Source organism: Phenylobacterium sp. (assembly GCF_030681155.1).
Classification (GTDB): Bacteria; Pseudomonadota; Alphaproteobacteria; order Caulobacterales; family Caulobacteraceae; genus Phenylobacterium.
In genome coordinates, this window is the sequence record NZ_JAUXXE010000007.1 from 1 (window position 1) to 55714 (window position 55714).

The 55714-nt window shown below is 66.6% G+C and carries 54 protein-coding genes and 1 pseudogene (1 of these 55 cut by a window edge); 30 read left to right on the forward strand and 25 right to left on the reverse strand.

Annotation, left to right across the window (positions count from 1 at the left end):
* The 8 genes from infB to pnp all read left to right on the forward strand — a co-directional run.
* Window positions 1-2719 (forward strand): translation initiation factor IF-2 (gene infB / locus Q8M13_RS01405; RefSeq protein WP_305297833.1); only part of this gene is annotated, 2719 nt, incomplete at its 5' end.
* A gap of 114 nt (window positions 2720-2833) precedes the next feature.
* Window positions 2834-3370, forward strand: coding sequence for a lipocalin family protein (locus tag Q8M13_RS01410; protein ID WP_305297834.1), 537 nt, complete (start codon window positions 2834-2836; stop codon window positions 3368-3370).
* Window positions 3367-3873, forward strand: coding sequence for a DUF2939 domain-containing protein (locus Q8M13_RS01415; protein WP_305297835.1), 507 nt, complete (start codon window positions 3367-3369; stop codon window positions 3871-3873). The genes Q8M13_RS01410 and Q8M13_RS01415 overlap by 4 nt, the downstream gene beginning before the upstream one ends.
* A 41-nt stretch (window positions 3874-3914) precedes the next feature.
* Window positions 3915-4706 carry a dienelactone hydrolase family protein gene (locus Q8M13_RS01420; protein ID WP_305297836.1) on the forward strand — a complete coding sequence of 264 codons (792 nt, stop codon included), beginning with the start codon at window positions 3915-3917 and terminating at the stop codon, window positions 4704-4706.
* Between the two features lie 97 nt (window positions 4707-4803).
* A complete protein-coding gene (gene rbfA, locus Q8M13_RS01425; RefSeq protein ID WP_305297837.1) occupies window positions 4804-5241 on the forward strand; it encodes a 30S ribosome-binding factor RbfA in 438 nt (145 codons plus the stop codon).
* Window positions 5241-6185, forward strand: a complete 945-nt coding sequence (gene truB, locus Q8M13_RS01430; RefSeq protein WP_305297838.1) for a tRNA pseudouridine(55) synthase TruB — start codon at window positions 5241-5243, stop codon at window positions 6183-6185. The genes rbfA and truB overlap by 1 nt, the downstream gene beginning before the upstream one ends.
* A 3-nt stretch (window positions 6186-6188) precedes the next feature.
* Window positions 6189-6458, forward strand: coding sequence for a 30S ribosomal protein S15 (rpsO, locus tag Q8M13_RS01435; RefSeq protein WP_305297839.1), 270 nt, complete (start codon window positions 6189-6191; stop codon window positions 6456-6458).
* Window positions 6459-6706: 248 nt separating this feature from the next.
* Window positions 6707-8848 carry a polyribonucleotide nucleotidyltransferase gene (gene pnp, locus Q8M13_RS01440; protein ID WP_305297840.1) on the forward strand — a complete coding sequence of 714 codons (2142 nt, stop codon included), beginning with the start codon at window positions 6707-6709 and terminating at the stop codon, window positions 8846-8848.
* A 57-nt stretch (window positions 8849-8905) separates the two neighbouring features.
* On the opposite strand, the gene Q8M13_RS01445 is transcribed toward pnp, so the two are convergent.
* Entirely contained in the window at window positions 8906-9220 is a 315-nt protein-coding gene (locus tag Q8M13_RS01445; RefSeq protein ID WP_305297841.1) for a low affinity iron permease family protein, read from the reverse strand.
* 64 nt (window positions 9221-9284) lie between these two features.
* On the opposite strand from Q8M13_RS01445, the gene Q8M13_RS01450 reads away from it, so the two are divergent.
* Window positions 9285-9884, forward strand: coding sequence for an SOS response-associated peptidase family protein (locus Q8M13_RS01450; protein ID WP_305297842.1), 600 nt, complete (start codon window positions 9285-9287; stop codon window positions 9882-9884).
* 5 nt (window positions 9885-9889) lie between these two features.
* Here the strand turns inward: Q8M13_RS01450 and Q8M13_RS01455 are convergent, their stop codons facing one another.
* Together Q8M13_RS01455 and Q8M13_RS01460 are read right to left on the reverse strand one after the other, a co-directional pair.
* Window positions 9890-12208: a hybrid sensor histidine kinase/response regulator gene (locus Q8M13_RS01455; protein WP_305297843.1), complete on the reverse strand. Its 2319-nt coding sequence runs from the start codon at window positions 12206-12208 to the stop codon at window positions 9890-9892.
* A gap of 117 nt (window positions 12209-12325) precedes the next feature.
* The gene (locus Q8M13_RS01460; protein WP_305297844.1) at window positions 12326-13108 is read right to left on the reverse strand and encodes an SDR family NAD(P)-dependent oxidoreductase; all 783 of its coding nucleotides are present in this window, start codon (window positions 13106-13108) and stop codon (window positions 12326-12328) included.
* A 57-nt stretch (window positions 13109-13165) separates the two neighbouring features.
* On the opposite strand from Q8M13_RS01460, the gene Q8M13_RS01465 reads away from it, so the two are divergent.
* Entirely contained in the window at window positions 13166-13594 is a 429-nt protein-coding gene (locus Q8M13_RS01465; protein WP_305297845.1) for a YkvA family protein, read from the forward strand.
* Here the strand turns inward: Q8M13_RS01465 and Q8M13_RS01470 are convergent.
* From Q8M13_RS01470 to Q8M13_RS01480, 3 genes are all read right to left on the reverse strand, one after another.
* A complete protein-coding gene (locus Q8M13_RS01470) occupies window positions 13591-14481 on the reverse strand; it encodes a DMT family transporter (protein ID WP_305297922.1) in 891 nt (296 codons plus the stop codon). The two genes, Q8M13_RS01465 and Q8M13_RS01470, sit on opposite strands and share 4 nt — an antisense overlap.
* Window positions 14482-14533: 52 nt before the next feature.
* Complete coding sequence (locus tag Q8M13_RS01475) at window positions 14534-15385, reverse strand: SDR family NAD(P)-dependent oxidoreductase (RefSeq protein ID WP_305297846.1); 852 nt, start codon at window positions 15383-15385, stop codon at window positions 14534-14536.
* 106 nt (window positions 15386-15491) lie between these two features.
* Complete coding sequence (locus Q8M13_RS01480; RefSeq protein ID WP_305297847.1) at window positions 15492-16493, reverse strand: NADPH:quinone oxidoreductase family protein; 1002 nt, start codon at window positions 16491-16493, stop codon at window positions 15492-15494.
* A gap of 198 nt (window positions 16494-16691) precedes the next feature.
* Here Q8M13_RS01480 and rlmN point away from each other — a divergent pair, with 198 nt between their 5' ends.
* The 3 genes from rlmN (at window position 16692) to Q8M13_RS01495 (ending at window position 19215) form a co-directional block, all read left to right on the forward strand.
* A complete protein-coding gene (gene rlmN, locus Q8M13_RS01485) occupies window positions 16692-17855 on the forward strand; it encodes a 23S rRNA (adenine(2503)-C(2))-methyltransferase RlmN (protein ID WP_305297848.1) in 1164 nt (387 codons plus the stop codon).
* A 76-nt stretch (window positions 17856-17931) separates the two neighbouring features.
* Complete coding sequence (locus Q8M13_RS01490) at window positions 17932-18360, forward strand: DUF350 domain-containing protein (protein ID WP_305297849.1); 429 nt, start codon at window positions 17932-17934, stop codon at window positions 18358-18360.
* A 12-nt stretch (window positions 18361-18372) separates the two neighbouring features.
* Window positions 18373-19215, forward strand: a complete 843-nt coding sequence (locus Q8M13_RS01495) for a serine protease (protein WP_305297850.1) — start codon at window positions 18373-18375, stop codon at window positions 19213-19215.
* 10 nt (window positions 19216-19225) lie between these two features.
* Here the strand turns inward: Q8M13_RS01495 and Q8M13_RS01500 are convergent, their stop codons facing one another.
* From Q8M13_RS01500 to Q8M13_RS01510, 3 genes are all read right to left on the reverse strand, one after another.
* Window positions 19226-20947: an MFS transporter gene (locus Q8M13_RS01500; RefSeq protein ID WP_305297851.1), complete on the reverse strand. Its 1722-nt coding sequence runs from the start codon at window positions 20945-20947 to the stop codon at window positions 19226-19228.
* A 38-nt stretch (window positions 20948-20985) separates the two neighbouring features.
* Window positions 20986-22491 carry a response regulator gene (locus Q8M13_RS01505; RefSeq protein ID WP_305297852.1) on the reverse strand — a complete coding sequence of 502 codons (1506 nt, stop codon included), beginning with the start codon at window positions 22489-22491 and terminating at the stop codon, window positions 20986-20988.
* 89 nt (window positions 22492-22580) lie between these two features.
* The gene (locus tag Q8M13_RS01510; protein ID WP_305297853.1) at window positions 22581-22961 is read right to left on the reverse strand and encodes a helix-turn-helix domain-containing protein; all 381 of its coding nucleotides are present in this window, start codon (window positions 22959-22961) and stop codon (window positions 22581-22583) included.
* A gap of 106 nt (window positions 22962-23067) precedes the next feature.
* Between Q8M13_RS01510 and Q8M13_RS20920 the strand changes: the two are divergent.
* From Q8M13_RS20920 to Q8M13_RS01525, 4 genes and pseudogenes are all read left to right on the forward strand, one after another.
* A pseudogene (locus Q8M13_RS20920) lies at window positions 23068-23256 on the forward strand (response regulator transcription factor); the annotation flags it as partial.
* Window positions 23257-23380: 124 nt separating this feature from the next.
* The gene (locus tag Q8M13_RS01515) at window positions 23381-23773 is read left to right on the forward strand and encodes a hypothetical protein (RefSeq protein ID WP_305297854.1); all 393 of its coding nucleotides are present in this window, start codon (window positions 23381-23383) and stop codon (window positions 23771-23773) included.
* A gap of 203 nt (window positions 23774-23976) precedes the next feature.
* Window positions 23977-24327 (forward strand): hypothetical protein, encoded by a 351-nt coding sequence (locus Q8M13_RS01520; RefSeq protein ID WP_305297855.1) that lies wholly within the window; start codon window positions 23977-23979, stop codon window positions 24325-24327.
* Between the two features lie 75 nt (window positions 24328-24402).
* A complete protein-coding gene (locus tag Q8M13_RS01525; RefSeq protein ID WP_305297856.1) occupies window positions 24403-24831 on the forward strand; it encodes a hypothetical protein in 429 nt (142 codons plus the stop codon).
* Here the strand turns inward: Q8M13_RS01525 and Q8M13_RS01530 are convergent.
* From Q8M13_RS01530 to rdgB, 8 genes are all read right to left on the reverse strand, one after another.
* Entirely contained in the window at window positions 24809-25237 is a 429-nt protein-coding gene (locus Q8M13_RS01530) for a universal stress protein (protein WP_305297857.1), read from the reverse strand. The two genes, Q8M13_RS01525 and Q8M13_RS01530, sit on opposite strands and share 23 nt — an antisense overlap.
* 119 nt (window positions 25238-25356) lie before the next feature.
* On the reverse strand, window positions 25357-26889 hold the full coding sequence (locus Q8M13_RS01535) for a YifB family Mg chelatase-like AAA ATPase (protein ID WP_305297858.1): 1533 nt from the start codon (window positions 26887-26889) through the stop codon (window positions 25357-25359).
* 132 nt (window positions 26890-27021) lie between these two features.
* The gene (gene gshB, locus Q8M13_RS01540; RefSeq protein ID WP_305297859.1) at window positions 27022-27969 is read right to left on the reverse strand and encodes a glutathione synthase; all 948 of its coding nucleotides are present in this window, start codon (window positions 27967-27969) and stop codon (window positions 27022-27024) included.
* Between the two features lie 94 nt (window positions 27970-28063).
* Window positions 28064-28879 carry a transglutaminase family protein gene (locus tag Q8M13_RS01545; protein ID WP_305297923.1) on the reverse strand — a complete coding sequence of 272 codons (816 nt, stop codon included), beginning with the start codon at window positions 28877-28879 and terminating at the stop codon, window positions 28064-28066.
* An 11-nt stretch (window positions 28880-28890) separates the two neighbouring features.
* The gene (locus tag Q8M13_RS01550) at window positions 28891-29265 is read right to left on the reverse strand and encodes a YraN family protein (RefSeq protein WP_305297860.1); all 375 of its coding nucleotides are present in this window, start codon (window positions 29263-29265) and stop codon (window positions 28891-28893) included.
* Window positions 29262-30137 (reverse strand): 16S rRNA (cytidine(1402)-2'-O)-methyltransferase, encoded by an 876-nt coding sequence (gene rsmI / locus Q8M13_RS01555; RefSeq protein ID WP_305297861.1) that lies wholly within the window; start codon window positions 30135-30137, stop codon window positions 29262-29264. Before rsmI ends, Q8M13_RS01550 begins: the two co-directional genes overlap by 4 nt.
* A 24-nt stretch (window positions 30138-30161) precedes the next feature.
* The gene (hemW, locus tag Q8M13_RS01560) at window positions 30162-31325 is read right to left on the reverse strand and encodes a radical SAM family heme chaperone HemW (RefSeq protein WP_305297862.1); all 1164 of its coding nucleotides are present in this window, start codon (window positions 31323-31325) and stop codon (window positions 30162-30164) included.
* A complete protein-coding gene (rdgB, locus tag Q8M13_RS01565) occupies window positions 31322-31921 on the reverse strand; it encodes an RdgB/HAM1 family non-canonical purine NTP pyrophosphatase (RefSeq protein ID WP_305297863.1) in 600 nt (199 codons plus the stop codon). Before rdgB ends, hemW begins: the two co-directional genes overlap by 4 nt.
* Before the next feature lie 282 nt (window positions 31922-32203).
* On the opposite strand from rdgB, the gene Q8M13_RS01570 reads away from it, so the two are divergent.
* On the forward strand, window positions 32204-32734 hold the full coding sequence (locus Q8M13_RS01570) for a DUF2975 domain-containing protein (protein ID WP_305297864.1): 531 nt from the start codon (window positions 32204-32206) through the stop codon (window positions 32732-32734).
* 2 nt (window positions 32735-32736) lie between these two features.
* Window positions 32737-32976, forward strand: a complete 240-nt coding sequence (locus Q8M13_RS01575; RefSeq protein WP_305297865.1) for a helix-turn-helix transcriptional regulator — start codon at window positions 32737-32739, stop codon at window positions 32974-32976.
* 370 nt (window positions 32977-33346) lie between these two features.
* Here Q8M13_RS01575 and rph read toward each other — a convergent pair whose 3' ends face one another.
* A complete protein-coding gene (gene rph, locus Q8M13_RS01580) occupies window positions 33347-34063 on the reverse strand; it encodes a ribonuclease PH (RefSeq protein ID WP_305297866.1) in 717 nt (238 codons plus the stop codon).
* Between the two features lie 110 nt (window positions 34064-34173).
* On the opposite strand from rph, the gene hrcA reads away from it, so the two are divergent.
* The 5 genes from hrcA to dnaN all read left to right on the forward strand — a co-directional run bounded on the left by hrcA (window position 34174) and on the right by dnaN (window position 38467).
* Window positions 34174-35229 (forward strand): heat-inducible transcriptional repressor HrcA, encoded by a 1056-nt coding sequence (gene hrcA, locus Q8M13_RS01585; RefSeq protein WP_370869918.1) that lies wholly within the window; start codon window positions 34174-34176, stop codon window positions 35227-35229.
* Between the two features lie 11 nt (window positions 35230-35240).
* Entirely contained in the window at window positions 35241-35858 is a 618-nt protein-coding gene (gene grpE, locus Q8M13_RS01590) for a nucleotide exchange factor GrpE (protein WP_305297868.1), read from the forward strand.
* Window positions 35859-35862: 4 nt separating this feature from the next.
* Window positions 35863-36108 carry a hypothetical protein gene (locus Q8M13_RS01595; protein ID WP_305297869.1) on the forward strand — a complete coding sequence of 82 codons (246 nt, stop codon included), beginning with the start codon at window positions 35863-35865 and terminating at the stop codon, window positions 36106-36108.
* A 125-nt stretch (window positions 36109-36233) separates the two neighbouring features.
* Window positions 36234-37223: a retroviral-like aspartic protease family protein gene (locus Q8M13_RS01600; RefSeq protein ID WP_305297870.1), complete on the forward strand. Its 990-nt coding sequence runs from the start codon at window positions 36234-36236 to the stop codon at window positions 37221-37223.
* A 125-nt stretch (window positions 37224-37348) separates the two neighbouring features.
* Window positions 37349-38467, forward strand: coding sequence for a DNA polymerase III subunit beta (dnaN, locus tag Q8M13_RS01605; protein ID WP_305297871.1), 1119 nt, complete (start codon window positions 37349-37351; stop codon window positions 38465-38467).
* Here dnaN and Q8M13_RS01610 read toward each other — a convergent pair.
* Together Q8M13_RS01610 and Q8M13_RS01615 are read right to left on the reverse strand one after the other, a co-directional pair.
* Entirely contained in the window at window positions 38464-38856 is a 393-nt protein-coding gene (locus Q8M13_RS01610; protein WP_305297872.1) for a hypothetical protein, read from the reverse strand. The genes dnaN and Q8M13_RS01610 overlap by 4 nt on opposite strands.
* 121 nt (window positions 38857-38977) lie before the next feature.
* Window positions 38978-40045: an energy transducer TonB gene (locus Q8M13_RS01615; RefSeq protein ID WP_305297873.1), complete on the reverse strand. Its 1068-nt coding sequence runs from the start codon at window positions 40043-40045 to the stop codon at window positions 38978-38980.
* A 95-nt stretch (window positions 40046-40140) separates the two neighbouring features.
* On the opposite strand from Q8M13_RS01615, the gene recF reads away from it, so the two are divergent.
* The 3 genes from recF to Q8M13_RS01630 all read left to right on the forward strand — a co-directional run bounded on the left by recF (window position 40141) and on the right by Q8M13_RS01630 (window position 45471).
* Window positions 40141-41280 (forward strand): DNA replication/repair protein RecF, encoded by a 1140-nt coding sequence (gene recF / locus Q8M13_RS01620; protein ID WP_305297874.1) that lies wholly within the window; start codon window positions 40141-40143, stop codon window positions 41278-41280.
* A complete protein-coding gene (gene gyrB, locus Q8M13_RS01625) occupies window positions 41277-43718 on the forward strand; it encodes a DNA topoisomerase (ATP-hydrolyzing) subunit B (RefSeq protein ID WP_305297875.1) in 2442 nt (813 codons plus the stop codon). Before recF ends, gyrB begins: the two co-directional genes overlap by 4 nt.
* A gap of 151 nt (window positions 43719-43869) precedes the next feature.
* Complete coding sequence (locus Q8M13_RS01630) at window positions 43870-45471, forward strand: AbgT family transporter (RefSeq protein ID WP_305297876.1); 1602 nt, start codon at window positions 43870-43872, stop codon at window positions 45469-45471.
* A gap of 49 nt (window positions 45472-45520) precedes the next feature.
* Here the strand turns inward: Q8M13_RS01630 and Q8M13_RS01635 are convergent, their stop codons facing one another.
* Both Q8M13_RS01635 and Q8M13_RS01640 read right to left on the reverse strand, forming a co-directional pair.
* Window positions 45521-46615, reverse strand: a complete 1095-nt coding sequence (locus Q8M13_RS01635; protein WP_305297877.1) for a PepSY domain-containing protein — start codon at window positions 46613-46615, stop codon at window positions 45521-45523.
* Window positions 46615-48774: a TonB-dependent receptor gene (locus Q8M13_RS01640; protein WP_305297878.1), complete on the reverse strand. Its 2160-nt coding sequence runs from the start codon at window positions 48772-48774 to the stop codon at window positions 46615-46617. The genes Q8M13_RS01635 and Q8M13_RS01640 overlap by 1 nt, the downstream gene beginning before the upstream one ends.
* 163 nt (window positions 48775-48937) lie before the next feature.
* Here Q8M13_RS01640 and Q8M13_RS01645 point away from each other — a divergent pair, with 163 nt between their 5' ends.
* The 3 genes from Q8M13_RS01645 (at window position 48938) to pseI (ending at window position 53179) form a co-directional block, all read left to right on the forward strand.
* Window positions 48938-50032 (forward strand): YeiH family protein, encoded by a 1095-nt coding sequence (locus Q8M13_RS01645; protein ID WP_305297879.1) that lies wholly within the window; start codon window positions 48938-48940, stop codon window positions 50030-50032.
* Between the two features lie 78 nt (window positions 50033-50110).
* Window positions 50111-51931 (forward strand): NAD(P)/FAD-dependent oxidoreductase, encoded by a 1821-nt coding sequence (locus Q8M13_RS01650; RefSeq protein ID WP_305297880.1) that lies wholly within the window; start codon window positions 50111-50113, stop codon window positions 51929-51931.
* 195 nt (window positions 51932-52126) lie between these two features.
* The gene (pseI, locus tag Q8M13_RS01655) at window positions 52127-53179 is read left to right on the forward strand and encodes a pseudaminic acid synthase (protein WP_305297881.1); all 1053 of its coding nucleotides are present in this window, start codon (window positions 52127-52129) and stop codon (window positions 53177-53179) included.
* Here pseI and Q8M13_RS01660 read toward each other — a convergent pair.
* From Q8M13_RS01660 to recQ, 3 genes are all read right to left on the reverse strand, one after another.
* Window positions 53176-53808, reverse strand: coding sequence for a pseudaminic acid biosynthesis-associated methylase (locus Q8M13_RS01660; protein ID WP_305297882.1), 633 nt, complete (start codon window positions 53806-53808; stop codon window positions 53176-53178). The genes pseI and Q8M13_RS01660 overlap by 4 nt on opposite strands.
* 9 nt (window positions 53809-53817) lie before the next feature.
* Complete coding sequence (locus tag Q8M13_RS01665; RefSeq protein WP_305297883.1) at window positions 53818-54513, reverse strand: glycosyltransferase family protein; 696 nt, start codon at window positions 54511-54513, stop codon at window positions 53818-53820.
* Between the two features lie 87 nt (window positions 54514-54600).
* Window positions 54601-55714, reverse strand: partial view of a DNA helicase RecQ gene (gene recQ / locus Q8M13_RS01670; protein WP_305297884.1) — the 3' portion only. Its footprint extends 728 nt past the window's final position; the window shows 1114 of its 1842 coding nt (coding positions 729-1842); its start codon lies off the right edge, out of view; it ends in the stop codon at window positions 54601-54603.

The window sequence follows — 55714 nt, forward strand, 5'->3', positions numbered from 1 at the left end:
CGCCGCAGCTGCAGCGGCCGCCGCCGCTGCTGCTGCAGCGAAGTCCGCTGAGGCCCCGGCCGCCGCGCCGACCCCGGCTCCTGAAGCGCCCAGCGCGCCGCAGGCCGCCGCCCCTGAACCTACGCCCGCGCCTGTCGCCCCGGTGACGCCGGTCGCTCCGGCCGCCCCAGTGGTTTCGGCCCCGGCCGCGCCGCAGGCTGCTGCGCCCCAGGCTCCGCAAGCTCCTCAGGCCTCGACGCATCAAGCGCCGCGGACCGAAGGCCCGCGGCCTTCATCCGGCCAGACCCGCACCTACGAACCCTCTCGCGAACGCCGCGACGATCGCGCCTCGACGACGACCTATCGTCCCGAGCGCGCGCCCGGCCGTTTCGAGAACGCCAACTTCGGTCAGCGCGCTCCGCGCGCCGACGGTGGCGGCCAGCAACGGCCGCCGGCGCGTGAAAACGACCGCCCGCTGGGTGGTGATCGCGGTCCGCGCACCGACCGTCCGCACGGCGACCGGCCGCAGGGTGATCGTCCTCAGGGCGGCGGCGATCGTCCGCGCCCCAGCGGCGAACCTGTTCGTTATTCGGCGCTCGCGCCGCGTCCGGCGCCGGGCCGTCCCGGTGATCGTCCCGGTGGGCCCCGCCCGCCGCGCGGCGGCGCGCCGAACGCTCCGCCTGCGACGCCTGAAGTCCAGCGCGCAACCCGTTCGGCTCCCCGCCCTGGCGGTGAGACCGGTCGTCGTCCCGACGATGAAGAGGATACGCGCCGCAAGACCGCCGCTAGCGCCCCCAACAAGGCGATCAGCCGCGTCAAGGGTGCGGCCCAGCGTCGCGAAGGCCGCCTGACCATCCAAGCTGTGGCCGGTGATGATGAGGGCGCCGTCGAACGGATGCGCTCGCTCGCCTCGGTCCGCCGGGCGCGTGAACGTGAACGTGAAAAGCGCAAGGGCGGCGGCCAGGAAGCGGCCCGTGCGGCTCGCGAAGTCGTCATTCCGGACGTCATCACCGTGGCCGAACTGGCCAACCGGATGGCGACCCGCGGCGTTGAGATCATCAAGTTCCTGATGCGTCAGGGCGTGATGCTCAAGGTCAACGACGTCATCGACAACGACACCGCCGAACTGGTGGCGACCGAATTTGGCCACACCGTGCGCCGGGTTTCGGAATCCGACGTCGAGGAAGGGTTCATCGGCGAAGAGGATGTCGACGATCACCTGCTCCCGCGTCCGCCGGTCGTGGCGGTCATGGGCCACGTCGACCACGGCAAGACCTCGCTGCTGGACGCCCTGCGTTCGGCCGATGTCGCCGGTGGCGAGCGCGGCGGGATCACCCAGCACATCGGCGCCTATCAGGTGCGTCTGGAAAGTGGCCAATCGGTCACCTTCCTCGACACCCCTGGCCACGCGGCCTTCTCGGCCATGCGGGCTCGCGGCGCTGACGTGACCGATATCGTCATCCTGGTGGTGGCCGCCGACGACGGCGTCATGCCGCAGACGATCGAAGCGATCCATCACGCCAAGGCGTCGGGCGCTCCGATCATCGTGGCGATCAACAAGATCGATAAGCCGGGCGCCAATCCGCAGAAGGTGATCAACGAGCTGCTGCAGCACGAGATCGTCGTCGAGAGCCTGGGTGGCGAAACCCAAGCGATCGAAGTCTCGGCCCTTCAGAAGCTTGGCCTGGACGACCTGATCGAAGGCATCCTGCTGCAAGCCGAAGTCATGGACCTGAAGGCCAACCCGGACCGCATCGCGGACGGTACGGTCATCGAGGCCAAGCTCGATCGCGGACGCGGCGCGGTTTCGACCGTTCTGGTCAAGCGCGGTACGCTGAAGCGTGGCGACATCGTCGTGGCCGGCTCCAACTTCGGCCGCGTGCGCGCCCTGCTCAACGAGCGCGACGAACAGCTCGACTCCGCTGGCCCCTCGGTGCCGGTGGAAATCCTCGGCCTGGACGGTACGCCCAGCCCGGGTGAGCCCTTCGCCGTCGTGGAAAACGAAGCTCGCGCCCGTGAACTGACCGAGTATCGGACCCGTGTGAAGCGCGAGAAGGCCGGTTCGCCGGTCTCGGCGGGCGTCACCATGGCCGACTTCATGGCCAAGCTTCAGGACAAGAAGATCTCGGAGCTGCCGGTCATCATCAAGGCCGACGTCCAGGGTTCCGCCGAAGCCATCGTGGGTTCGCTGGCTGCGCTGGGCACCGACGAGGTGCGCGCCCGGATCATCCTCCAAGGCGCCGGTGCGATCAGCGAGAGCGACGTCATGCTGGCCAAGGGCGCGGGTTCCCCGATCCTCGGCTTCAACGTCCGCGCCTCGAAGCAGGCTCAAGCTCTGGCTGAACGCGAAGGCGTGGAAATCCGCTACTACGCGATCATCTACGACCTGATCGACGACATCAAAGGCGTGCTCTCGGGCATGCTGGCGCCGGAACAACGCGAAACCTTCCTGGGTAACGCGCGCGTCCTGCAGGTGTTCGACATCACCAAGGTCGGCCGGGTCGCCGGTTGCCGGGTCACCGACGGCGTGGTTCGCCGCGGCGCTCGCGTCCGGATCATCCGCGACGATATCGTGGTGTTGGAACTGGGCACCCTCAAGACCCTCAAGCGCTTCAAGGACGAGGTGGTCGAAGTCACCGCCGGCCAGGAGTGCGGGATGTTCTTCGAAGGCTTCCAGGACATCAAGGAAGGCGACGTCATCGAGTGCTTCAGCCTCGAAGAGGTCAAGCGCAGCCTCTAAGGCTCGCTACTCTCCAGATCGAAACAGCCCTCCGGGAGACCGGGGGGCTTTTTCTTTTTCGGAGCCAAATCGAGGCTCGGTCATTTGGGTCTGGAGCTTAGTCGGAGGTGGTCCATGCGTGTCCTGATCGTTGCACTTTTCGTTATGAGCCTGGCGGCCTGCGCCGCGGGTCCTCGAGGCAATTCGGCGGTCCCTGCCCCGGCCAAGAGCGTGGATCTGCAACGTTATAAGGGCCTCTGGTACGAGTTCGCCCGCTACGAGAACCGCTTCGAAGAGGGATGCGAGGGGGTGACGGCCGAGTACACGCCGCAGCCGGATGGTGTGATCGCGGTCAAGAACAGTTGCCGCGAGGCCACCGTGGACGGCCCGCTGAAGGTGTCGAACGGCAAGGCCAAGCCGGCTGGCGATCCCAAGGGCGCCAAACTTAAGGTGTCGTTTTTCGGCCCCGCTCTCATGACCAACTACTGGGTGCTCGATCACGGCGACGACTACGACTGGTCGATCGTGGGCGAGGGCTCTGGGCGCTATCTCTGGATCCTGACCCGCGAGCCCCGGCCCTCGGCCGAACGGCGCGTTGAACTGATCGCGCGCGCCAAGAGCCTGGGATACGACACAGACATGCTTCGCTACACGGAACAGCCTGCCCGATGAGATACCTGATCCTGGCCCTGGCCGCCCTGACCCTGTCGGCCTGCGCCACGGCGCAGCGCTACGACGCCGCCAACGACGTCCACGCCTTGTTGATCTCGATCCGCGACAACGACCAGGCGACGTTCGACGCCCATGTCGATCGCCCGGCCCTGAAGCGCCAGATCGAAAGCCGGCTGATGGCCGAGACGACCAAGGCCAGCTCGAACGACGGCTTGGCGGCGCTGTCGGCGATCCTCGCCCCGGCGCTGGCCGACATCGCCGGCGAGGCTCTGGTTCAGCCGCGCGTCTTCCGCTCGGTAGCGCAGTACTATGGCTATGACCCGGCCAGCCCCATTCCTGGCCCGCTGATCATCGGCGGCCAGTTGAAGGCGATCGGCGAGGGCCAGGTCTGCGCCACGCGCAAGAAGGACGGCCCCTGCCTGCTGGTCTTCACCGAGAGCGGCGGCACCTGGCGGCTGTCGGGCTTCGACGGTGATCTTTCCATGCTGCGCACAAAGCGCTGATCGGCCTAAGCTCCATCCCTACGACTTCCGGGGAGGGAGCGATGGGCTACGAAGCTGCACTTTCTGAGTATGACGAAGCCGCGTTCAGCCATGGCGGCCGGACTCGGAAGGTGTTCAAGCGTGGCTCGGGTCCCGCCGTCATCGTCATCCACGAGATGCCCGGCCTGCACCCGCTGGTCGTCCGGTTCGCCGATCGCGTGGCGGCCAGCGGCATGACCGCCTATTGCCCAAGCCTTTTCGGCGAGCCCGGCCGTCCGGTGTCCACAGGCTACGCCCTCCGCGAGATGATCGCCGGCATCTGTATCCGCCGGGAGTTCAATGTCTGGGCCAGCGACAAATCGAGCCCCATCGTTGACTGGCTGAAGGCCCTGGCTCGCCAAGCCCACGCCGATTGCGGCGGCCATGGCGTCGGCGCTGTGGGCATGTGCTTCACCGGCGGGTTCGCCCTGGCCATGATGACCGAACCGTCCGTTGTGGCTCCGGTTCTTTCCCAACCTTCCTTGCCGCTCGTCGGCAAGAACCAAAAGCGCGCCGCCGGCATCGGTGTATCGGCCAAGGAGATCGCCTGTGTCCGCCAGCGGTTCGCGGACGAGGACCTGTCGATGATCGGCCTGCGGTTCAAGAGCGACGACTTCGTCCCGGACGCCCGCTTCGAGACCTATCGGCGCGAGTTCGGCGAACGGTTCGAGGCGATCGAACTGGAGGATGCCGACGCCGCGCCGGCGCCGATGAAGCCCCACTCGGTGCTGACCCTGCACCTCAAGGAGGACGGCCCCACCAAGGCCGCCGAGCAACGGGTTCTGGCCTTCTTCCGTGAGCGGACGGGGGCCTGAGCGGGGTGGACTTTTCCAGGTCACGCGCCTAGAAGCCCGCGCTTCTCCTGAGCTGCCGCGTCCGAGCCGCGGGCCAGGTCCTATGAAGGCCAAGTCCATGAAACGTACTCCCCCCAAGGCCAAGAAGGCCCCAACGGGCCCATCGCAACGCCAGCTTCGCGCAGGCGAACTGATGCGCCACGCCCTGGTCGAGATCCTCCGTGAGGAAGACTTCACCGACGAGGCCCTGGCCGGCGTCTCGGTGACGATCACCGAGGTCCGGATGAGCCCCGACCTGCGCCACGCCATGTGCTTCATCGAGCCCCTGGGCGGAAAAAACGCCGAGGCCGTGGTCAAGGCCCTGACTCTGCACACCAAGTTCCTGCGCGGCCGGCTAGGCCGGTCAATCGACATGAAGTTCACGCCGGAACTGAAGTTCATGCACGACGAGAGCTTCAACGAGGCGACGCGGATCGGCGCCCTGTTCGACAATCCCAAGGTGCGACAGGACCTGACGCCGGACACTCCGTCCGACTCCTGGAAGGACGAGGACTAATGGCGCGGCGCCGGAAGGGCGACGCGATCTCGGGCTGGGTCTGTCTCGACAAGCCCTACGATCTTGGATCCACCCATGCGGTCAGCCGTGTGCGCCGATTGTTCAACGCCCAGAAGGCCGGCCATGCCGGCACGCTGGATCCGCTGGCCACGGGCATCCTGCCGATCGCGCTGGGCGAGGGGACCAAGACGGTCTCGTTCCTGGTGGACGCCGACAAGGCCTATCGCTTCACCATCGAGTGGGGCCGCACCACAGCCAGCTTCGACCGCGAAGGCGTGACGACGGCGACCTCCGACGTGCGACCTAGCGTCGCCGAGGTCGAGGCGGTGCTGCCGGAGTTCGTCGGCGAGATTCAACAGATCCCGCCGATATTCTCGGCCATCAAGGTCGATGGCGAGCGCGCCTACGATCTGGCCCGCGCCGGCGAGACGGTTGAGCTCAAACCCCGCGCGGTGACCATTCATGCCGCGCGTGTGGTGTCGGCCCCGGACGCCGATCATGTCGAGATCGAGGTCGAATGCGGCAAGGGCACCTATGTCCGCGCCATCGTCCGCGACCTGGCCGAACGGCTCGGCGCCTGTGGACATGTCAGTGCTTTGCGGCGGACCCGGGTCGGGCCGTTCGACGAGGCGAAGGCGATAACGCTGGAATTACTTGAGGAATTGGGCGATAAGGCCCGCTGCTTGGAGGCGCTGCTTCCGGTCGAGACCGCCCTGGACGACATCCCGGAGTTGGCCGTGACCACCGAAGATGCCTTCAAGTTGAAGCAGGGACGGCCGATCGTTCTCGTTCCCCGACAGGTGGAAGCGCTAAAGGCCCGGCTAACCCCCGGGACTCGAACCGTTTCAGCCATGGTGGACGGGATCGTGGTGGCGCTCTGCGAGATGCGTGCGGGCAAGCTCGAGCCTTCACGGGTCTTTCATCTGGAAAAGAGCGGAGACTGACCGATGTCGATTACTCTCGAGCGCAAAGCTGAGCTCATCAAGACCCACGGCCGTTCGGCCGGCGACACCGGAAGCGCTGAAGTGCAGGTGGCGATCTATTCTGAGCGGATCACTAACCTCACCGAGCACTTCAAGACCCACAAGAAAGACAACCACTCGCGTCGTGGCCTGCTGAAGCTGGTCTCCGCGCGTCGTTCGTTGCTCGATCACCTGAAGAAGTCCGATGAGGGCCGTTATCAGGCTCTGATCGAAAAGCTGGGTCTGCGCCGCTAGGACCGAAAGGTCAGCCCCCGGGAAACCGGGGGCTTTGCGTATCAGGCCTACACTACAGCGCCGCTCGCTCCGTAACAGGCCGGAGCGGCCAAGCGGCGATCCGGGCGACCCATGTCGGGCCGCTCGCTACACGCCGAGGGTTCCAAAGAAATCCTCACCCCCCGCCTGTTTGTCTGGAGAGGATTTCGGAAGTCCGACGCCCTGTCCGCCCCCGTTGGGAATACGCCCGCGGGATAGAAAGAAGCAAAATGTTCGAAATTAAACGCAAGACCATCGAGTGGGGCGGCAAGACGCTGACCCTCGAAACCGGCCGCATGGCCCGTCAGGCTGACGGCGCTGTCCTGGCCACCTACGGCGAGACCATGGTTCTCGCCACCGCCGTCTTCGCCAAGAGCGCGAAGCCGGGCCAGGACTTCTTCCCCCTGACCGTGAACTACCAGGAGAAGTTCTACGCCGCGGGTAAGATCCCCGGCTCCTTCCCCCGTCGTGAGGGCGCGCCCTCGCAAAAAGAAACCCTGACCTCGCGCCTGATCGACCGTCCGATCCGCCCGCTGTTCGTCAAGGGCTTCAAGAACGAAGTCCAAGTGGTCTGCACCGTGCTGGCCCACGACCTGGAAAACGATCCGGACATCGTGGCCCTGGTGGCGGCCTCCGCCGCCCTGGTGATCTCCGGCGCCCCGTTCATGGGCCCGATCGGCGCCGCGCGCGTTGGCTTGGTCAATGGCGAATACGTCCTGAACCCGACGTTGGATGAGATGAAGGAGTCCTCGATGGACCTCGTCGTCGCCTCGACCAACGACGCGGTGATGATGGTGGAGTCGGAAATCCAGGAGCTCAGCGAAGATGAGGTCCTGAAGGGCGTCATGTTCGCTCACGCCGGCATCCGGCCGGTGATCGACGCGATCATCGAACTGGCCGAGCACTCCGCCAAGGAGCCCTTCGAGTTCACCCCGGACGACACCGACGCCATCAAGGCCGAAGTGAAGAAGCTGATCGGCAAGGATCTGGCCTCGGCCTACAAGATCGTCGCCAAGGGCCAGCGTCACGACGCCGTCTCGGCCGCCAAGGCGAAGGCGACCGAGAAGTTCGCCAAATCCGACACGAACCCGGCCGGCATCGACGCCGCCAAGCTGGGCGGCGTGTTCAAGGAACTGGAAGCCGACGTCGTTCGTCGCAACATCCTGGACACCGGCATCCGCATCGACGGCCGCACCGTCGACAAGGTTCGCCAGATCGTCTCGGAAGTGGGCGTCCTGCCCCGCGCCCACGGTTCGGCCCTGTTCACGCGCGGCGAAACCCAGGCCCTGGTCGTGGCCACCCTGGGCACCGGCGACGACGAACAGCTGATCGACGCTCTCGAAGGCAAGTACTACGAGAAGTTCATGCTGCACTATAACTTCCCCCCCTTCTCGGTCGGGGAAACGGGCCGCATGGGCGCGCCGGGCCGTCGCGAAGTCGGCCACGGCAAGCTGGCGTGGCGGGCGATCCGTCCGATGCTGCCGAAGCAGGAAGAATTCCCCTATACGATCCGCCTGGTCTCCGAGATCTTCGAGTCCAACGGCTCGTCCTCGATGGCCTCGGTCTGCGGTTCTTCGCTGGCTCTTATGGACGCCGGCGTTCCCCTGAAGAAGCCGGTCTCCGGCATCGCCATGGGTCTGATCCTGGAATCCGACGGCTTCGCGGTTCTGTCCGACATCCTGGGTGACGAAGATCATCTGGGCGACATGGACTTCAAGGTCGCGGGCACCGAAGACGGCATCACGTCGCTGCAGATGGACATCAAGATCGCCGGTATCACCGAAGAGATCATGAAGCAGGCGCTCGCCCAGGCTAAGGACGGCCGCAAGCACATCCTCGGCGAAATGGCCAAGGCCATGGAAGCGCCGCGTCAGGAACTCGGCGAGTTCGCCCCGAAGATCGAGACCATGAAGGTCCCGGTCGACAAGATCCGTGAAGTGATCGGTTCGGGCGGCAAGGTCATCCGCGAAATCGTGGAAAAGACCGGCGCCAAGGTCGACATCGAAGACGACGGCACGATCAAGGTTTCGGCCTCCGATCAGTCGAAGATCGATGCCGCGAAGGAGTGGATCAAGTCGATCGCTTCGGAACCGGAACTGAACGCCATCTACACCGGCAAGGTCGTGAAGATCGTCGACTTCGGCGCTTTCGTGAACTTCTTCGGCGCCAAGGACGGCCTGGTCCACGTCTCGCAAATCTCCAACGAGCGCGTCGCCAAGGTCTCCGACGTCCTGACCGAGGGCCAGACCGTGAAGGTCAAGCTCCTGGGCTTCGACGATCGCGGCAAGACCCGCCTTTCGATGAAGGTCGTTGACCAGGAAACTGGCGAAGACCTGTCGGGCAAGGCTTCGGCCGAGACCGAGGAAGCCTAAGCTTCCGCACCATCTAGGTGATCTGAGAGGGCGGCCGCAGCGATGCGGCCGCCCTTTTCATTGCCCCTTGCGAGCCGCCTCGATGTCCTCCGTCGATTCCTCCTCGATGGCGGTCATCTCGTTGCGCGCGCCCTCGGTCGCGAGGATCAGTTCATCCAGCTTGGCCTGTAGCGCCATCGTATCGCGCCGGGCGTTGCGCTCGATGACCACGGCCATGACCACGGTGATCAGGGTGGCCGCGGCGTGCCAGTCGAGCGTCTCGCGCTCGAACACCATCCAGGCGACGACGAACCCAACCATGGCCAGCAGGGCGGCCGGGCGAGTGAAGAGCCGGCCAGCGGCGTCGAGCACGCGGTGCGAACGTGATGTCATGGGCGCTTAACGGCTCAGTCTGTCGCGCGTTGCAGGCCGCCGCCGAACCGCTAGGCTGGCGATCATGTGCAATGAGTTTCAGCGTCACAAATTGCTGACCGCCGCGATCGAGGAGTTCGACCGGCGCTCGCTGCCACTGTTCAAGTGGCATGACGGGCTGATCCCCAATCTTGACGCCCAGCCCTCGATCAAGATCCGTGATAGCGCGGTCATCGTGCGGCTGGTGGATGGGGCCCTCAGCGGTTCGACCGCGACCTGGGCCTGGCCCGGTCCGCGCGGGGCGCCGGTGTTCAATTTCCGCTCCGAGGGCCGAAACTTCTCCCGCAGCGACCGGGTGCTGATCCTGGCCGATGGGTTCTTCGAATACACCGCGCCTCAGTCGCCCAAGGTGAAGTTGAAGGATCGCCATCTCTTCACAATGGCGGGGGAGGATTGGTTCTGGATCGCCGGCGTGGTCAGGGATGGCTGCTTCACGATGCTCACGACGGCGCCCGGGCCTGACGTCGCGCCGTATCATGATCGCCAAGTCGTGACGCTGGGGTTGGAGGCCGGCATGGACTGGCTGGCCTTGTCGCGTCCGGAAGGCGAGCTGCTACGCTCCTCGCCGCCGGGAGCCTTGACCGTGCGGACCCTGCGCAAGGACGGGGTGGATCAGGCGGCATAGGTCGCTCAGGCGATTTCGCGGCTTCGGCTTAGCGCCTTCTGCAGCGCGAGGGTCAATTGCTCGGCCCGGAACGGTTTGCGGAGCAGGGGCCAAGCCAGCGTCGCGGCCCCATCCCCCAGCCGCTCGCCTCCGTAGCCTGTGGTCAGGACGATCGGCAGGTCCGGTGCGCGGGCCTGAGCGGCCCTGGCCAGATCGACGCCGCTCATGCCGCCGGGCATGACGATGTCGGAGATCAGCAGGTCGAAGCGGTCGCCGGCTTGGATGCGGGTTAGCGCGCTGGGGCCATCGGACACCCCCTCGACCTGGCAGCCCAGGTCAGAAAGCAGGCCCTCGGTGACTGTCCGGACCGCCGCATCATCCTCGACCAGCAACACCTTCAAGCCCGCGGCCCAGGGGCTGTCGTCGGTGTGGAAACGGTCAGGGGCTGGGACCTCCATTTCGGTGTCGGCCGCCGGGAGGTAGAGCGAGACCGTGGTGCCGAAGCCAATCGACGAGTCGATCGTCACTGCGCCGCCCACCTGGTTTACGAAGCCGTAGACCTGGGCAAGGCCGAGCCCAGTCCCCTTGCCGACGTCCTTCGTCGTGAAGAAGGGTTCGAACGCGCGCTCAAGGGTGTCGGGGGCCATGCCGCCGCCGTTGTCGGACACCGCCACCAGAACGTAGTCCCCGGCCAGTTGCGCGATCTCGCCTTGCTCCACGGTGCGCCGCTCGATGGAGATCTCAACGTCACCTCCCGCGTCAGGCACTGCGTCGGTGGCGTTGACTACAAGATTGAGCAGCGCGGCCTCAAACTGGGCCGGATCCAGCCGGCCGCAACCGACGGGACCTTCGTGACGAATGGTGAGGTTGACGGCCTCGCCCACCGCGCGGCGCATCAGCGGCTCGATCTGCTGGATCAGGGCGGTGACATCGACCACCTCCAGCTTCAGCTCTTGCCGGCGCGAGAAGGCCAGCAGTTGGCGGGTGAGCCGCTCGCCTCGCCGTCCTGCGGCCAGCGCCGCCTCGGCCAGGCGCGTGACTCGGGCGGTGTCGTCGGGACGCTTCAGGATCATGTCGAGACCGCCGATCACCACGGTCAGCAGGTTGTTGAAGTCATGGGCCACGCCGCCAGTCAGCCGCCCCACAGTTTCCAGGCGTTGAGCCTGGGCGAGGGCGGCTTCGGTCCGGGCGCGCTCGAGGAGGCTCTCTTCGAGCTCGCGCGTACGTTCGGCCACGCGTAGCTCCAGGTCGCTCCGGGCCTCGACGATCTCGGTGATGTCGCTCGAGGTGCCGAACCAGCGATGGACGCCGCCAACCTCGTTGTGGATGGCGGTGGCGCGTCCATTGACCCACCGCCAGACCCCGTCATGGCGGCGCAGGCGATATTCGATATCATAGGGCAGGCCGCCCTTGGCGGCCTGGGTCCAGGCCTGCTGCACCCCGTCGCGATCCTCGGGGTGGATGGCGTCGAGCCAGCCCTCTCCAAAGTGATGCTTGGCCGGAACACCGGTGAACGCCTCCCATTGCGGGCTGAGATAATCGCAGGCGCCATCGGGGCGGGTCGACCAGATCAGTTGGGGCAGGCTGTCGAGCAGGGCGCGGATGCGGGCCTCTCCGGCGCGGAGGGCGTTCTCCGATTGCCGCTGGGCGGTGACATCCTGGAACGTCACGGCCAAGCCGCCGGTGACCCTCATGGCGCTGGATCGGACGAAGCGTTCCTGGCCGTCGAGCAGGCGCCGCGCCTCGATATCGTCTGGACCGCCGCTTTCGAAGGCGCGCACCAGCCGCTGGACGATGGCGCGGCCGTTCTCCCCGGGGAAGATTTCGAGGATGCGGGCGCCTTTGAGGGTCTTTACGCCGGCGGGCGTCAAGCGATCGGCGGCATTGTTTGAATAGGCCCAGGTGAAGTCGATGATCGTATCGCCCTCATAGATCGGCTCGACGATTACGAAGCCGTCCAGGGACTGCTCCTGGAAGACGCGAAACCGCTCTTCGGCGGCGACGCCCCGAAGCACGGCGATGCGAATCGCCCGTGCGATGAACACGGTCGCCGTCGCCGTGGCGACGAAGGTCGCGAGCGAGGCGTATTGGGGGTCTTCAAGCCACAAGGCCCAGACCGTGAGCGCACTGGCGATCGTCGCCAGCAGACCGCCGCGCGCGCCTGCGATCAGCGTGGCGAACAATATGGCTGGATAGAAGATCATGTAGTCGGGAGGATCGGCCATCATCAGGCCGATGGCGGCGCGGAGCGCGGCGGCGGCTGCAACGGCGCAAAGGGAGGCGGCGTAGGCCAGCGTCGGGCGTTTAATCGCCGTCGCGAACCGCTGCGCCAATCGTCCCATCATGGCGCTGTCGACGCCCCCCAAGAAGTTCCAAAGATACGGAACCCCCAAAAGGCCACGACGTAAAGCGCCACGGAAAATTCACTGGGCCCGCCGTCGCCGGCAGGCCCAGCCAAGAGCTTAGCGCGGAGCCATCCGAATGGCGCCGTCGAGGCGAACGTCTTCGCCGTTGAAGTAGCCATTGGTGATCATCGTCAGGGCGAGCTGAGCATAGTCTTCGGCGTTGCCGAGGCGCTTGGGGAACGGCACCGAGGCGGCGAGGGCTTCCTTCACCTGCGGCGGGGCGCCGTTCATCAGCGGGGTATTGAAGATCCCGGGCAGGATGGTGTTCACCCGGATGCCCTCGCTGGCCAGATCTCGAGCGATCGGCAGGGTCATGCCTACAACGCCGCCCTTGGACGCCGAGTAGGCCGCCTGGCCCATCTGGCCGTCTTCGGCCGCGACCGAGGCGGTGTTGACGATCGCGCCGCGTTCGCCGTCTTCCAGCGGAGCCAGGTCCAGCATGCCCTTCGCCGACTTGGCGATGCAGCGGAAGGTGCCGACCAGGTTGATCTGGATGATGGTGTTGAAGGCGTCGAGCGGGAAGTGCTTGGTCTCGCCGGTCTGCTTGTCGCGGCCAGCGGTCTTGATGGCGTTGCCGGTGCCGGCGCAGTTGACCAGGATACGTTCCTGACCGTGGGCGGCGCGGGCCTTGGCGAAGCCGGCGTCGACATCTTCTTCAGACGTCACATTGACCTTGCAGAAGACGCCGCCCACTTCTTTAGCGACGGCTTCGCCCTTGGCTTCGTTCATGTCGAAGATGGCGACCTTGACGCCCTGGGCGGCCAGTTGGCGCACAGTGGCTTCGCCGAGGCCCGAGGCGCCGCCGGTGACGACCGCCGCAATGGAGGAATCGAGTTTCATGGACGCTTGGCTCCCGTTCACGTCTAGTAGGGTCTCGTTATCTGAGGCTTTAGCTTGATGAGCGCTAACTCAAAAGCGTCACCCCACGTCAACGGCGCGGCTTTCGACGCCAAGGATCCGCTCAACCCGTCACGCGCGCTCGTGCCCGCCGTGGCGCGTGTGAACGAGCAACGTGTGACGCGCGGATTCTGGCCGAAAATCCGCCGGGTGGCGACCAAGATCCCCTTCGCCGGCGACGCGCTTTCGATCTGGTTTTGCGCGCGCGATCCGGCGACGCCGGCGGGCGCCAAGGCGATGATGATGGCGGGCCTCGCCTATTTCGTCCTGCCCACCGACGCTGTGCCCGATTTCCTCGCCGTGGTCGGCTTCACCGACGACGCCGCCGTCATTGCGGCCCTGCTGGCAATCGTCGGCAAGAACCTGAAACCGCGCCATAAGGCCGAGGCAAGGAAGCTGTTGGATCAGTTGGCCCGCGACGCCGACTAGGCCGTATCGGCGGCTGCGGCCTTGCTGGCTTGCATCTCGCGCCAGGTGATGAACAGGGTCGAGACCACGACGATGCCTGCGCCGGCGACGATCCAGACGCTGGGGATTTCGTTGAAAAGGGTCAGGCCGACGATCACGGTGAACACCAGCCGGATGTAGTCGATGGGCGCCATGGCCGCGGCGTCTCCAATCGACATGCCCTTGATGTAGCAGCCCTGGGTGACCGTCCCCAGCACGCCCATCAGGACCAGCAGCAGCAGGTCGAAAGGCTCGGGCCAGCGCCAGGTGAAGAAGGCGCCGGGGATGCCCATGACCAGCCCCAGAGCGGCTGACCAGACCAGCAGCACCATAGGCGAGTGGTCGCGGGTCATCACCTTCATGCCGGTGATCGTCAGGGCGAACAGGAAGGACGAGGCCAGCATGGCAAGGGCCGGCCAGCCGATGGCGAACTGGCCGTTCATGCCCGGCAGCAGCATGATCAACACGCCGATGAAGCCGACGATCGCCGCGCCGATGCGCAAGGGACCGACCGTCTCGTGCAGCACCAGGGCCGCCAGCGGCACCAGCCAGAGCGTTCGCGTGAAGGACAGCGCATTGGCGTCGGCCAGCGGCATCTTCTGGAAGGCGTAGAACGACAGGATCATCCCCAGCGTCCCGGCCGCGGACCGGAAGATCAGGATGCCCGGGCGTGTCGTCGCAAAGGCCGCGCCCCGCCGCTTCATGATGAACGGCAACAGGATCACGAAGCCGGCGAGCTGGCGATAGAAGGTCTGCAGCGAGGCCGGATAGTCGTCACCCAGATACTTGATCAGGGTGGTCATGGCCGTGAAGCCGACCGCCGAGGCGACCATCCATAATGCGCCGTGCAGATTGCGGTCGAGCTTCAGCGCCGCGGGCTTTTCGTCGGTGCTCATTGGACGGGCCCGCGGCGCTCGGGGTTCAAGACTGACCGGGGATCATGTCGCCGAGGATCGTGGCGAAGGGCGAGACACTCGTCGTATCCCAGGCGTGGCGTCCGCCAACGGTGATCCCGCCGTCGACCACCAGGTGGGTCCCGGAGACAAAGGCCGCGGCGTCCGAGGCCAGATACAGCGCCGCCTGGGCGATGTCGTCGGGCAGGCCGGCCTTTGGCACCGGCTGGGCTTTGGAGGCGTTCTCCGCGACGCGGGCGGCCATCTGGTCGGCGACTTCGAGCGGCAGGCCGATGGAGGCGCCGAAGATCGAGGTGGCGATCAGGCCCGGGCAGATGGCGTTGACGCGGATCTTCTGCGGCGAGAGCTGGGCGGCGGCCACGCGGCTCATATGGATCACGCCGGCCTTGGCGGTCGAATAGGCGATAGGGCCAAATCCGGCCTGCAGGCCGGCGATGGATGCGGTGTTGATGATCGATCCGCCGCCACGCTCCAGCATCAGCGGCGCGGCGTGCTTCATGCCCAGCGCCGGACCCCGGACCAGGATGTCGAAGATCCAGCTCCAGCCCTCGGCGGTGATCTCGGTGATGGAGCTCATCCGGTCGGAGATGCCGGCGTTGTTGAACAGGATGTCGAGGCCTCCGAACTCGGTCTTGGCCTTCTTCACCGCCGCTTCGATATCGGCTTCCTTGGTGACGTCGCAGTGGGCGTAGACGACCTTGCCGGGGAAACGCTTCTCCAGCATTGCGCCCTTTTCGTCCTGAATGTCGGCGGCGACCACCTGGGCCCCCTCGGCGACAAACAGTTCGACCGTGCCCAGACCAATTCCCGAAGCCGCGCCGGTGATCATCGCCACCTTGCCGTCCAGACGCCCCACCATGTTTCGCTCCCGACCTATTTTTATGTGATCGGTGATAACTAGAGCGGCTTGGCGCTGGCGTCGAGACGGCATCTCCCCCCGCTGAGCAAGGGGAGATGCGTCTTAGTTAGTCGATAGTGACGACGACCTTGCCCATGGCCTGGCGGCTGCCGAGGTGGGCGATGGCGTCGGCGCCGCGTTCAAGCGGGAAGCGCTCGGAGACGTGCGGCTTCACCTTGCCCTGGGCGTAGAGCTCGAGCAGTTCGTCGATGCTTGCCGAGAACAGCTCGGGATTGCGCGCGGCCCAGGTGCCCCAGAACACGCCGACAATGTCGCAGCCCTTGAGCAGGGCGAGGTTCAGCGGGATCTTCGGAATGTCGCCGGCCGCGAAGCCGACCACCAGATAGCGGCCTTCCCAGGCGATGGAACGCAGGGCCGGTTCGGCATAGTCGCCTCCGATGGCGTCGTAGATCACGTTGAAGCCTTCGGCCCCGCCGGCTTCCTTGAAGAGCGCGCCCAGCGCCTTCTGGCCGTCACGGTCGAACGGGCCGCGGCCATAGACCACGCCGGCGTCGGCGCCGTGCTTGATGGCCAGGTCGACCTTCTCCTGGCTGGAGCAGGCGGCGATGACGCGCGCGCCCATGGCCTTGCCGAGTTCGACGGCCGCCAGGCCGACGCCACCGGCCGCGCCGAGCACCAGCAGGGTTTCGCCGGCCTTCAGGTGAGCCCGATCCTTCAGGGCGTGCCAGCTGGTGCCGTAGGTCAGGATGAAGGCCGCGGCGATGTCGTGGGGCATCGCATCGGGGATGTGCCACAGGCGGTTGGCCGGCAGCAGGACTTCCTCAGCCATGCCGCCCGAGCCGGTGTTGGCCAGAATGCGGTCGCCGACCTTCACATTGGTGACGCCTTCGCCGATGGCCTTGACCACACCGGACAGCTCGCCGCCGGGCGAGAACGGGCGAGGGGGCTTGGACTGGTACTTGTCCTCGATCATCAGCACGTCGGGGAAGTTCACCCCGACCGCCTTGACCGAAATCACCGCATGGCCGGGCTTGGCCTCAGGGCTCGGAATGTCCTCGACCACCAGGGTCTCGGGGCCGCCCGTCACCTTGCTGAGCACCGCTCTCATGTCCGTCTCCCGCGTCTGAAAATGATTGGCGCGGACGCTAGCGCAGGGGCCGGACCGGCGAAAGAGGCGGTTCGAACATTTGTTTGAGTTGGCGCGGCGGCCTGCGGCTGACCGGAGGATGACGAGGTTGGGGAGCGCCCATTTGGAATAAAGGCTCCGATCGCCTATATTCCTCGCCTTCCAGACAGCGAGTTTCCCTTGGGCGTCACCCTTGATCTTTCGCGCGGCCCCTCCGCGCCGACCGTCGTTAAGCCGAACCTCTCGGGCCTGACCCGCAAGGGGCTGGTCGAGGCGTTGGTGGCCGCCGAGGTGGTTCGGCCCGACAAGGCCAAGATGCGCGCCACCCAGCTCTGGCGCTGGATCCACCACTATGGCGTCACCGACTTCGCCGCGATGACCGACGTCGCCAAGGAAACCCGGGCCCTGCTGGAAGAAGCGTTCAGCCTGAACCGGCCGGAGATCGTGGAGCGGCAGGTGTCCAAGGACGGCACCCGCAAGTGGCTGATCCGGATGGCGCCGGGCATCGAGGTCGAGACCGTCTATATTCCCGATGTCGGCCGCTCGGGCGCGTTGTGCGTGTCCAGCCAGGTCGGCTGCACCCTGAACTGCACCTTCTGCCACACCGGCACCCAGGCGCTGGTCCGCAACCTGACGGCGGCCGAGATCGTCGCCCAGGTCCAGGTGGCCCGCGACGACCTGGCGGAGTGGCCCTCGCCGAAGGAAGACCGCCGGCTCTCCAACATCGTCTTCATGGGCATGGGCGAGCCGCTCTACAATCTCGACAACGTCGCCGACGCCATCGACATCATTTCCGATGGCGAAGGCATCGCGATCTCGCGCCGCCGCATCACCGTCTCCACCTCGGGCGTGGTTCCGGAGCTCACGGCTCTGGGCGAACGCACCCAGGCCATGCTGGCCATCTCGCTGCACGCCACCAATGACGAGCTGCGGGACGTACTGGTGCCGCTGAACAAGAAGTACGACATCGCCAAGCTGATGGCCGGCATCCGCGCCTATCCGGGCCTGTCGAACGCGCGCCGCGTGACCTTCGAGTATGTGATGCTGAAGGGCGTCAATGACAGCCCGGCCGAGGCCCGCGCGCTGCTCAACCTGCTCAAGGGCATTCCGGCCAAGATCAACCTGATCCCGTTCAACCCGTGGCCGGGGACAGACTACGAGTGCTCCGACTGGGGCGCGATCGAGAGCTTCGCCGCGATCCTCAACCGCGCCGGCTACGCCTCGCCGATCCGCACGCCGCGCGGTCGCGACATCCTGGCCGCCTGTGGTCAGCTCAAGTCCGAGAGCGAAAAGCTGCGGGCCAGCGCGCGACGTAAGCTGGCGGTCGAAGAGCCGGCCGCCTGAAGCCTAGCCATTGCAAAGCCACGGTCCGTCCGTGCTAACCATTCAGCCCAGTTTCTAGATTTCGCTGACGGGTCACATGCCGCCACAGCTTCAATCCCCGGAAATCCAGGCCTTCGCCACGGGTTTCCCGATCACCCTGCTGCACATCGGCATCACCGTGCTGATGCTGCTCATCGGTGCGACCATCTACGTCCTGATGACCCCGCATCGCGAGATCAGCCTGATCCGCGAGGGCAATTCGGCCGCCGCCCTGTCGCTGGGCGGGGTTCTGCTGGGTCTGGCCATTCCGCTGGCCACCTCCCTGGCGCGTTCGACCTCGATCATCGAGATCGGCCTGTGGGGCGCGGCGACCGTGGCGCTCCAACTGCTGATCTTCCGGCTGGTCGATCTTCTGCTGCACGGCTTGCCGCAACGCATCCAGGATGGCGAGATCGCCGCCGCCGCCCTGCTGGTCGGCGCCAAGCTCGCCTCGGCCCTGATCATCGCGGCCGCCGTCGGCAGTTGAGCGTGCGCTGAGATGCATTTCCCCCGGCTGCCTGACTGGCTGGTCTATCTGGCGGTGGTGCTTGCCCTGCTGATCGCCGCTGTGGGTCGCCAGGAACGCGCCGACGCCCCGCCGCCGCCGCCGCCAGTGGCCGGCGGCGAAGGTATGCCGCTGGGGCCTGCCTCGCCTTTCGATCCTCAGGTGGTTGTCGATGTGCCCGGCCAGGCGGAGCCGGGGATCGGCACCGCATTTTCCGTCGCCGACTCTGGTGTCTGGATCACCGCCCGGCATGTGGTCGACGGCTGCACTCAGGCGGCGATCGTGGTCGCTGACGGTCGCGGCGTCGAGGCCAAGGTCCATATCGATCCGCGCGGCGAGGCGGCGATCCTGACGACTGATGGCGGGGCGCCGCCCCTGCCGCTGGCGCTCGACCGACCGCTCCGCAAGGGCGACCGCGCCTTCCACCCCGGCTTCCCGCAAGGCGAGGCCGGCGAGGCCACTTCGCGTCTGCTCGGACGTGAAAACCTGGAGGTCCGTGGCCGCGGGGCTCGCACCGAGTCTGTGCTCGTCTGGGCCGAGACCGGCCGCACCGACAGCCTGAAGGGCTCGCTGGCCGGACTCTCCGGCGCGCCCGCCCTCGACAGCGCCGGTCGGGTGATCGGCGTGACAGTCGCAGAGTCGCCCCGCCGCGGCCGCATCTACACCACCGCGCCGGAGACCGTGCTGGCGGCCCTGGCCTCCACCAACGAGCATCCGTCGAGCTTCGCGGTCGGCGAACCGATCACCACCGACAACTATGGCCGCGTGGCCGATACCCTGCGCCGCGACCTGCGGGTCGCCCAGGTCATCTGCATGAAGGCCGGCCCGGAAGCCTGACCGGAAGCGCTCAGCCGGAGGCGGCGGCTTTTTCGTCTATCGGCGGCAGGCGCGCGACCATGAAGGCCAGGGCGATGCCGATCGTTCCCAGCAGGGCCGAGTAGAAGAAGAACACCACATAACCGGCGCCCAGGGCTGCGGCCGAGACGCCCGACTTTTCCATGGCGCTGGCGAAGGTCTCGGGCGGCAGGCCGTAGAACCAGGCCTTCAGCGACGAGAACATCGCGCCGGAATCGGCCGCGGCCGCCGCGCCCTCGACGATGCGGCCGGACTGCGAGGCGATCAGCTTGCCGAGCAGGGCGTAGAGCGAGGAGAACAAGGCGTACTGGGTGGCGGTGAAGCCAGGACCGGTCAGGCTGGACATGTAGGCGATCAGGCAGGTGCCCGAGAAACCGGCGGCGATGTTGTCGACCCCGATCGCGACGCTGAGCGCCCAGATCTGCGGTCCTTGGGTCGCCAGCCAGGCGAACACCAGGTTGGAGATCGGGCCGGCGAACGCGCCCACCACCAGGGCCCGGATCAAGCCGAAGCGGGCGATGGCGAAGCCGCCGAGGCCGACGCCGACCACGGACATCACCGCGCCCAGCACCTTGCGGACCTCGGCGATCTCAAGCTTCGTGAAGCCCATGTCGAGGTAGAATGGGTTCATGATGTTGAGCACGAAGTCGGACAGCCGGTAGACGCAGATCAGGGCCAGGATCAAGCCCGCGGCCTGACCGTAACGACGGAAGAAATCGGCGAGCGGCGCCCCCAGCGCAACGCTGAGATAGCGGCCCGGCCGCGTCTCGCGTCCCGGCGCCGGACGGGCGGCCAGGAAGATCACAACAGCGCCGATCACCACGCCGGCCACCTGGGCGAACACCCCGCCGGGCTTGGCTTCCCACAGGGCCTCGATGCTGGCCGCTAGGCCGGGCAGTCCGACGTTGTTCAGCCCAGTCGACAGGATCGCCGCGTTGCCCGCCAGGCCCGATCCCAGCACCAGGGCGCCGAGGACGAACAACACCAGCCGGGTCGCCCATTCCAGGCCATCGCGACCGGGACGTTTCGGAATGTCGTCGGCGTCGATCCGGCGGATCTCATGCTGGGCCTCGCGCGGGGCGCCCAGCACGCCCAGCACGCCCACGCCCATCAGCAGCGCCATGATGGCGTAGGACGTGTTCCAGCCGACGAATTCGGAGAGGGCCAACGGCACGACGCCAGCCACGATCATGGCGATGCGGAAGCCCCACTGATAGGCGGCCGCCATCGCGCCCTGCTTCTCGGTGGTCGCCGCCTCGATCCGCCAGGCGTCGATGACGATGTCCTGGGTGGCCGAGACGAAGCCGACGAACACGGCGAACAGCGCCATCATCCCGAGGTTTACGGCCGGATTGGTCCCGGCGATCAGCCACAGCCCGAGCACAATCAGCACCTGGCAGACCAGCATCCACGAGCGGCGGTGGCCGAGCCATTTGGTGATCAGCGGGACCTTCACGCGGTCGACGAGCGGAGCCCACAGAAACTTCAGGGAATAGGCCAGCGTCGCCAGGCCGAAGAAGGCGATGACTTCCAGGGACAGGCCCGCGTCACGCAGCCAGGCGGAAAGGGTGTCGAAGATCAGCAGGTTTGGCAGGCCAGAGGCGAAGCCGAGCGACAGCATCACCAGCGAGCGGCGTTCGCCATAGACGGCCAGGGCCTGCAGCGTTCCGGGCTTTGTTTCGCCCTGCGCGTCGGCCTGGCTGTCGGTGGTCATGTCGTGGCGTTCCCCATGGCTTGGGGCCGCCCCCAGCGTCAGCCGACCTTGGCGTGGTCCGCCTTTTCCGTCCAGTCGCTGGCCCCGGTCCAGCGCGCCAAGGCCGCACGCAGAGCGTCCGGCGTCAGCGGCTTGACCAGGAAGTCATCCATGCCGGCGGCCAGACAGGCGTGGCGGTCCTCTTCGAAGGCGTTGGCGGTCAAGGCCACCATCGGCGTGCGGACGCCTTGGCTCCGGACCCGCCGCGCGGCCTCCAGACCCGACATGCCAGGCATGCGCATGTCCATCAGGATCAGGTCGTAGACGCCGACCGACAAGGCCGCGAGCGCTTCCTCGCCGCCGCCCGCCTGATCGACCCGGCAGCCTTCGCGCGTGAGCAGTGCGCGGGCGAGCAGGGCGTTGATGGGGTTGTCCTCGACCAGCAGGATCCGAGCGCCGGGAGCTGCGGCCGGAGCCACGCGGTCGTCGTCGTCGCGCTCGGCCTGCACTGCATGGGCGCCCAGCGCGGCGAGCACGCGTTCGGCCAGCGAGGCGCGACGCAACGGCTTGATCAGATAGCCGCCATAGCCAGCGGCGCGGTAGGCGTCGATCTGGCCGCGCTCTTCAGGCGCCAGCAGGATTAAGGACGTGCGGCCGGCTGGGGCGATTTGCGGCGCCAGCGCCCGGTCGATCAACAGCACATCGGGGGCGGTGGTCGCGGTCAGGGCGGCGGCGAGGTCATGAGCGGTGACCGGCTCTCCGCCGGCAGCGATGATCTGGCGCCGCGCCGCGTCGGCGACGATGGGGCTGGCGCAGGCGATCGCCACTGTGCGGCCGGCAAGGCTTTGGTCGGGCTCCTGCGGCAGGCATGGGAAGTTGGCTTCGAACCAGAAGGCCGCGCCTCCGTGGCTGGCGGTCTCGACCCCGACGGCGCCGTCCATCGCCTTGGCCAGCTTTCGGGCGATGGCGAGGCCCAGCCCTGCGCCGCCCAATTGCATGTCGTTCAGGGGGTCAGCCTGTTCGAAGGCCTCGAAGATCTTTTCGCGCGCCGCCGCGCTGACGCCGGGACCGCTGTCCTCGACGGTGAAGCGTAGGCCCTTGCCGGTTTGCGCCACGGTGATCAGCACCCCGCCCCGGGAGGTGAACTTGATGGCGTTGCCGGCGAAATTCAGCAGGATCTGGCGCAGCCGGCCCTCGTCGGCCACGGCTTGGCCGATGCCGGCGGGCGCGGCCCAGGCGATCTCCAGGCCCTTTTCGTGGGCGCGGGGCGAGAGCAGTTCGCAGACCGAGCGCAGCAGGCTCTCGACTTCGAAGGTCGTGGGGAACAGTTCGATCTTGTCGGCGCCCAGCCGCGCGAAATCGAGCACGTCGTTGACGAGGCCCAGCAGATGCTCGCCGGATTCGCGCAGGGCCGCGACATAGGCGCGTTGCTCCTGGGTAAGGCCGGTGCCCTCCAGCAGGCGGGCCATCCCGAGCACGCCGTTCAGCGGGGTGCGGAATTCGTGGCTCAGCGAAGCGAGTTGCTCGGCGCTGACGCGGGGCTCTTGGTTCGGATCGTCGTTCATCGACCGCGAACCTAGGGGGCTGGGACTTAACGGGCTGTCAAGCCCAGCCACTTTGAGTTGCGAGACTGCTCGCGAACGTTGGTGGTCGCCTACCGCTCGGCCATCTCCTGAGCCAAGGCGACCAATGCAGCCCGGGCTGAGGCGCGGGGAATGGCGGCGTAGGCTTCCAGCAGATCGGTCGCGCCGGTCAGGGCCAGGGACTGCAGAATATCGTCTGCGGCGTCGGACATGCCGCCTTCTTCGCCGACCAGCCAGCCCACCGTGGTGTCCAGCGCCGATGCGATCGAGACCAGCATCGAGCCCGAGACGCGGTTGGCGCCGCGCTCGTACTTTTGGATCTGTTGAAACGACACGCCGACCCGATCGGACAGAATGCCTTGGCTGATGCCCAGCGACTTTCTGCGCAGGCGCATTCGCGCCCCAATTGCGATATCTACGGGATCCGGTCCGATGGCGTCATCGAGGGGCATGTGTTCCTCCCCACTCGCTCCAGGAAAGTTCTTTGTTGGGCAGGATGCCCGGCGGCACCATAACAAGTAGACGGGCTCCTAGGCGAGTCGCTAACATGTTCACCTTATGCGCGCACCGCAAGAGACAGTCGCCGACCCGGTAGAGCTTCTGACGCCGCGAGAGCGTGAATGCCTGCGTCTGGTTGATCGTCACCTCAGTTCCAAACAGATCGCCCGCGAGCTCGGGATGTCGAAGGCGTCGGTCGACACCTATTGCGATCGTGCGCGCAAGAAGCTTGGCGTCGGCGACCGCTATTCGGCTGCTCGGGCCCTGGCCGCGCGGGAAACCGCTGTCCCGATCGTGTCGGGACAAGACGCAATCAGGACAGACACCGTCGCACTCCTATGGGCTGATGAAGCCCAGCAAGGAGACCGCACCGATGGGCGATTGGTTGAGAGAACTGGCGGACGCCAGGGTGACGACGGCGGACTTGGAACCCGATCGCGAAACGACGAACCGTCGGGCCGCGGTGGGCCAGGCGATGCGGGTCCGCGGGGAGGTGGAAGCCTTCGAGCGCCGTTGGCCGAGCCCGCACAATTCCGAACCGGTCGTCCCGACCTTTACGTGGAGCCAGCTCGAACGCCAGCTGGCGGACCTGGCCGATACGCCGATGAAGGCCGCCATGGCCCGGGAGCTGGTTTCAGCCACCCGCAAGACGTCGCAATTCAAGCCGCCAGAAATGGTCTTGAGGGAAATCCTCTGCCTGACCTGGGCGCTGCTGGACGAGGGCTTCCAGCCGGATCTGGAACCTGGCTTGGCGGGACCCGCCTAGGGCCGGCCGCTCGGCTGGGCATGGTCGGGGTGATCGCCATCATCGCGGCCCTGTCCTTCGGGGCGTTGCTGGCCGGGCTTCATGCCCTCCAGGACCTATTTTAGGTTTTTAATCTTAAACTAAAACGGGCCCTTAGCCCTGTTTCCCCCACCCTTGAAATCGTCAGAAGGCGTCCGGCTGCCCCGTGCGCCAGGAGATCCCTCATGCTTAAACAACGTCGTATGATCGCCGATCAAGTCGCGGCGAGTCTGTTCGAAGCCGAGGCCGCCATCGACGCCGCCCTCGCCAAGACCGCTGGCCTCGCTGGTGTGATGCCAGGCCTTCGGGCCGACGCCGGCCTCTCGGCCCTGATCGGCCAGGACGCGGTCGAACGGGCCAGCGAGGCGCTTGCGCTTCTCGCCAAGGCTCGCCGCGCCATCTGTGAGACGCACAGGGAATTGGACGTCGCCAAGGCCCAAATCGGCCTCGGCGCGGTCATGTACGGCGGGATGGAGAAGCCCCCGAACGCCGCCCTCGCCCCCAGCCGCGCCCTGCGCGCCGTCGCGGCCGGCTGATCACCTTCGTAAAAGTTGCCTCTTGCGGGATTAACCGCAGTATCAGGGCCCTCAGGAAGCTGAGGGCCCTTTCTTATGTTCAGCTCGACCCCGGAGCGTGTCTGGGCTGTCGTCATGTTCGCGGTGTCCGCCTTCGCGCTGTGGCGTGGAGGGCGAACCGAGCGCGCCGTCGCGGTGGCCAACATCGTCGCCTGGATCGCCACCATCGTGGTGCAGAACCGCCACGACTGGCTGGCCCCCCAATGGGGGGTGCTGGCCGTGGACGTGCTCTTCCTGTTGCTGCTGCTCTGGTTCGTTGTCCGCAGCAGCCGGTTGTGGATCCTACCGGCTGCTGCGTTCCAGCTTTTGGCGGTGGTCACCCATGCGGCGATCCTCGCCGACGGGGGGGTCCGGGCCTGGACCTACGTGACAGCCTTGATCCTCTGGAGCTATCTGGTGCTCATCACCCTGGCGGTTGGGACCTACACCAATTGGCGCGGAGCTAGCGCGCCACCAGCACGCTGACCTGGGCTTCGCGCACGATCTTCTCAGCGTTTGAACCGAGCAGTCGTGAGGCCAGAGACGGCGGATGTGACCCGACGACGATCAGGTCGACCTCGTTGTCGCGGGCCTCGGCCAGAATTTCGCCCGACACCGAGCCGACGCGAACCTTGGTCATCACCGGTCGGGTCGTGGGGCCGATCTTCGCCACCCACTTTTCCAGTTCCGCCTCGTGCCAGGCCTGCTCGTCGGCGTCGAAGGACTTCGGCAGGTAGGTGTTGTAGCGGGAGGAGCGCGGAGTCCGCACGTTGATCATGGTGATCCGCGCGCCAGAGGCCGCCGCCAGCTCACGCACCCGAACGATCTCGCGTTCGGTGTTGGTGGGATCCTCGACGTCGATCGTCACTAGGATGTGCTGAAAGCCCGGCATGAGACCCCCTCCTGATCTTGTTCATATGACGCGTGAGGCTTGAGGATGGTTGCGCGACGGCGACCCAAAATCCAGAGCTGTACTTCGCCTTAGTTTCCGGAGGGCGGATCGGCGCTCCGTCAGGCGAGGGCCGGGGACGCCTGGCCCATGCGACGATAGATCAGCGCCTCGGCCACATGGATGCGGCGCACGGGGCCGGGCCCCTCCAGGTCGGCGATGGTCCGGGCCAGCCGCAGGGTGCGGGTCCACCCGCGGGCGGTCAGGCCGCCGGCCTCGGCCGCCTTGGCCAACAGGGAGCGAGCGGCCGGGTCCAGGTCGGCGATCTTTTCCAGGAAATCACCCTGCGCCTGGGCGTTGAGGGGCGCGCCGTCGCCATTGGCGGTGTCAGCGGCGCGGTCGGCTTGAAGCTGGCGCGCGACGGCCACGCGGGCGGCGGCCTCGACGGTGCCCTCGGCCTGGGCGGGAAGCGCCAGGTCGGCGGCGGTCACCGGCGGCACGTCGATCTGCAGGTCGATGCGGTCCATGAAGGGGCCGGAGACCTTCATCTGGTAGTCGGTCTGGCAGCGCGGGGCGCGCCCGCAAGCTCCGCGTCCGGCGCCGCCCATGCCGCATTTGCAGGGGTTCTGCGCGGCGATCAGCTGGAAACGGGCGGGATAACGAACGTGGGCGTTGGCCCGGGCCACCACCACCTCGCCGGTCTCGAGCGGCTGGCGCAGCGAATCCAGCGCCTGGCTGGAGAATTCCGGCAATTCGTCCAGGAACAGCACGCCATTATGGGCCAGCGACACTTCCCCCGGCTTCACCTTCAGGCCGCCGCCGGTCAGCGCCGCCATGCTGGCCGAGTGGTGCGGCGTGCGGAAAGGTCGCGTGCGAGTCAGGGCGCCCTTGGCGATTAGCCCGGCCACCGAATGGACCATCGAGGTTTCCAGCAGCTCGGTCGGCGAGAGCGGCGGCAGCAGACCGGGCAGGCGCGCGGCCATCATCGATTTGCCCGAACCCGGCGGTCCGCTGAACAACAGATTGTGGCCGCCGGCCGCGGCGATTTCCAGCGCCCGCTTGGCGTTCTCCTGGCCCTTCACGTCGCGCAGGTCCGGGACGCGCTCGCCGTCCATCATCGGGCCGGGCTTGGGCGGCGACAGGATCTGGGTTCCGCGGAAGTGATTGACCACCGCGATCAGGGATGGCGCGGCCAGAATGCGTGTATCGCCGGCCCAAGCCGCCTCCGCGCCCGACGCTTCGGGACAGATCAGGCCAAGGCCCATGGCTCCCGCGGCCACCGCGGCGGGCAAGGCGCCCGAAATCCCGACGATGCGGCCGTCCAGCGATAGCTCGCCCATCGCCGCCCACTCGGTCAGGGCGTCGGGTGGAAGAATGCCCATGGCGGCCATCACCGCCAGGGCGATCGGCAGGTCGTAGTGACTGCCTTCCTTGGGCAGGTCGGCCGGGGCGAGATTGGCGATGATCCGCTTGGACGGCATGGCCAGACCAAGGCCGGCAAAGGCGGCCCGAACCCGCTCTCGGCTCTCGGCGACCGCCTTGTCGCCGAGCCCGACCAGCATGAATTTCATCTCACCGCCGGTGAGCTGGACCTCGACGTCCACGCGTCGCGCCTCGACGCCTTGAAAGGCCACCGTCACGACTCGAGACGCCATGCCAACCCCTAGAAAAAGCTCAACTTATCCACAACCCCATCATGGCGCGCGGGGTAGATCAAGAACAAAAATAGAACTTTTGGAGAAGTTGAGGCGTTTCCGCGACTTATGCGTGTCTCTTTGCGTTGTAAACTAAGCCGTTGCGCGGATCTCTTCAACCCGGTCCCACATGATGGCTGTGGCGTCGATGCCGCTGAACTTCTTCAAGGCTTGGGCGCCGGTGGGCGAGGTCACGTTGATTTCGGTCATGTAGTCGCCAATGACGTCGATACCGACGAACATCAGGCCGCGTCGTTTCAGTTCCGGGCCGATGATCGCGCAGAGCTCAAGATCGCGCGCCGACAATTCGACCGCTTCGGCGGTGCCGCCGACGGCGAGGTTTGAACGGATCTGGCCCTTCTTGGGCACCCGGTTGATGCCCCCGACCGCCTCGCCGTCGACCAGCAGGATGCGCTTGTCGCCCTTGGAGACCGCCGGCAGGAACTTCTGGGCGATCACCGGCTCCCGGCCGATGGCGCGGTGCAGGTCGAGCATGGCGTCGAGATTGGGGTCGTCGGCCAACAGCCGCGCTACGCCCGAACCGCCAAGGCCGTAGAGCGGCTTAAGCACGATGTCGCCATGGCGGGCGCGGAAGTCGTAGATCGCCTCAAGGTCAGAGGTGATCAGGGTCGGCGGTTGCACGCCGGGGAAGTCGGTGACGAACAGCTTCTCGGGCGCGTTGCGGACCTCGGTCGGGTTGTTCACCACAAGGGTCTTGGGGTGCACCTTGTCCAGGAAGTGGGTCGAGGTGATGTAGGCCATGTCGAACGGTGGGTCTTGACGCAGCAGGATGACGTCGAAGCTGGCGAGGTCGCGCACCTCCCACGGGCCGAACTTGGCGTGATCGCCGCTGACCGCCTGGACGGTGACCGCGCGTCCGCGCGCGGAGACCCGGCCGTCTTCCAGGGCGAGGCGCTCGGGCGTGTAGACGAACAGCTCATGCCCGCGTTCCTGGGCGTTCAGCAACATCAGGAAGGTCGTATCGCCCTCGATGTTGACGGCCTCGAGGGGGTCCATCTGGACAGCGACCTTCAACGGCATGGGGAGTTCTCCTAACGGCCAAGACGCCAAGGCCAAGGCGTCTGAGATAGTTCGGTGATGTGGAAAGCGCCAGCCAGAAGGCCTGTCGGCGTTGTCAGTTCAGCCGCAGGCGAACCCGTTCGCGCTGGGCGCGGGCGGCCAGGGCCGCGCCGCCGTCCAGGGTGCTGGCGTGGGCCAGGGCCTGGAGCGCGCCAGCCAGGGCGCCTTGACCCTCGCGGGCGGCGGCGACGTCCAGCCACGGGCGGTGATCGGCGGGATCGAGCAGGGCGCGGCGCAGGGCGGCGCGCTCGGCGCGCGCGAAATCACCAGACGCGCTGGCGCGGGCGAAGACGTTGTTCTGCAGCCGGATCAGCACGGCCCGGTCCGAGGCCGGCGCCATCAGGTGGTCCAGCCGGTCGGCGACATTGGGGGTCAGGCCGGCGTGAAGGGCGCGCCGGGTCAACTCAGACGGCAGCACCACGCGGCCCTCGCTGAACGGGTCCATGGCCAGCGGCCCCTCGACGGTCTCGATCCGCAGCAGGAAGTGGCCGGGGAAATCGACGCCCTGGACGGTCAGGCCGCACTTGCGCGCGACGTGCAGGTAGTAGACCCCCAGGGCGACCGGCAGGCCTTTGCGGCGCTGGGCGACGGCGATGACGCAGGCGTTGTCGGGGTCGTCATAGGTGAAGAGATCGCCGGTGAGCGCCAGGTCGCCGGCCATGGCCTCGGCCAGAGCCTCTTCGGGGCTCTCCATGCGCAGCCGGTCGGTCAGTCGCTCTACGCCGGTGCGCGCCAGGTCCTGGGCGATCTGCGGGTCACGCCCAGGCGCGTCGTGGACCGAGCAGGCGATGGCGGCTTCGAGCAACGGGAACTCGCCCTCCGGCGCGCGTCCGGCTTCGCTCAAAATTCCTTCGGCGTCCTCGCGGGTCATGGGCTCTGTTTTCAAGCGCCTTTCCAGGCGTCGGGACTGTGAATGGGCAGCCGGCCTGGCGCCAGGGCGACCAGATCGAGGCGAACCGCCAGGTTTTGCAAGCTGGGCCGGCGCGCGGCGATGGCTTGCCCGGCGCGGCGGAGCCGGTCGCGTTGCATCTGGGTCACGGTTTCGAGTGCCACCTCCAGCGTCTGGCGCTGCTTCACCTCAACCACGGCCAGGACGCCGCCGCGCTTGGCCAGCAGGTCGATCTCGCCCTGCGGGGTGCGTAGTCTAAAGCCGAGGATCCGGTAGCCCTTCAGCATCAGCCATATCGCCGCCCAGGCTTCGGCGCGGCGGCCGGCCAACCTTGCGGCCGCGCCGCGGGCCTGACGCTGGGGGGTCAAGCCTCGCGCTCCTGCTTCAGCTCCATGGCTCGTCGATAGAGATCGCGGCGCGGCAGGCCGAGAGCCTTGGCGACTTCGGACGCAGCCTCGGCCGGGCGCAGGCGGGTCAGGGCGTCGGCCAGGGCGGTGTCGGCGTCCGCCGCGGTGGCCGCCTCCTCGCGGCCGGGGCCGACCAGTATGACGATTTCACCCTTGGGCGTGTCGCAGCGCGGATCGGCGGCAAGTTCGGACAAGGTTCCGCGGATCACCGTCTCATAGAGCTTGGTCAGTTCGCGGGCCACGGCGGCTTCGCGCGGGCCGAACACAGCGGCCATGTCGGCCAGACTCGAAGCCAGGCGAGGGCCGCTTTCGAAGAACACGAGGGTGGTGCGGATCCCCGCCAGTTCCTCGAAGAAGGTCCGGCGCGCGGCGCTCTTGGGCGGGGCGAACCCGGCGAACATGAAGCGGTCGGTCGGCAGGCCGGCGACCGACAGCCCGGCCAGCAGGGCTGAGGCGCCGGGGATCGGATAGACGGCTGAACCCTGGGCCACGGCCTCGCGCACGATGCGGAAGCCGGGGTCGGAAACCAGCGGCGTGCCGGCGTCCGACACCAGGGCGACACGGCCGCCCTCGGCCAGCACCGCCAAGGCCTTCAGGCCGCCGCGCTCGGCGGTGTGTTCATCGTAGCGTTCGAGTTTCTTGGAGAGGCCATAGGCGGTCAGCAGCTTGGCGGCGACGCGGGTGTCCTCGGCCAACACCAGGTCGGCGGCCGATAGCACGTCCAGCGCCCGCAAGGTGATGTCGCGCAAATTCCCGATCGGCGTCGCCACGATGTAGAGGCCCGGGTCCAGCGGGTTCTCGGACAGGGCGGGCGGGGGAGGGTGACGCGACATGGGGAAGGCTTCGCCGGTTATCGCTCAGGTCGCAAGCCTGGACGTCACATGGTCCAGGATCAGCCGGCCGGCGGGCGTGGCGCGCAAGCGGTCCGGATCAGGCGCCAGCAGGCCCGCGGCGATCAGCTCGCCGACCTCGGGGTGGACGGGTGAAAGGCCCAGAACGCTGACGTCTTCAAAGCTTACACCCTGGTCGATCCGCAGGCCGGCCAGCAGCCGCTCCTCCGCGACCTCGGTCGGGGTAAGCCGCTCCTGGGTGGCGAAACCGGTCCCCTCTTCGTGCACGGCGGCGATGTAGTCGGCAGGCTTGGCGTGGGCGTGGGTGGCGATGCGAACGCCCTGGCGGGTCAGCCGGCCATGTGCGCCGGGGCCTACGCCGACATAGTCCGCGCCGGTCCAGTAGACGAGATTGTGACGCGATCTGGCCGCCTCGCCGCGCGCGTGGTTCGACACCTCGTAGGCTGTGAAGCCAGCGCCCTCCAAGACCGACTGAGTGGTCTCGAACAGCTCGGCGGCCAGGTCTTCGCCGGGCGGGCGGAGCTGGCCACGCCGCACCGCGCGGTCAAAGGCTGTGCCGGCTTCGATGGTGAGCTGGTAGGGCGACAGATGCTCTGCGCCCAGGTCGATCGCCTCGGTCAGCTCCTCGCGCCAGGCTTGCGGCGTCTGGTTCGGCCGGGCGTAGATCAGGTCGAGAGACAGGCGCGGAAAGGTCTTGGCCGCCAGGGTCGCGGCGCGGCGCGCCGAGGCGGCGTCATGGTTGCGGCCGAGCAGGGTCAGCGAGGCGTCGTCCAGCGCCTGGAGGCCGAGCGACAGGCGATCGACGCCTGCCTGGGCGAAGGCGGCGAAGTGACCGGCCTCCGCATCGGTGGGATTGGCCTCCAATGTCACTTCGACGGGGTCGTCGGGCGACCAGAGCATCCGCGCCAGGCAGATCAGCTCGGCCGCCCAGGCAGGGTCCATCAGCGAGGGGGTGCCGCCGCCGAGGAAGATCGACACCAGCCGCCGATCGCCGGTGAGCTCGCGCTGGGCTCGCAGATCGTCGGCGATGGCGGCGAACAGAGCGGCCTGTTCGTCCTTGCGACCCCGATCGCGGAAGACGTTGAAGTCGCAATAGGGGCAGATTTTCGCGCAGTAGGGCCAGTGGACATAGAGCCCCAGCGGCGCCTTGGCCTGCGCGACTTCGCTCACAGCAGGGCGGCCTTGAGCTTGGCGAAAGCCTGGGCGCGGTGGCTGATGGCGTCTTTGTTGTCCGGGTCCATCTCCCCGAAGGTGATGTCGTGACCAAGCGCCTGGAAGATCGGGTCATAGCCGTGGCCGCGATCGCCGCGGCCCGGGAAGACCAGGGTTCCATCGACGCGTCCCTCGACCACCACAGCGGGGCCGCCGGGCCAGGCGACGGCCAGGGCGCAGGTGAACCAGGCCGAGTAGTCGTCGGCGCCGGCTTCTTCCAACCGCGCCTCGACCTTCTTCATCGCGCCGACAAAGTCCTTTTCCGGCCCGCCCCAGCGCGCCGAGAAAATCCCCGGTTGGCCATCGAGCGCGGTGACGGAAAGGCCTGAATCATCGGCCAGGGCGATGAGGCCCGAGGCCTCGGCGGCGGCGCGGGCTTTCAGCAAGGCGTTGCCGGTGAAGGTCGCCTCGGTCTCTTCGGGCTCGCCAAGGCCAAGGCTGCCGGCCGTCACCAGTTCAAAGCGATTGTCCAGGATTGCCGCCAGCTCGCGGGCCTTGCCCGGATTGTGGGTGGCGACCACCAGTTTCGCACCGGGTTCGAGCTTCAGAGCCATTGGAAAACCTTCTGAAATGCGGGGGCGGCGGACCATATGCCGACCACGGCTTTGTTGCATTGCAAAAGTTTAATATCGTTATTCGATAAACAACTTGATCGAAAAGCGATGCGCCAGTATCGAGGACCAACGCCACCGGTAGGTCTCATGGATCTTGGTCGGCGAGTGGAGACCGCTATGCTCATCCCCGCAATGACCTTTCCCGAGCGTGCCCCGATGGCCTTGGTCACTGACGGCGTGATCGCCTAGTCTCGACCGATGTTTCTTGGACGGAGGGCCGCGATGCGCGCCTTGGGGCCGGGCTCGGTATCGAGCTTCTTGAAGATCATCTTGGACGTGGTCTTCGTCGCACTCTGGATCGGCCTTGGTGCAGTGGCGCTGATGATGCTCGCCGCCCTGTTGTTCAGCTTCAACCCAGATTTGATCGACAACTTCTCAATCCGCGCTGGTGACGCGGAGATCATCTCGCGCGGGCCGGTGCTGCTGGGCGGCCTGGCCGCGGCAGCGCTCTATCTGGCTGGCGTGCTGGTGATCGTCGAGCGGCTGCGCAGGATCTTCGCGACCCTGACGGCCGGCGACCCCTTTCACCCTGAAAATGTGCGTCGTCTGCGGGTGATCGGCCTCGTGCTGGCTGGGCTGGAGATCGGACGCTACGTGATCTACGGCCTTGGCATGTGGGCGCTGCCGGGCGCCGACATTCAACGCCCGGAATTCAGCCCGACGGCCTGGTTCTCGGTGCTGGTGGTGTTCGTATTGGCCGAGGTGTTCCGCGAAGGCGCCCGCCTGCGTCGTGAAGCGGAGCTGACGATCTAGCCATGCCGATCCGTGTGAATCTCGACCGCGTGCTGCTTGAGCGGCGCATGTCCCTGACTGAACTGGCCGACCGGGTCGGCGTCACCATCGCCAACCTTTCGATCCTCAAGACCGGCAAGGCGCGCGCCGTGCGGTTCTCGACCCTGGCGGCGCTGTGCCGCGAACTCGATTGCCAGCCGGGCGACCTGCTCATCTACGAGCCCGGCCCCGACGATGAGCCCATGGACGATGATCTGGACTGACAAAGCCCGGCGAGGCCGTTTCCAAGCGTGACTTTTATGCCGCGCCGCAGCGAGACTCGCTAAAAAATTGCAGCGCACCCGTCAAAAATGCGGTCCTGACCGTTGATAACCTAGCGTCACCCTCCTATATGCGCTGCAACAATTGCTGCAACGCACACAAAGGAGATGGACATGGCCCAAGCCGTTGAAAGCTTCATCGATCGTCTGATGGGACCGTTCGCTCGCGAACTGGCCCGCATGCCGGCTTCGTCGTTCCGCTATCTGCTGAACGCCTTCTAAGAACGACATCCGGCGGCGCTCGTCGCCGGCCGTACTGATTGATGATGAAAACGCCGCCCCCGCCCCCGGGGCGGCGTTTTTGACTCCAGGATTAGCCGCCGGTAGCCTGCCGTTGCAGGATGCACAGTTCGCCGATGCCCTTGCGCGCCAGCGAGAACAGGCCGTCGAACTCGTCCTGGCTGAAGCCGCGCTTTTCACCGGTAGCCTGGACCTCGACGATCGAGCCCTTGCCGGTCAGCACGAAGTTCGCGTCAGCCTCAGCGTTGGAATCCTCTTCATATTCCAGGTCCAGCACCGGCGCGCCCTTGAAGATGCCGCACGAAATGGCGGCCACTTGGTCCAGGATCGGGTCGGTGGTGATCAGGCCTTCTTCCATCAGGTACTTGGTCGCCATGCGCAGGGCGACCCAGGCGCCGGTGATGGCGGCGGTGCGGGTGCCGCCGTCGGCCTGGATGACGTCGCAGTCGAGCGAGATCTGGCGGTCGCCCAGCGCCGCCGGATCGACCACGGCGCGCAGCGAGCGACCGATCAGTCGCTGGATTTCCTGCGTGCGGCCCGATTGCTTGCCTTCCGACGCCTCGCGGCGGCCGCGGGGGTGGGTGGCGCGCGGAAGCATGCCGTATTCGGCCGTCACCCAGCCTTGGCCCCGACCGCGCATGAAGCCGGGCACCCGGTCCTCGACGCTGGCGGTGATCAGCACCTTGGTGTGGCCGAACGTCGCCAGGCAGGAGCCTTCCGCATAGCGATTGACGCCGGTTTCGAGGGTCACGAGGCGGAGCTGGTCGGCGGTACGTTCTGAGGGGCGCATTGGAAACCTTGGCGTTGGGTCTGGCGTCTTGCGCCGGCGGGCTTATCCTAGATCAAAGAGGTTCAGTCCATGGCTCTGACCGAGCGCCGTACCCCGTCGTGACCACCCCGCTGCTTTTCCCCGGCCCGTCGCTGGCTGAGCTGGATGAACGCGCCCGCGAAATCTTCCGCCGCGTCGTCGAAGGCTATCTCGAAACCGGAGAGCCGGTCGGCTCGCGCACCCTGTCCAAGGGCGGCGTCCATCTGTCCTCGGCCTCGATCCGCAACACCATGCAGGATCTGACCCAGCTCGGCCTGCTGGGCGCGCCGCATGTGAGCGCCGGGCGAATTCCGACTCATGCGGGGCTGCGACTGTTCGTCGATGGCCTGCTGGAGGTCGGGGACATCGCCGAGGATGACCGCCGCGCCATCGAGACCCGGCTGTCGGCCAAGGGGCGCAATTTCGAAGAGGCCCTGAACGAGGCGACGGCGATCCTCTCGGGGCTCGCCGGCGGCGCGGGAGTGGTGGTCAGTCCGGTGCGGGACGCCGGGGTCAAGCATGTTGAGTTCGTCGCTCTGTCGGCGGACCAGGCGCTTGCGGTGATGGTCTTCGAGGACGGCGTGGTCGAGAACCGGCTGATGAAGCTGGCGGCCGGCGTGACGCCGTCTTCGCTGCAGGAAGCCTCCAACTTCATGAACGCCCGGCTGCGCGGCCGCACCCTGGGTGAGGCCGGCGCCGAAATCCGCACCGAGCTCGACGACGCCCGTCGCCAGTTGAATGAGGCCGCCGCGCGGCTGGTCGAGGACGGCATGGCCGCCTGGGGCGGCGGCGAGGACGCCCAGCGGGCCCTCATTGTCCGAGGCCGCGCCAACCTGTTGCACGATCGCGAGACGCTCGACGACCTCGAGCGCGTGCGGATGCTGTTCGACGATCTTGAACAAAAGGAACAGCTTATCGGTTTGCTTGATGACGTCCGCGAAGCCCAGGGCGTACGGATTTTCATCGGCGCCGAAACGCGACTCTTTTCCCTTTCGGGTTCCGCAGTGATCGCCGCGCCCTATATGACGGGCCGGCAGAAGGTGCTGGGCGCGATCGGCGTAATCGGTCCCGCCCGCCTAAACTATGCCCGGGTCATCCCGCTGGTGGACTATACCGCCCGCGTCCTGTCCCAGGTGACGAACACGTAGAGGATTAGAAGATGTCCGACGATCAAACGCCGGCCGAAGAGTTCAACGAAGTCGCGGACGCTGCGGCCGAAGAACTGCTGGCCCTGCGCGCCGAAAATCAGGCGCTGAAGGATCAGGTCCTGCGGGTGGCCGCCGAAGCGGAGAACACCAAGCGCCGCGCCGAGCGCGAGGCCAATGACGCGCGCGCCTACGCCATCCAGAAGTTCGGTCGCGACCTGCTGACCGTCGCCGACACCCTGGCCCGCGCCCTGGCCAGCCCGCACGAAAGCGCCGATCCGGTGCTGAAGAACTTCGTGGTCGGCATGGAGATGACCGAAAAGGCGCTGCAGGCGGCGTTCGAGAACAACGGGCTGAAGAAGATCGACCCCGCCAAGGGTGAGAAGTTCGATCCACACCAGCACCAGGCGATGATGGAACAACCCTCGACCGAGGTCGCCGCTGGCGGCGTCATCCAGGTGCTGCAGCCGGGCTACGACCTGCTCGGTCGCCTGATCCGTCCGGCCATGGTGGTCGTCGCGGCCAAGGGGTCGACCGGCGAAGGTTCGGGCGGCGACGGCTCTTCGGGCGCCAATCCCTATGCAGCCAACGACGGCGACGGTTCCGGCGGCTCCGTCGATACGCGCGCCTAGCGCCGTGGTCGATCTCGAGACCACCACTGTCACCGTCCGCGAGGTCGCCGACGTGGTGGCCCTCGTGGCCATCGAACTGGTCGGCTCGGTGTCCAAGGACACCCAGGAGGCCGACGTCCGGCTCGAGGAATTGGCGGGGCGGCTGCTGGACTATGTTGACGCCCTGCCGGAGGGCAATCAGCGCCTGCTGATGGGCGCCATCGCCGAAACCCTGATGGCGACGGAAGAAGGCTCTTCGCCGCCCGAATAGGTTTGCGCCGCCCGCCCCGTTGAGACACTGGGGCGGGCGGGACGCGCCAGGCTAACGCATTAGAAAAATTGACCGATTTCAAGCAGAGGCGTAGGCTTCGTCCCAGGTCATAAGGGATGGAAAACGTGCTGGTCGGGTCACAGACTCGCCGACGTGCTCTTGGGCAGTTCGCCGCGGCTGGCGGCGTACTGTTGGCGGGCTCTGCTGTCGCCTCCGTCCAAGATCCCATCCCCGCCAATTCCCCTGCGACGCCGCTTCCGACAGCGCCGGCGCTCGCGGTGGATCCCGAAGAGACCCCGACTCAGATCGCGGTCACACGCGAACTCTTCGAGCAGGTCACCGCTCCGGTGATGATCAATGGCAAGGGGCCGTTCCGCTTCATGGTGGACACCGGCGCCAATGTTTCCTGCGTGTCCGAGAAACTGGCGGCTTCGCAGGCCTTGCCGCGCGGGCGCGAACTGATGGTCAACACGATCGTCGGGCGGCGCGCCCGGCCCAGCGTAATGATCGATCAGCTCGATATCGGCACGCGCATCCGCAAGAAGGTCGAGGCGCCGGTGCTGCCGATGGGCGGCTTCGACATCGACGGCGTGCTGGGTATCGACTGGCTGAAGGGCCAGCGGCTGGTGTTCGGCTTCTCCGGCAACACGCTCGAGATCACAAAATCGCGCGCCGAGAACAGCGGCCGGAACCGGGTGGTGGTCCCGGCGCGGCGCAAGTCCGGACAATTGACCATCGTCGACGCCGATATCAGCGGGCGGAAGATCAGCGCGATGATCGATTCCGGCTCGCAGTTTTCACTGGGCAATACCTCGCTGCGCAACCTGATCGAGCGCCTCGACCCGAGCTCAGGTCAGAACGCCGTGAACGTCCGGATGATCTCCATCGCCGGCGAATCGTTCTCTGGACAGCAACTGGCCTTGCCGTTCATCCGCCTGGGCGGGCTGACTCTAGGCAATGTGCCGGTGGTCTTCACTGACATGCCGATCTTCAAGCTCTGGGATCTGCATGACGCCCCGACCATCATGCTGGGCATCGATCTGCTCACCCAGTTCACCACCGTCGCCGTCGACTTCGGTCGCTCGGCGGTGCGCTTCGACATAGCATCAGCCTGATCATCCCCTATCACTTGCCGACAGCCCCTTTCCCGCGCCGGGATTTTGGCTAATGTCGCAAGTCCCTCCAGCGTTGGGGGCGACGACGCATAGATGCGTCGGCGCATGGAGATTCGGACGAGACCATGAAGCTTACGATCGAACGGGCGGCGCTGATGAAGGCGCTGGGGCATGTGCAGAGCGCCGTCGAACGCCGCAACACCATCCCGATCCTGTCCAATGTGCTGCTGTCGGCCGAGCGCGACCGGCTGACCTTCTCAGCCACCGACCTCGACATGGAGATCATCGACCAGGCGTTCGCCCAGGTCGATCAGCCCGGTCAGATCACCGCGCCCGCCCACACCCTCTATGAAATCGTGCGCAAGCTGCCCGAGGGGGCTGATGTCTCTCTCAGCTTCACCGGCGAGGATCCGCGCCTGACAGTGGCGGCCGGCCGTTCGCGCTTCAACCTGCCGGTGCTGCCGGCCGGCGACTTCCCGGTGATGTCGTCCGATGGCCTGTCCGCGCCGATCGCCGTGGATGTCGGCGACCTGATCCGCCTGATCGACAAGACCCGCTTTGCGATCTCCACCGAAGAGACCCGCTACTATCTGAACGGCCTCTACCTCCACACGGTCGTGGACAATGGCGTGCAGAAGCTGCGCGCTGTGGCCACCGACGGTCACCGCCTGGCCCTGGCCGAGATGGCGGCGCCGGAGGGTTCGGCCGGGACGCCCGGCGTCATCGTGCCCCGAAAGACCATCAGCGAGGCTCGACGCCTGCTGGAGGACGCCGGTGAGAGCGTCGATCTGCAGGTCAGCCCGCAAAAGCTGCGTCTCGACTTCTCGGGCGCCGCCCTGACTTCGAAGGTCATCGACGGCAACTTCCCCGACTACAGCCGCGTCATCCCCAAGGACAACAACCGGGTGATGATGGTCGACAACAAGCTGTTCGCCCAGGCGGTGGACCGCGTCGCCACCATCTCGGCCGAGAAGAGCCGCTCGGTGCGCATGGCGATTGAGCCGGGCCGGGTGATCCTGACGGTCCGCAACATGGAAGCTGGCCAGGCGGTCGAAGAGGTCGAGGTCGATTACGACGGCGAGGCCTTCGAGCTGTCGTTTAACGCCCGCTACCTGCTCGACGTCACCGACCAGATCGGCGCCGAACAGGCCGAGTTCCGCTTCGGCGGTCCCAACGACCCCGCCCTGGTCCTCGACCCGACCGACGCAGACGTCCAATACGTATTGATGCCGCTGCGGGTCTAGGACGCTGCGGCCTTGGCGGGTGCGGGTTCGCATTTGCGATCAGCGCAGAAGCGCCGCCGCGCTTCCGCCGACGCCTGGGCGCCATAGAAGCGCTCAATGGCTGCAAGCAGATTGGGGTCGAGGCGTTTCATCGCCTCACCGCCGGGCCCGATCCTGAAGTCGAGGATCCGCCGCAGTTCGGCGGGCGTATATTCGACGGCGTAGGTCTCCGCCATCTGCTCCACGAGCGCATTCCGGCTTTCCTGGATGGCCTCGACCAGGGCCTTTGCGCCCATGAGTTCTGGGTTGTTTGCGCCTGGGACGCTGGTCGGAATTCTAAGTTGGTCCGCCAGGTCGTCGATCGGCTGCATCGTCGTGTCGGCTTCGACGATGCGACGGGCCAAGCTCATCGCTTCCTCCGAGGGGGCCTTGCCCTGTCTCTCGCTGCGCGGACGTGAGTCTGGAGTGTGCGACGAAAAGCTGTTCGGGTTGAAGTTGACCAAGACGGCGACGATGTCGCCAGAGACGGCCCTATCGACCTTGGCTAGGTCTATCTCGTAGCCCTCTGACACATGTAGCGCGGCGCCTCCGAAGTGCAGCCCCGTAGGCGATTCGCGAACGGCGACGCAGGAGTCCAACCCGCCCGAAGGCTGGACGATGCAGTTGATTTGCGCCCATCCCGATAGCCCCAGGAGGTTGGTGATCGGGGGGGGCCATGCTCTGGACGTCGATTTCCGTCGGCTGCCGGCTCCATGGCGGATTGACCAGGGCCACGTCTTCCGGTGGCCGCCAGCGATCAAATCGGCATTCGGCTTGAGCACAGAACTTGTCCCGCGCCAGGGCGGTGATGGTCCATATAAACTGGTCTTGGATGGGTAGTTGCGCTGCGAGGACCCGCCCGCGCCGGGTTTCAAGGCCGTTTCCTGTCTGACTGGACACGAAATCCAGCACGGCCTGGAGCTCCGTCTCGGTCATGGTCGCGGCATAGGCGTCGGCCAGGGCCACGCCCCAAGCTGGCGCCACCGCTCTTGTTCCGTCGTTGACGGCTTGTCGCGCAGCGCCGCTTTGTTGATCACCGCCTCCAGCCGCTTCGAGCGCGATCTCGGCGGCGATGTCCTGAAGCGCGATCATGTCGCGGCTCAGGAGCGGCGCGAGACGCGCCGCCAACTTGGCTGCAGCCAGCGATGTGGGTGCGCCGATGACGGGCGGCGGGCCGGCGTCGCCCTGACCGTCCTTGGGGAGAACGAAGCGAATGGGAATTCTCACGGTCCCGCTCGGCTTGGGGCGACCGTCCTCCATTTTAGGCGTCATGCGAAAGCTCTCGGAGAGTTTGAGAGCGCCGCTATCAAAGCCCAAACCGGTCGGGGTGGTCGCCATGGCGACGCAGTTTCGGAGTCGTCCTTCGAGGGACACGGTGCAGGAGAGTGTCGATCGGCCCTCGATGCGCATCTGCATCGCCAGGGGCGGATAGGCCTCGGCGACCTGCCGCCCGTCGGGCCGCGAGGCCCAGTCGGGATTGGTGATCTTTTGGGCTTGAGCCATGCCGCCGCTCGCGGTCACGGCGCAGATCCCGCCGATCAAAACGTGCCTCAACTTCATCGGTATGCCCCTACAACCCCTGGCTGCGAGCCTAGCCATATTGAGGGTGAGCTCAAGCCTTCGCTTGCGGGGGCGAAACCCGCTATGACCGGCGCGTGACGGCCTTCACCCATCTGACTCTGACGGATTTCCGCTCCTACCAGCGGGCCGAGCTGCCTCTCGACGGGCGGCCGGTGTTTCTGGTTGGACCCAATGGGGCGGGAAAGACCAACCTGCTCGAGGCGGTCAGCCTGTTCACCCCTGGGCGCGGCCTTCGCAACGCCACCGGCGCCGAGCTCGGTCGGCGGATGCCGGGCGAGACGCAGGGCCGGGCCTGGGCGGTCGCCGCCGTGATCGAGGAGGGCGGCGAGCCGACCCGGATCGGGACGGGCATCGAAAGCGCCGGCGCGGCGCGGCGCACCGTGCGGCTGGAGGGCGAGCCCGTGCCGCCCGGCCGGTTGGCGGATCATCAACGCCAAGTGTGGCTGACCCCCGCGCAGGACCGCCTCTTTCTGGAAGGGGCTGGAGATCGGCGCCGGTTCTTCGATCGGCTGGTGTTCGCCGCCGAGCCCAGCCATGCGGCCCACGCCTCCGCCTATGAGAAATCCCAGCGCGAACGGATGCGGCTGCTGACCGATGGTCCCGCCGATCCTGCCTGGCTGACGGCTTTGGAAGCCCGGATGGCCGAGGCCGGCGCCTTGATGGTTGCGGCGCGCGCTCGCACTCTGTCGGCGCTGCAGGCCGAGATCGACAGCCGGGGTGATCGTCCATTCCCGCAGGCGCGGCTGACCCTGACCGGGGATTGGGAGAAGATGGCCGGCGAGGGCGTCGATCTGGCCGAAATCGAGGCGCGTCTGATCCGCGCACTTGCTGGCGCGCGGGAGCGTGACGCCTCGGCTGGGAGGGCCCTGACGGGGCCCCATCGCGGAGATCTGGCCGTGATCCACGCCGAAAAGGACAGGCCGGCGGCGGAATGCTCGACGGGTGAGCAGAAAGCCCTGATTTTGAACCTTGTTTTGGGCCAGGCAGCGCGTCTTTCGCGTGCAGAATCGGCTCCAAACCCTATATTGTTGCTAGACGAGGTCGCTGCGCATCTGGATCGCCGAAGGCGAGCTGCGCTATTCGACGAAATCGAGGCGCTCAAGCTGCAGGCGTTCCTGACCGGCACGGACGAGCATCTCTTCGAGGATTTGAAGGGCCGGGCCCAGGGCGTCCATGTGGACGGCTCCAGCCTGGCGATTCTGGATACCGAATGACCGACGAGACGCAGATTCCCGACAACACGCCCGAAAACAACGGACAGGCCGAGTACGGCGCCGAGTCCATCAAGGTCCTGAAGGGCCTGGATGCGGTGCGCAAGCGCCCGGGCATGTACATCGGCGACACCGATGACGGCTCTGGCCTGCACCACATGGTCTATGAGGTGGTCGACAACGCCATCGACGAGACCCTGGCCGGCTGGGCGACGCGCGTCGAGGTGATCCTGAACGCCGACGGATCGGTGACGGTCACCGACGACGGCCGCGGTATCCCGACCGATATCCATGAGGGCGAAGGCGTCTCTGCGGCCGAGGTCATCATGACCCAGCTGCACGCCGGCGGTAAGTTCGACCAGAACTCCTACAAGGTGTCCGGCGGCCTGCACGGCGTCGGCGTCTCGGTGGTCAACGCGCTTTCGGACTGGCTGCGCCTGAAGATCTATCGTGGCGGCAAGGCCTATGAGATGGAATTCCGCCGCGGCGATGCGGTCTCGCCCCTGATCGTCACCGGCGATGCGCCGCTGCGCGAGAACGGCGAGTTCCTGTCGGGCACCGAGGTCACCTTCATGGCCTCGACCGAGACCTTCTCGTTCGTGGAATACGACCGCAAGACGCTCGAGCATCGTCTGCGCGAACTGGCCTTCCTGAACTCCGGCGTGACGATCTGGCTGAAGGACAACCGCGAAGCCGAGCCCTTCGTCGAGTTGCTGCACTATGAGGGCGGCATCGAGGCGTTCGTGCGCCACCTCGACAAGGCCAAGACGCCCCTGCTGAAGACCCCGATCGTGGTTCGCGGCAAGAAGGACAATGTCGAGCTCGACCTGTCGCTCTGGTGGAACGACGGCTATCACGAGAACGTCCTCTGCTTCACGAACAACATCCCGCAGAAGGACGGCGGCACCCATCTTGCGGCCTTCCGCTCGGCCCTGACCCGCATCATCACCGGCTATGCCGAGAGCTCCGGCGCGACCAAGCGCGAGAAGGTTTCGCTGTCGGGCGAGGACGCGCGCGAAGGCCTGACCTGCGTTCTGTCGGTCAAGGTTCCGGACCCGAAGTTCTCCTCTCAGACCAAGGACAAGCTAGTCTCGTCCGAAGTGCGCCCGGCGGTGGAAAGCCTGGTCTCCGAAGGCATCTCGACCTGGTTCGAGGAACACCCGAACGAAGCCAAGCTGATCGTCCAGAAGATCGCCGAGGCGGCCGCGGCGCGGGAAGCTGCGCGCAAGGCCCGCGAACTGACCCGCCGCAAGTCGGCGCTCGACATCACCTCGCTGCCCGGCAAGCTCGCCGACTGCTCGGAGAAGGACCCGGCCAAGTCGGAAGTCTTCCTGGTCGAGGGTGACTCCGCCGGTGGTTCGGCCAAGCAGGCGCGTAACCGCGAGAACCAGGCGATCCTGCCGTTGCGCGGCAAGATCCTGAACGTGGAGCGCGCGCGCTTCGACAAGATGCTGTCGTCAGACCAGATCGGCACCCTGATCACGGCGCTCGGAGCCGGCATCGGGCGCGACGACTTCAACATCGACAAGCTGCGCTACCACAAGATCGTCATCATGACCGACGCCGACGTAGACGGCGCCCACATCCGGACCCTGCTGCTGACCTTCTTCTACCGGCAGATGCCGGAGGTGATCGAGCGCGGCTATCTCTATATCGCCCAGCCGCCGCTCTATAAGGCGACCAAGAGCCGGCAGTCCCGGTATCTGAAGGACGATGCCGAGCTTGAGAACTATCTGATCGACGAGGGTGTCGAGGGCGCGACTTTGGATCTGTCCTCGGGTGAACGTCTGGTTGGCGCCGACCTGCTGGCTCTGGTGCAGAGCGCTCGCGGCGCGAAGGCCAATGTCGAGCGACTGTCCTCGCGCGCTCCGGCCTTCGCCATCGAACAGGCGGCGATTGCGGGCCTGCTGACCGAAGACGGCGGCGACGTGACCAAGGCGGCCAAGCGCCTGGACCTCTACGCCGAGGAGGGCGACGGCGCCTGGACCGGCGAGAAGGCCGCCACCGGCGGCTACGTCTTCTCGCGGATCAAGCGCGGCGTGTCCGAGCGGATCGTGCTGGACGAACTGCTGCTCGGCGCCGCCGATGCGCGCCGCCTGTCGGAACGCGCGGCCGGAATGGTCGAGACCTTCGAGGGTGTCGCCACCTTCACCCGTAAGGACAAGACCGCCACCGTGCGTGGGCCGCTCGACCTGTTCAACGCGGTGATGGAAGCTGGCCGTCGCGGCCTGTCAGTCCAGCGCTACAAGGGTCTGGGCGAGATGAACCCCGACCAGCTCTGGGAAACCACCCTGGACGCCGAAGCCCGCACGCTGCTGCAGGTTCGGGTCAACCACGCCGACGACGCCGACGACATGTTCACCCGCCTGATGGGCGATCTGGTTGAGCCGCGCCGCGAGTTCATCCAGGAAAACGCTCTGGACGCCGAAGTCGACGTCTAGGAGCGGTCTCCACAGGGGCTGCTTCCAAAAAGCTGGGGTCAGGAGCCTATTCCTGTCGCACTTTTTGGTGCGGGGATGGCTTCAGGCTTGACCAGACACACCGCCCCCCTATCGGAGAGGCGGTGTGGTGAAGCCGGAGCAATAGTCCCTCATGAGCTATGAACGCCGACCCGACCGACAGCGCGGCTTCCTGGGTGCGATCGAACGCGCGGGCAATTTGCTCCCCGACCCAACGATCATTTTTCTCTATCTGATCTTCGCATTGATGCTGCTTTCGTGGCTCGGTGCGGCGTTGGGCTGGCAGGCGACGTTGCCCTATTCAGGCGCGAAGGCCCCCGAGCATGCCGAGCTGGCGAACGGGATCCTGACCTATCGGGCCTCAAGCCTATTCTCCGCAGACAACATCGCGCGTCTTTTCATCGAGATGCCGCGCACGTTCGCCGGCTTTGCGCCGCTGGGCCTAGTGCTCACCATCATGCTTGGCGCAGCGGTGGCCGAGCGGTCGGGACTATTTTCCGCGTTGATCCGGGCCTCGCTGGGCAACGCCAACAAGGCTTTGCTGACACCGATCGTGGCGCTGATCGGCATGGTGTCTCACCATGCCTCCGACGCAGCCTATGTCGTCTTCATCCCCCTGGCTGCAATCACCTTTGCGGTCGCCGGGCGTCACCCGCTGGCCGGGCTGGCGGCCGCCTTTGCAGCGGTGTCGGGAGGCTATGCCGGCAATCTCCTGCCTGGGCAGATTGACGTTCTGTTGCTGAGCTTCACCCAGGAAGCCGCGCGGATCGTTCAGCCGGACTGGACGATGAACCCCCTCGGCAACTGGTACTATATCTGCGCCATCGTCGTGCTGTTCACGCCGATCATCTGGTACGTCACAGATCGGGTCATCGAGCCGCGCCTGGGTCCTTGGAGCGGCGTCGTCGATGACGACCTGCGCGCGGATCTGGAAAAGTCCGACCTCACCGCCGACGAGCGCAAGGGACTGCGCCGCGCCGGCCTGGTCACCCTGCTCGTCATCGGCGCCTTTGCGGCGCTCGCCCTGTGGCCGGGGTACACCCCGCTCATCAACCAGGAGGCCGAAGGCCCCGCCCGCCTGCAGCCGCTCTACGGCTCCCTGATTGCAGGGTTCTTTTTGCTGTTCTTGCTGACCGGCGTCGCGTTTGGTCGAGCCACCGGCGCAGTGAAGTCGGCGAACGACGTGGTGGAGATGATGCAGCACGGGGTGCGAACCATGGCGCCCTACCTGGTCTTCGTGTTCTTCGCCGCCCACTTCGTAGCCATGTTCAATTGGTCGCGGATCGGCCCGATCATCGCGATCAATGGCGCAGAAGCGCTGCAGGCAATGGCCCTGCCGCCGGCGCTGCTGCTGGTCTGCGTCCTGCTGCTCTCGTCGTTTCTGGATCTCTTCATCGGATCTGCGTCGGCGAAGTGGAGCGCGCTCTCACCCGTGGTCGTCCCGATGTTCATGCTCCTGGGCATCAGTCCTGAGATGACCACGGCCGCCTACCGCATGGGCGACAGCTACACCAACATCATGACCCCGCTGATGAGCTACTTCCCGCTCATCCTAGCGTTCGGTCAAAGATGGGACCGCGGGATTGGTGTGGGGTCGCTGCTGGCGCTGATGTTGCCCTATGCCCTGTCCTTCATGGTCGTCGGGATCGGCATGACGGTGGGCTGGGTGTTGCTGGACCTGCCGCTCGGACCGGGCGCACAGGTGCACTACACCGTGGGCGCCACCACGCCCTGACCACCCGGCGCCCTGGCCGCGACCGGCGGAGGCCGCGCGGTGACAAGGGTTAGGCGCGAGCGTGCGGGGTCGAGGGTCGCTTGCGCTTCTGGAATTTCGGGTTGGCCCAGAAGGTGTAGACGGCGAGGCTTCCGAGCAGTGCTAGAGCCAGGCCTGACACGGTCATGACCAGCCGATAGGGCAGGCCGCCGACCTTGGCGGCGTGGATCGGGTATTCCAGATTGGCGATCCGCAGCCCGGTCGGCAGGGTCTGGGCGTTGCGGGTGGCGACCTGCTGGGCGGTGGCGGGATCGAACCAGAACATGGTCCGACCGTTCGGCAGCCACTCGGCCTGCTGGCGTAGCCTGACCGAGATCAGGGCGCCCGGCTTGGTCGGCAGGCCGATGGTGCGGATCTCAGCGCCAGGATACTGCGCTCGTGTGGCGTTCAGCAATTCCAGCCAATCGGTGTCGGGGGCCAACGGCCCGCCCTTGGCTTTCGGCGCGCCTTCAGACGCCTTCATCTCGGCGGGGCTTGAGAAGGGGGCGAGCATCACCTCCTCGACCTTGGGAAGGGTCATGGCGACGCCGGTCAGCAGCGAGATGAACAACAGGGGCGCGACCAGCACGCCGAGGTCGCGGTGCTGGCGAACCACGGCGGCGCGCGACATCTTCGCGGGCCATAGACTAAAGGTGAACAGCCGCCGGGTCGGCCACCAGAGGATCACCCCGGTGATGACGAAAGCGAGGCCCGCCAGCCCCAGGGCTCCGGCGACGAATTTTCCCGTGTCGCCGACCAACAGATAGTGGTGCAGGTCGAACAGCCAGATCTCCGGCCGCTCCCATTTCGAGGACCATTGCGCGACGATCTCGCCGGTCTGGTCGGCATAGGCCCCACGTTCCTTGTCGATATAGGACAGCCGATGCAGCCCCAGGCGCTTGCTGGCAAGCACGATGGAGCGCGGCGGGTCGGGATCTTCGAAGATCCTCTGGACTGCGGCGGCCAGGGTGGCGGTGTCCTGCATCTGCGCTTCGGCGGCGTGGGGCGTGGTGAGCCGCAGCCAGTCGTCCTTGTGGACCAGCATGGCGCCGCTCAACCCCAGTATGGCCAGGGATAGGCCGATCAGCCCGCCCGCCCACCGGTGCGCGAGACGCAGGATCGACATCAGAAGCGGCGTTCCAGACCGAGGGTGAAGACCCGCCCGCGACCGGCGAAGTAGCGCAGATTGTCGGCTGGGTTGGAGGTGTCGGAGCTGTAGCTGAGGTACTGCTGGTCAAACAGGTTCTGGACGCTGAAGAACACGTCGCCGACCGGCGCCGAGTAGCGGACGGTGGCGTCGACCAGGGTGTAGCCCTGGAAGTTGTTGCGCGGATCGGCACCCTCGTAGCTGCGCTGCAGATAGGTCTGGCTTTGCAGGCGCGCGGCCAGCGGCCCTTGCTGATAGCTGAGCGCGAAGTTGAAGCGGTCGGGCGAAATGTTCGCCCCGTCGAGGTCGATATCGGTCGAGCCGTCGCCGTTGCTGTCAGCGCGGCCCTTCAGCTTGGCGTAGCCGGCTGAGGCGGTGACGCCGGGGACCGGCGTCTTGGCCGTGACGTTCAGCTCCAGGCCCTCGATCTCCACCCGTTGCCGCTGGACGTCGTAGACGGCGGTTGCGGGGTTGAGCACCAGCAGTTGGCCAAGCTTGGAGGTCGACCAGAAATAGGCGGCGGTCGCCTCGATGGGGCCGCGCTTCCACTCGGCCCCAATCTCCTGGTTGTCGGAGACCACCGGATTGATGTCGAGGAAGCTGTCCACGTCGACGCCGTCGCGGTTCACGCCCCGCAGGATCCGGCCGACGTCGGGCACGGTGTAGCCCTCGGCGTAGCTGGCGTAGAGGCGCAGGGATTGGGTCGGCTTCACCACGATGCCGCCGTTCAGCAGGGTCGCCTCGAAGGACGGATCGCCGCCGCCCACCGCGCGCGAGCCGTAGGAGGCCAGGGTCGTGTAGTCGCTGACCTTCAAGGTCACCGACTCGTAGCGCAGACCCCCGGCCAGGTGCAGCCTGTCGTCCAGCAGCGCCAGATTGGCCTGGACGAACGGCGCGATACTTTGGAACTGGGTCGGCGGCACCCAGGCGCGCTTGGTCTGAATGAGCGACTGCTCGGTGCGGTCCTTCATGGTGTCGAGGCCGAAGGTGGTGTTCAGGCCCGGCACGAACGGAATTTCCCGCTCATATCCGATCCTCGCGCCCATCTTTTCCGACTGGTTCGACGACTGGTCGAACAGCGTGCCGATCGGGGCGAGGCGGGCGTCCTGGAAAGTGGCGCTGCGGTCGCCCCCGAAGGTGTCGCGCGAGCGGTTGTAGAAGAACTGGGCGGTCAGGTCGCCGCCAACCAGGTCGTCGTCGGTCACCGCCACCGACAGCGTCTCGACGCGATTGGCGGCAGGCCGCCCCTGGATGGTCCCGCGCATGCTGCTGGCGGGGCGGTTCTTGGTGCGGTCCCCGGCGACGATCACATAGTCGCCGTCGCCCTTCAGCTCGAAGCGGTTGGCGACAAGGTCGATGCGCAGGCTCTCGTCGATCTGCCAGCCGAAGCGGCCGAAGATCGAGGTGCTGGTGGAGTCCTGGATCTCGCCCTGGGTGTTGTCGACGCCGATCCGCCGGCCACGGCCGTCATAGAAGGCGCCGCGGGATTCATAGGCGAGGCCCAGCGTGGCGTCGAAGGCCCCGGCGCGATAACCCGCCAGACCCGCCGTCTTCCAGCCCAGGCCATCGCCGTGGAACCGAGTGTCGCTGCTGACCTGGGCCAGGACCCTGCCAGACAGGCCGTCCTCCTTGGGCGGCCCGACCGTCACCTGATTGACCACGCCTCCGGTGGCGCCGATGCCCTGCAAGGCGTTCGACCCGTAGATCAGTTCGACATGGTCGATGAAGAACGGGTCGATGGTGAAGCCGTCGCGCGAGCCGTCGCGGATCGGGGTCGATTGCGGAATGCCGTTGATGGCGAACAGCGGCGAGCGGCCGCGCAGGGTCTCGCCGCTGCCCGACAGCTTCTGGCGGGTTGGCGAGAACGATGGGGAGAGCGAGGAGATCGCATCGACCACCGAGCCGCTGATCGACACCTGTTGCGAAAGCGTGTCGGCGTCGACGATGTCCACGGTCATCGGCAGGGCGCTGGCCGGCAGGGTGGTGCGGGCCGCGGTGATGACCAATTCGGACACCTCGGTCGGGCCGCTCTTGGTCTGGGCGAAGGCCTGCGTGCCGAAAGCCAGGGCGATCAAGCTCGCTCCAGCCGCCAGATGGACATCCCGTACACGCGCCGCGCTCGCCGTTCTCAAAGCCATCTGCATCCCCGACTATCGTTGTGAGGGGTTCTATAGGCGTTAATAAGAACGATTTGCAATTGACGTCTTGGACCGCATGGGGTTCGGGCGGCTTGCTGCTGATGACCGGGCGCATCTATTGTTCGAGGCCGCGCCGCGATCCGGCTCAACCAGCGAGTTCGCCATGATGCGCGATGATGTCGGCGATCTTGCATTTCGCTCCCTGGACTCGCTGGAAGGCGCGCCAGATCGGCTGGGCGGGACGCCTGGTCCGCGTGAGAGCCTGGTCGCAAAGGTGCGGCGATATGCGCCGGGCGTGCTCATCGCCGGTCTCGTCGCCCTGGCGGCGCAATGGCTCTCCGAGCACTACAAAGCGCCGGTCATGTTGTTCGCCCTGCTGCTGGGCATGGCGGTGAACTTCACCGGTGATGACCCTCGTTGCCGCCCGGGCATCGACTTCGCCGCGCGCCAAATCCTGCGGATCGGCGTGGCCCTGCTGGGCATGCGCATCACCTTTGACCAGGTTCGGTCGGTGGGCGCCGGCGCCCTGACGCTGACGGCGGTCGCGGTCGTCCTGACCATTCTGGTCGGCTGGCTGATGGCGCGATCGATGAAGCTGAGAGGGCCGCTCGGGGTTCTGATGGGCGGCGCGGTGGCGATCTGCGGCGCCTCGGCGGCGCTGGCGATCGCTTCGGTCCTGCCGCGCAGCGAGACGCACGAGCGTGACGTCGTCCTAACCGTGGTGGGCGTCACCACCCTGTCGACCTTGGCGATGATCCTTTATCCGACGCTCGCGGCCATGCTGCATTTCAGCGACGTGGCGGCTGGCACGTTCTTCGGCGCCACCATTCACGATGTCGCCCAGGTGGTGGGCGCGGGTTACAGCGTTTCGCCGGAAGCCGGCGACACCGCCACGATCGTCAAGCTGTTCAGGGTCGCTCTGCTTTTGCCGGCGGTGGTGATCATTTCGCTGATCTATCGCCGCTCGGCTGAGGCGAACGCCAAGCGCCCGCCGCTGATTCCGGTGTTCCTGATCGCCTTCGCCGCGCTGGTGGCGATCAATTCCACCGGCGTGGTCGGTGACTGGATCCGCGATCCGTTGCAGGACGCCTCGCGCTGGTGCCTGGTCGCCGCGATCGCCGCCCTGGGCGCGAAGACCGCGCTGGGGGATCTGGCCAAGGTGGGCTGGCGGCCGATCCTGGTGCTGGTCGGCACGACCCTGTTCGTCGCGCTTTTCGTGCTTGGCGGCATGGCGTTGATGAGCGGATGGCCGCCCTGATCCCGGCCTCGCATCGGCCGTTGCCTTCCCCAAGGTGATCGGAGGTTCGATGAGGCCAGATGTTCTCGGGAGGAACGCATGGCCGATTCAGCTGACACGATCCAGGCGGAGAGCGGGCTCGGCTTCGATCCCGACAAGCTGCGCGAAAAGTACCGCGCCGAGCGCGACAAGCGCCTGCGGACCGAGGGCAATTCTCAGTACCGGGAAATCGCCGGCGACTTCGCTCACTATCTAGACGACCCCTATGTCGCGCCCGGCTTCGCCCGCGCGCCCCTGACCGATGAGGTCGAGGTGGTGGTGATCGGCGGCGGCTTCGGCGGCTTGCTGGCCGCCGCGCGGCTGCGCGAGGCCGGGGTGAAGGACATTCGCGTCATCGAGAAGGGCGGCGACTTCGGCGGGACCTGGTACTGGAACCGCTATCCAGGCGCGGCTTGCGACGTCGAATCCTACGTCTATCTGCCGCTGCTGGAAGAGGTCGGCTACATGCCGGTCGAGAAGTATTCCCGCGCGCCGGAGATCCTGGCCCACAGCCGCGCCATCGGCGAGAAGTACGACCTCTATTCCAACGCCTGTTTCCAGACCGAGGTCACCGGCATGGCCTGGGACGAGGCCGGCGGGCGCTGGATCATCTCCACCAACCGCGGCGACGCCATGAAGGCGCGCTTCGTCTGCATGGCCAACGGCCCGCTGCATCGGCCCAAGCTGCCCGGCATTCCCGGCGTCGAGACCTTCAAGGGGCATTCCTTCCACACCAGCCGTTGGGACTACGACTATACCGGCGGGACCTCGAACGGCGGCCTGACGGGCTTGGCCGGCAAGCGGGTCGGGATCATCGGCACCGGCGCGACGGCGGTTCAATGCGTGCCGCATGTCGGGGCCGCCGCCGCCGAACTCTTCGTCTTCCAGCGAACGCCATCCTCCATCGACGTGCGCAACAACCGGCCCACCGATCCCGAGTGGGCCGGCGAGCTGACGCCGGGCTGGCAGCAGGCGCGGATGGACAATTTCAACACTCTGGTCTCGGGCGGCTTCGCCAAGGAGGACCTAGTCAATGACGGCTGGACCGACATCATCCGCAACCTGGGCATGATCGCGCGGAGCAAGGCGGCCGGGGCGGGGGCGCAGGATCCCGACACCCTGGTGCAACTCGCCGACTTCCAGAAGATGGAGCAGATCCGTGGCCGGGTGGACCAGGTGGTTCGTGACCAGGCCACCGCCGAGGCGCTGAAGCCCTACTACAACCAGTTCTGTAAGCGGCCCTGCTTCCACGACGAATATCTCGACACCTTCAACCGGCCGACCGTCACCCTGATTGACACGCAGGGGCGCGGCGTCGAGCGCATCACCGAGACGGGCGTGGTGGTGGACGGGGTCGAATACGAGATCGATTGCCTGATCTACGCGACCGGCTTCGAAGTGGGCACCGAGTATGCTCGCCGGGCCGGCTATGAGATCCACGGACGGGGCGGCAAGACCCTGACGGAGAAGTGGAGCGAGGGCGTTTCAACCTTCCACGGCATTCATGTGCGCGATTTTCCGAACTGCTTTGTGATGAGCAACAGCCAGTCAGGCTTCACAGTGAACTACCCGCACATGCTGAACGAGCAGGGCAAGCACATCGCCTACATCGTGGCTCACGCGCAGGAGAATGGGGTGACCCTGGTGGAGACCTCGCCGGAGGCCGAAGCGGCGTGGGTCGAGACCATCGTCGCCTCGGCCCTTCAACGCGCGAAGTTCGCCGAAGAATGCACCCCCGGCTACTACAACAACGAAGGTCAGCCTTCGGCCCTGGCCGCGCGTAACGGCTCCTATGGCAAGGGATCCATCGCCTTCATCCAACTGCTGGAAGATTGGCGGGCCGAGGGCAGCTTGCAGGGGCTGGAGCTCAAGACGGGCTGAATGGAGCTCGATTGCGGCGACTACACCGTCCCTTAACCACGACCGGGGGCAGATACGGCGGGCGGTCGCGAGACCGGCCCGGCGCCTCGTTGCGGGCGTCGACTGGGGGGCCAAGCGCATGCCAGGCCTGTTATCCTGAGGCGTAGAATGTCTCAGGGCCGCCGGGTTGCGGCGGCTTGAGTCTGGAGGTGCGGCGTGAGCCAGCCCATCGTCACCATCGCCGGCCGCAAGATCGGCCCCGGTCATCCGCCCTATATCGTCGCCGAGATGTCGGGGAACCACAACGGCGACATCGGCCGGGCCTTGGCCCTCATCGACGCGGCCAAGGCGGCCGGCGCGGACGCCGTGAAGCTGCAGACCTATACCGCCGACACCATCACCATCGACCATGACGGCCCGGGCTTCACGGTGCATGGCGGCCTTTGGGACGGAAGGCGGTTGCACGAACTCTATGACGAGGCCCACACCCCGTGGGCCTGGCATCAGCAACTGTTCGATCACGCCAAGGCGATTGGGATCACGATCTTTTCCTCGCCATTCGACGCGACCGCGGTGGAGCTGCTGACCGCCCTGGACGCGCCGGCCTTCAAGATCGCATCGTTCGAGCTGGTCGATTTGCCGCTAATCGAACTGTGCGCCCGAACCGGCAAGCCGTTGATCATGTCCACGGGTCTTGCTTCGCCGCAGGAGATCGCCGAGGCGATGGCCGCGGCGCGCGGCGCAGGGGCCACCGAGATCATTCTGCTGCATTGCACCAGCGGCTACCCGGCGCCCCCATCGGACATGAACCTGCTGACCCTGCCGCATCTGGCCGCTGAGCATGGCGCTGTGGCGGGTTTATCGGACCACACCATGGGCGTGACGGTTTCGGTGGCGGCGGTGGCGCTGGGCGCCTGCTTTATCGAAAAGCACTTCACGCTCGACCGAGCCGAGGGCGGGGTCGACTCCGACTTCTCGCTGGAGCCGCCCGAGCTAGCACGGCTTGTGACCGAGTGCCACGACGCCTGGCTGGCCTTGGGCTCGGTGCGCTACGACGAGGTGGCCTCGGAGGCCTCCAATCGCGACTTCCGCCGCTCGCTCTACGTGGTCGCCGACGTCGCGGAGGGCGAAGCCCTGACGCCGGAGAACGTGCGGTCGATCAGGCCAGGATTTGGCTTGCCGCCCAAGCACCTGCCGGAGGTGCTGGGCCGCAAGGCCAGCCGCGCCCTCAAGCGCGGGACGCCGCTGGATTGGACGATGGTCGGCTAGGCCTTGCGGAATAGCCACCAGGTCAGGTCGTCCAGGCCGGTCGCGCGCTTCCAGAAGAAGCCGTAGTCGATGAGCTGCAGGTTGGGGAAACGGTCCATGTAGAGGCCGCCGAAGTCGTTCTTGAACAGCAGACCTTCCTGGCCGCGATAGCGCAGGGTCTCGGCGCGCGGCGAGAAATACTCGGCGCAGAGAATGTACTTCGAGGAGACGCGGTGGATCTCGTCCAGAGTGGCGGGCAGGCGTTCCGGATCGACGTGGATCAGCACCCCGGAGGTGAAGGCCAACTCCACCGCGCCATCGGCCAGCGGGATGTTGTCGCCGAAGCCGGCGTGCAGCCGTTCGGGCGGCAGGATCTTGTCGGCCACCACCCGCTCGCGCGCCGCAGGGTTGGGCTCGATCGCCGAAAGCTCGGCGTCGAGCAGCTGGGGGATGACCCGCAGGTTGAGGCCGAGGTTGCAGCCGACCTCCAGGACCGACTTGGGCGGATCGCCCGCGAAGGCTTGGGCGATGCGGCCCCACATTAGGGTCCGGGCGCGCAAGGCCTCGTCGGAGGCGACATTCCGCGCGGTGTATTCAGCGCCGAAGTCTCCCGCCCAGGCGGATTTGGGGTCGGCCGGCGTGCCGGTCATGGGAGGCTCCTAGAGATCAGGTTCGAAATGGGAGAAGGGGAGGGTGCGAATGTCAGCGGAGCTGAAGTCCGGCTTGGTCGGATAGAGGGCGGCGTAGACGCGCTCGACGAAGGCCAAGTCTTCCGGGGTATCGACCGTCCAGCGCAGCGCGCTTTCGTCTCGGTCCTGCACCAGATCGCCTTGGCTGAACCGCTCGGGGTTCCGATAGAGGAAGGGCGTCACGTGCTCGCGGTCATAGGGGTCGGTCGCCTCGCGTCCGGCGGCGAGCAGGGCGTCCAGGCTGAAGCACTCGACGTCCAATCCGCGTGGATAGGTTCGGCGCTGCGCATTTGAGGCGTAGTCGACGCTAAGCCGGGCCTGCAGCCGCACGCAGGCATCCACGATCTCGGGATCGGCCAGGGGACAATCGGCGGTCAGCCGCACGACCGGGCCGTTCACGCCGAGGGCCTCGACCGCGCCGACATAGCGCCCGAGCACGTCATGCAAGGAGCCGCGAAACGTCTCGACGCCGATGGTCTGAAGGAACTGGGCGAGGGGATCGTCGGATGCGTCGTCGCTGGTCGCCACGATCAGCCGATCCAGGGTCGAGCATCGGCGCAGGCGTTCGATCTGGCGCTCCAGCATCGGCCGTCCCGCCACTGATTTCATGACCTTGCCCGGCAGCCGCGTCGAACTCATGCGCGCCTGCAGGATCGCGACCGCCATCGCCTGTCCCCTCGAATGAGGCGACCATAGGCACAGAGCATTGCGTCGATATTAACCGCGTTGCGGCGGGCGTCGACCGCGCCCCGCCTAAACCGTGGCGGCGTTCAGCACTTCCAGCACCGCCTCGCCGTAGCGCTCCAGCTTGCCCTCGCCGACGCCCGAAATCGCCGCGAGCGACGGCAGCCCCTTGGGCTTCTTGGCGGCGATCTCGGCCAGGGTGCGGTCGTGGAAGATCACATAGGGCGGCAGGTGCTGGCGTGCGGCCTCGTCGCGCCGCCAGGCGCGCAGGGCGTCGAACAGCGGCTGGTCGTGCGGCGCGATAACGGTCGCCGCGCTCGAACCGCTGGTCTTCTTGCGGGCGCGGCTGGAGCGGGCGCCGGGCTCGGGGTCGTCCATCCCCTTGCGCAGGGCGACCCGTCGCTCGCCGCGATAGACCGCCTTCACGCCCTCAAGCTCACCGAGCCCGATCAGCGGGTAGCCGTCCTCGTGGTTCTCCCGCAGCAGACCATCGAACAGCAGCTGATCGAACAGGTCGCGCCAGCCGGCGGCGCTCAGCTCCTGGCCCACGCCGAAGGTCGATAGGCCGGCCTCGAACGCGGATGGCGTTTTCGTCTTGCCCAGCAGGTGATCGACCAGCCGCACCCGGCCGAACCGGCCGCCCATGCGATGCACGGCCGACAGCGCCTTTTGGGCGGCTTCGGTGGCGTCTACGGTCTCGACGGTTCCGAGGCAAAGGTCGCACTGGCCGCAGGCGTCGACCCCCTCCTCACCGAAATAGCGACGCACCGCGGCGGCTCGGCAGGCGGCGCCATCGAGCATGGCGTAGAGCTGGCGGACCTTGCGGCCCTGGACCTGTTTGACGCTCTCGTCGACGTCGCGGCCGTCCAGGCGCCGGAAGGCCCAGGCCATGTCGGAGGCGCCGTAGAGGGTGATGCCCTCGGCCGGATCGCCGTCGCGCCCGGCCCGCCCGATTTCCTGCCAATAGGCCTCAATGGAGGCCGGCGGATCGGCGTGGATCACATATCGGACATCGGGTTTGTCGACGCCCATGCCGAAGGCGATGGTCGCCACCATCACCGCAGCGTCGGCTTCCAGGAACTTCTCCAGGCGCTCGGCGCGCAGGTTCTTGTCGAGGCCGGCGTGATAGGCGAGCGCCGGAACGCCCTCGCCGCGCAAGGTCTCGGCCAGCTTGTCGACCCCG

What these genes read in the sequence shown, in the direction of transcription:
- Q8M13_RS01455 (WP_305297843.1), bottom strand. Translation starts at nt 12,208, where the DNA reads ATGATGGGACGATTGGCGCAGCGGTTCGCGACGGCGATTAAACGCCCG.
- Q8M13_RS01475 (WP_305297846.1), bottom strand. Translation starts at nt 15,385, where the DNA reads ATGGTGGGGCGTCTGGACGGCAAGGTGGCGATGATCACCGGCGCGGCT.
- Q8M13_RS01480 (WP_305297847.1), bottom strand. Translation starts at nt 16,493, where the DNA reads ATGAGAGCGGTGCTCAGCAAGGTGACGGGCGGCCCCGAGACCCTGGTG.
- rpsO (WP_305297839.1), top strand. Translation starts at nt 6,189, where the DNA reads ATGTCGATTACTCTCGAGCGCAAAGCTGAGCTCATCAAGACCCACGGC.
- Q8M13_RS01525 (WP_305297856.1), top strand. Translation starts at nt 24,403, where the DNA reads ATGTTCAGCTCGACCCCGGAGCGTGTCTGGGCTGTCGTCATGTTCGCG.
- grpE (WP_305297868.1), top strand. Translation starts at nt 35,241, where the DNA reads ATGTCCGACGATCAAACGCCGGCCGAAGAGTTCAACGAAGTCGCGGAC.
- rsmI (WP_305297861.1), bottom strand. Translation starts at nt 30,137, where the DNA reads ATGTCGCGTCACCCTCCCCCGCCCGCCCTGTCCGAGAACCCGCTGGAC.
- rph (WP_305297866.1), bottom strand. Translation starts at nt 34,063, where the DNA reads ATGCGCCCCTCAGAACGTACCGCCGACCAGCTCCGCCTCGTGACCCTC.
- Q8M13_RS01420 (WP_305297836.1), top strand. Translation starts at nt 3,915, where the DNA reads ATGGGCTACGAAGCTGCACTTTCTGAGTATGACGAAGCCGCGTTCAGC.
- Q8M13_RS01515 (WP_305297854.1), top strand. Translation starts at nt 23,381, where the DNA reads ATGGGCGATTGGTTGAGAGAACTGGCGGACGCCAGGGTGACGACGGCG.
- Q8M13_RS01530 (WP_305297857.1), bottom strand. Translation starts at nt 25,237, where the DNA reads ATGCCGGGCTTTCAGCACATCCTAGTGACGATCGACGTCGAGGATCCC.
- Q8M13_RS01650 (WP_305297880.1), top strand. Translation starts at nt 50,111, where the DNA reads ATGGCCGATTCAGCTGACACGATCCAGGCGGAGAGCGGGCTCGGCTTC.
- Q8M13_RS01500 (WP_305297851.1), bottom strand. Translation starts at nt 20,947, where the DNA reads ATGACCACCGACAGCCAGGCCGACGCGCAGGGCGAAACAAAGCCCGGA.
- Q8M13_RS01450 (WP_305297842.1), top strand. Translation starts at nt 9,285, where the DNA reads ATGTGCAATGAGTTTCAGCGTCACAAATTGCTGACCGCCGCGATCGAG.
- Q8M13_RS01645 (WP_305297879.1), top strand. Translation starts at nt 48,938, where the DNA reads ATGATGCGCGATGATGTCGGCGATCTTGCATTTCGCTCCCTGGACTCG.
- truB (WP_305297838.1), top strand. Translation starts at nt 5,241, where the DNA reads ATGGCGCGGCGCCGGAAGGGCGACGCGATCTCGGGCTGGGTCTGTCTC.
- Q8M13_RS01610 (WP_305297872.1), bottom strand. Translation starts at nt 38,856, where the DNA reads ATGAGCTTGGCCCGTCGCATCGTCGAAGCCGACACGACGATGCAGCCG.
- Q8M13_RS01545 (WP_305297923.1), bottom strand. Translation starts at nt 28,879, where the DNA reads ATGACCCGCGAGGACGCCGAAGGAATTTTGAGCGAAGCCGGACGCGCG.
- rdgB (WP_305297863.1), bottom strand. Translation starts at nt 31,921, where the DNA reads ATGGCTCTGAAGCTCGAACCCGGTGCGAAACTGGTGGTCGCCACCCAC.
- Q8M13_RS01465 (WP_305297845.1), top strand. Translation starts at nt 13,166, where the DNA reads ATGAGCGCTAACTCAAAAGCGTCACCCCACGTCAACGGCGCGGCTTTC.
- pnp (WP_305297840.1), top strand. Translation starts at nt 6,707, where the DNA reads ATGTTCGAAATTAAACGCAAGACCATCGAGTGGGGCGGCAAGACGCTG.
- Q8M13_RS01445 (WP_305297841.1), bottom strand. Translation starts at nt 9,220, where the DNA reads ATGACATCACGTTCGCACCGCGTGCTCGACGCCGCTGGCCGGCTCTTC.
- rbfA (WP_305297837.1), top strand. Translation starts at nt 4,804, where the DNA reads ATGAAACGTACTCCCCCCAAGGCCAAGAAGGCCCCAACGGGCCCATCG.
- Q8M13_RS01615 (WP_305297873.1), bottom strand. Translation starts at nt 40,045, where the DNA reads ATGAAGTTGAGGCACGTTTTGATCGGCGGGATCTGCGCCGTGACCGCG.
- Q8M13_RS01490 (WP_305297849.1), top strand. Translation starts at nt 17,932, where the DNA reads ATGCCGCCACAGCTTCAATCCCCGGAAATCCAGGCCTTCGCCACGGGT.
- Q8M13_RS01665 (WP_305297883.1), bottom strand. Translation starts at nt 54,513, where the DNA reads ATGGCGGTCGCGATCCTGCAGGCGCGCATGAGTTCGACGCGGCTGCCG.
- gshB (WP_305297859.1), bottom strand. Translation starts at nt 27,969, where the DNA reads ATGCCGTTGAAGGTCGCTGTCCAGATGGACCCCCTCGAGGCCGTCAAC.
- Q8M13_RS01505 (WP_305297852.1), bottom strand. Translation starts at nt 22,491, where the DNA reads ATGAACGACGATCCGAACCAAGAGCCCCGCGTCAGCGCCGAGCAACTC.
- Q8M13_RS01535 (WP_305297858.1), bottom strand. Translation starts at nt 26,889, where the DNA reads ATGGCGTCTCGAGTCGTGACGGTGGCCTTTCAAGGCGTCGAGGCGCGA.
- dnaN (WP_305297871.1), top strand. Translation starts at nt 37,349, where the DNA reads ATGAAGCTTACGATCGAACGGGCGGCGCTGATGAAGGCGCTGGGGCAT.
- Q8M13_RS01575 (WP_305297865.1), top strand. Translation starts at nt 32,737, where the DNA reads ATGCCGATCCGTGTGAATCTCGACCGCGTGCTGCTTGAGCGGCGCATG.
- gyrB (WP_305297875.1), top strand. Translation starts at nt 41,277, where the DNA reads ATGACCGACGAGACGCAGATTCCCGACAACACGCCCGAAAACAACGGA.
- Q8M13_RS01640 (WP_305297878.1), bottom strand. Translation starts at nt 48,774, where the DNA reads ATGGCTTTGAGAACGGCGAGCGCGGCGCGTGTACGGGATGTCCATCTG.
- Q8M13_RS01660 (WP_305297882.1), bottom strand. Translation starts at nt 53,808, where the DNA reads ATGACCGGCACGCCGGCCGACCCCAAATCCGCCTGGGCGGGAGACTTC.
- Q8M13_RS01460 (WP_305297844.1), bottom strand. Translation starts at nt 13,108, where the DNA reads ATGAAACTCGATTCCTCCATTGCGGCGGTCGTCACCGGCGGCGCCTCG.
- Q8M13_RS01495 (WP_305297850.1), top strand. Translation starts at nt 18,373, where the DNA reads ATGCATTTCCCCCGGCTGCCTGACTGGCTGGTCTATCTGGCGGTGGTG.
- Q8M13_RS01570 (WP_305297864.1), top strand. Translation starts at nt 32,204, where the DNA reads ATGCGCGCCTTGGGGCCGGGCTCGGTATCGAGCTTCTTGAAGATCATC.
- Q8M13_RS01520 (WP_305297855.1), top strand. Translation starts at nt 23,977, where the DNA reads ATGCTTAAACAACGTCGTATGATCGCCGATCAAGTCGCGGCGAGTCTG.
- Q8M13_RS01635 (WP_305297877.1), bottom strand. Translation starts at nt 46,615, where the DNA reads ATGTCGATCCTGCGTCTCGCGCACCGGTGGGCGGGCGGGCTGATCGGC.
- Q8M13_RS01630 (WP_305297876.1), top strand. Translation starts at nt 43,870, where the DNA reads ATGAGCTATGAACGCCGACCCGACCGACAGCGCGGCTTCCTGGGTGCG.
- Q8M13_RS01410 (WP_305297834.1), top strand. Translation starts at nt 2,834, where the DNA reads ATGCGTGTCCTGATCGTTGCACTTTTCGTTATGAGCCTGGCGGCCTGC.
- Q8M13_RS01510 (WP_305297853.1), bottom strand. Translation starts at nt 22,961, where the DNA reads ATGCCCCTCGATGACGCCATCGGACCGGATCCCGTAGATATCGCAATT.
- Q8M13_RS01415 (WP_305297835.1), top strand. Translation starts at nt 3,367, where the DNA reads ATGAGATACCTGATCCTGGCCCTGGCCGCCCTGACCCTGTCGGCCTGC.